We start from the raw sequence: 54,722 nt of genomic DNA, 5'->3' as shown, positions 1-54,722 counted from the left end.
CCCGTGCGCGACCTTTTTCTGGGCCGGACCTCACCGGACCTCGATTTCACCACCGATGCCACTCCGGACCAGACCATCTCCGTCATCAAGAAGTGGGCGGACAACTTCTGGGAAATCGGCCGCGCGTTCGGCACCATCGGGATGCGCAAAGACGGCTTCCAGATCGAAATCACCACGTACCGGGCGGAAGCCTACGATCCCGACTCCCGCAAACCCGTGGTGGCTTTCGGCAACTCCCTGACGGACGACCTGCTGCGGCGCGACTTCACCATCAACGCCATGGCGCTGCGCCTGCCAAGCCTGGAACTGGTGGATCCCTTCGGGGGCGTGCGGGACCTTCATGCGTCCGAGCTCGCGACGCCTGGAGCCCCCCAGGCTTCCTTCTCCGACGATCCGCTGCGGATGATGCGGGCAGCCCGCTTCGCGTCCCAGTTGGGCGTGTCGGTCCACGACGACGTCCGGCTCGCCATGTCGCAGATGGCTGACCGCATCAAGATCATCTCCGCCGAGCGTGTCCGCGACGAACTGGTCAAGCTTATTAACGGAGCACATCCGCGCGTTGGCATCGACCTGCTGGTGGACACGGGCCTCGCAGAGTTCGTGCTGCCGGAGGTGTCCGCCCTGCGGCTCGAATCCGATGAACACCACCGGCACAAGGACGTGTACCAGCACTCCCTGCAGGTCCTCGAGCAAGCGGCGGCGCTGGAAACCGGTCCCGACGGTCCGGTTCCCGGCCCCGACTTCGTGCTGAGGTTCGCAGCGTTGATGCACGACGTCGGCAAGCCGGCCACGCGTCGTTTCGAACCGGGCGGTGCGGTCAGCTTCCGTCATCACGACGTCGTGGGCGCGAAGCTCACGGCCAAGCGGATGAAGGCATTGCGGTTCGACAACGAGTCCATCAAGGCCGTGTCCCGCTTGGTCGAACTGCACATGCGCTTCTATGGCTACGGTGATGCCGGCTGGACTGATTCCGCGGTGCGCCGCTACGTGACGGACGCCGGTCCCCTGCTTGAACGCCTGCACCGGCTCACACGCTCGGACGTCACAACGCGCAACCAGCGCAAGGCCGACCGCCTTTCCTTCGCCTACGATGACCTTGAGCACCGCATTGCGGCGCTGCTGGAACAGGAATCGCTGGCAGCTGTCCGGCCCGACCTCGACGGAGCGCAGATCATGGCCCTGCTGGGATTGAAGCCCGGACCTGTCGTCGGCCGCGCCTACAAATTCCTCCTGGAAGAGCGGATGGAACATGGTCCGCTGTCGCCGGAGGAAGCCGAGCAGAAGCTGATGGCATGGTGGGAGACGCAACCCGAGTCCGCCGTCGTCGAGCCTTTGACCGAAACTGAGGAGCCCTCATGAACGCTGTGACTTCCCCGCGTCCGCAACTTTGGATCCTGCGCCATGGGGAGACGGAGTGGTCCAAGAGTGGCCAATACACGGGCCTCACGGACCTTCCCCTCACCGTCGAAGGCGAGCAACAGGCCGTGGAGGCCCGCAAGATCCTGGAAGGCATCGACTTCGACCTGGTGCTGACCTCCCCGCTGAGGCGTGCCCGCAGGACCGCGGAACTGGCTGGCTACCCGGACGCTGTCCATGAGCCGCTGGCCGTGGAATGGAACTACGGCGACTACGAAGGCATCAGCTCCGACCTGATCCGCAAGGACAACCCGGACTACCTCATCTGGACTGATGGGGTACCCAACGGGGAAACATTGGATGAGGTGGCTGCCCGTGCGGACAAGATCATTGGCCGGGTGCTGGAATCCGGCATGGACAATGTGCTGGTAGTGGCGCACGGACATTTCTCCCGGATTCTCACGGCACGCTGGTTGGAAATGGACGCACGCGAGGGGCGGCACTTCATCCTGGGGACCGCGAAGGTGTGCACTTTGGGTTGGGACAAACGGACGCCTGCAATTGTCCGTTGGGGCCTGTAAATCGCTAATTTACAAAAACTTTTCACGAATTAGCCGAATGTGCTGGTCAAATCCCCGCTTGATGGGGTAGCTTATATCTTGTTCCCAGAGCGACCCGCCGGGAACGAGGCGCGCATTCATCGGTTAGTCAGCCGGGAGAATGCCACAGCAGGCTGTAAAGGCCGGAAGGAGGTTGGGAAAAATGATTACTTTGACTAGCGGACGGAAGTTGACCGTCACTGCTACCCCGGCCTCTGCTGATGATCGACGCCATTTTAACTCTCTGACCCACTCCTGATTCACCGGACCGGCCTATTGCCGGCGGTGTTCCTGACGGCCTTCCTTCTCTTGGATGGCTGAGTAGTCAGTTGCAGGCGCGGACCCACGCAGCATGCCGCGGGTGCGCAGTTTCCCCATAGTTCGGAACCAGCTTCTTGTTGGGTGAACTGCCGGAAGCACGCGCAATAGTGCACGCGATTCATGGTATTTCCTGATTCGGTCCGCTTAATTACCTTATTTATCCTCGGTTATTTGTGCCCTCTTTGGCTTGGAATTTTCATGAATTCAAAGGCCCTAAATTGTTGTGCCCAAATTCCGCTCAAAACCTGTGAAAGGAGGTGAACCATGCGAAAACGCCCCGAAGAGATGCGCTTCTACAAGAGCGGCAACGCTCCCAAGGACCGCACACTGTTCAACGGACAGCTGCTCGACCAGCGTCGTGAAGATGTTTACGTTGTCCTGCACCAGATGGGACTCATCCGTTGATTCCCTGAGCCGGCCACGAAGGAGTTCAGATGCCACACATTAATGCTGAACCTCATGGAGCCCACGCGGCTACGCGTGGGCTCCCCCTTTTAACTACATCGTCGGCTCTGTCCACAGGGTCGGCCTTGCAACTGGGTCCCATCCGGGCAGGACTGTAAGCTCGGTTCATGCAGGAGACAATGCCGCACCGGCAATTGAAACATGCCCGCTTTGTTGTTCCCAGTCGCAGCGACGCCCTGCTTCGAAACTTCACGGAGCTCGTGGGTGGCCCGTTGGGCAAGCATTGTTCTCCCGGGGAAGTATCCTCCCACCCGTTCACTGTTGAGCGGGTGCTCATCGTCCTTACCGTCATCGCTGCACTCTTGGCTATGTTGGCAAAGGACTACTGCCGTGTGAATGGCTGGGATACCCCCGGGCAGTTCTATGCCACCTGCTATTCCGACTTCCCTGAGCTGTTCAAGAACCGCGGTCTGGGCGACGGCGTGTTTCCGTTCTTCACTCCGGGGAGCCTGTTCGAATACCCGGTCCTCATGGGGATCATCGCCGGGGTGACTGCGCTGATGGTTCCCGGCACTGGTGCGGGAAACGAACGGATTCTCGGCTACTTCGACGTCAACGCCACCCTGATCGTGGCTGTCTGGATTGTCACTGTCCTGCTGACGGCCCGGATCAACAAACGTCGGCCGTGGGATGCCGCCATGGTGGCCGTTGCCCCGGGGATCATTCTGGCCGGCTTCATCAACTGGGACATGTGGGCTGTAGGTTTGCTGGCCCTGGGCATGTACTTCTTCTCCCGCGACAAGTTGGTCCTTGCCGGTGTGTGCATCGGCCTGGGAACCGCCACCAAGTTGTACCCAATTTTGATCCTCGGCGCAGTCCTGGTCCTTGCCCTGCGGAGTGGAAAGCTGCGGGTCTTCTTCGTCACGGCCGGAGCGGCTTTGGCTTCGTGGTTGGCTGTGAACCTGCCCCTCGCGGCGTTGAATCCTTCGGGGTGGCGCTACTTCTTCGAATTTACGCAATCACGTCCCGCCGGTTACAGCTCGCCCTGGTTCGCCTACAACCTGGTGGCGGACAGGCTCCATTGGACGCAGATGAACGCGGCAACCATCAACACGCTGGCGCTCTACCTCTTCATTGCTGCCTGCGCGCTCATTGGAGTCCTCGCTGTCAGCGCCCCGCGCCGGCCGCGTATGGCCCAGCTGGCCTTCCTGATTGTGGCCGCCTTCATCCTCACCAACAAGGTCTACTCCCCACAGTTCGTCATCTGGCTGATTCCGCTCCTGGCTCTGGCGCGGCCCCGTTGGCGGGACTTCCTCATTTGGCAGGCCGCCGAGGGTCTCCATTGGGCCGCTATCTGGATGTACCTGGGCCAGGCCACCAGCGGCGGATCCGTCCAGCACAACATCGATATGTCCTACTACGTTCTGGCCGTGGGACTGCACATGGTGGTCACGGCATATTTGATGGCCCGCGTAGCCATGGACATCTGGGATCCTGCCCAGGATCCCCTTCGGGTGGCAGGCCAGGACGACCCCCATGGCGGACCCTTTGACGGCGCACGGGACTGGTTCCGTATCGACTTTCTCCGTCCTTCGCGGTCTGTACTCCCTTGGGTAGCCGAACGGGCCACAGCAGCCGCCGGAGCTGCAGAAGCCCAGCGATCGGAGGTGAAGAGCGATGGTTGATGTCGCCGTCGTCGGAGCCGGCCCCAACGGGCTCGCAGCGGCAGTGGTCATGGCCCGCGCCGGACTGGAGGTGAAGGTCTACGAGGCTGCCTCGGATATTGGCGGCGGATCGAGGACCAGCGAATTGCTGGAGCCCGGGTACCTGTACGACGTATGCTCGGCGGTGCATCCGATGGCCTTGGCCTCACCGTTCTTCCGTGCGTTCGAACTGTCCCGCCGCGTGGAGCTTCGCGTCCCCGAAGTCCAGCACGGCACTCCCCTGGACAGCGGCGGAGCTGCGTTGGCCTACCAGTCCCTGGAGCGGACCGTTGAGGAATTGGGAGTGGACGGTCCCGCTTATGGCCGGTTGCTGGGTCCCCTGCTGGCCCGAGTGGACGGCGTTGTGGAGTTTACGTCGAACCAACTGTTGCGCCTGCCGAGAGACCCCCTTGCGGCAGTCTTGTTCGGGTTGGCCACGCTCGACCAGGGCACTCCTTTTTGGGGCCGCCGATTCCGCGAGGATGCAGCTCCAGCTCTCCTCACGGGCGTGATGTCGCATGCGCTCGGCTCGCAACCATCGCTCAGTTCCACCGGCGCCGGGTTGTTGCTCAGTGTCCTTGCCCACGCGGGCGGTTGGCCCGTGCCCGTTGGCGGGTCGATGTCCATTGCGAGGGCCATGGCGGATGATCTGAGCGCGCACGGTGGAACCATCCAAGTGGGTGAACGGGTTGATTCGCTGGACCAGGTCCGTCCAGCGACGGCCGTCCTGCTGGATGTGGCTCCGCCTACCTTGGCCCGCCTCGGTGGGGCCGAAATCCCGGACAAGTACAGGCGATCTCTTGAAACATTCCGCTTCGGGAATGCAGCCTGCAAGGTCGATTTCATCCTTTCCGGTCCAGTGCCCTGGCGGGACGCTGGTCTGGCCAAGGCCGGGACGGTGCACGTGGGCGGTTCGCGGAGGGCCATGGCCGAGTCGGAAAACCTCGTGGACATGGGCAAATACCCCTCTGAGCCCTATGTCCTGGTTTCCCAGCCGACAATGCTGGACCATTCCCGCGCGCCTCAAGGGCGGCACGTCCTGTGGACCTACTGCCACGTTCCGAAGAATTCCACTGTCGACATGGCCGAGGCCGTCACTGCCCGGATTGAACGGTACGCCCCGGGCTTCCGCGACGTTGTGGTGGCTTCAAAAACCACGACGGCGGCGGAACTGTCCGCGTACAACGAAAACTACGTGGGTGGAGACTTCAGCGCAGGGATGTTGGATCTGCGCGGCTTGGTACAGCGTCCCGTGGTGTCCAATGTCCCCTGGAGGACTCCCCTGCCCGGCGTCTACCTGTGTTCGTCGTCAACGCCGCCCGGACCCGGAGTTACAGGCATGCCCGGGTACCATGCCGCGAAACATGCCCTCAAGGACATATTCAGAACGACGGTACCCGGGCTTGGCCTGGGGCTTTAGCGTTGGCCTGTCTGACTTTGCGTTGGCCGCCGTCAGTTTGCCGCAGTGAAGCGGGCGCGGCGGTGGGCCGGGCTTTCGATCTCGTCCAGCATGGCTACCGCGTAGTCCTGCGTGGAGATGGTGCTGCCTGCCGGTGAATCCTTGGCAACGTTGTATGCACCGGTACGTTCGCCGGGCTGGATGACGGGCGCAGGCGCCAGAACGGTCCAGTCGAGGGATTCGGGAGTCTGCTTCACGGCTTCCAGTGCCTTGGCTGCAGTCGTGGCCTCGGCTTTGTAGGCCTCGGGGAAGTCCGGGGAGTCGAGGAGTCGGACGCCGTCGATTTCCAGGGTTCCGGCACCGCCCACGATCATCAGGCGCGTGCCTTCGGCGTTGCTGAAAGCGGTAGCCATGGCATCGAGCCATTCTGCATGGTCCCCGCCGGTGCGGCTGGGACCCGTAGCCAGCACGACGACGTCGTGGTCCTTTGCGACGGAAGCGAAGGTCTGAGCGTCGGCCTGGTCCGCAGCCTGGGCAGCGGCGCCGGGAACATCGGCGCCCTTGCGGGAGATGGCGGTGACCTCGTGGCCCCGGTTGATGGACTCGTTGACGATCTGGCTACCGACCATGCCCGTTGCGCCGTAGACTGCGATTTTCATTGCTCTCCTTGGGGTTGCTATCCTTGCAATGAAACAAAGGTATCTATTTGATACCGATAGCTTCAAAGGAACTCAGTTACCTCATGGATACTAAAGACCTCCCCGCCAACATCCTGGACCCCAACTGCCCGTCCCGCGTGATCTTCCAGCGCATCGGTGACAAGTGGGCCTCGCTGGTGATTCAAGTGCTTGGCGACGGGCCTGTCCGTTTCTCCGAGTTGCGCAAAATGGTCAATGTGGTGACTCCCAAAGTCCTGACCCAAACGCTGCGTACTTTGGAGCGGGACGGCCTCATCAAAAGGACTGTCTTCGCGCAGGTGCCGCCCCGCGTGGACTACCAGCTCACGCCCATGGGTGAGTCGCTGCTGCAGCCTTTGTCCTTGCTGCGTGAATGGGCGGAGAGCCACGTGCCCACCATCATGGAGGCCCGGGATGCCTACGATGATGCCCAGGACCAAGCCCTCCTCGCCACACCCAAGTAGGGGACAGCTCTTGCTCCAATGGGGCTCCGTAGCGACGTTTGCTGTCCCCTAGTTGGGCAGGGCGGACGGGACTGATGCGCGGCTGATCCGTCCGTCCCGCATGGTCGCGACTGCGTCCGTGAGGGGCAGGAACTCGGTGTCGTGGGTGACCATGACCGTTGCTGTCCGGAATTCGTCTGTCACCCGGCGAAGGAGCCGGACAATCGACTCGCTCCGTTCGTGATCCAGCGCAGCCGTGGGTTCATCCACCAGCAGTACTGTCGGCTTGCCCATGAGGGCCCGGGCAATATTCACGCGTTGCCGCTGCCCACCGGACAATTGGTGCGGCCTTTTGTGGAGGGCCGCGGAAAGACCCACAACGTCGAGAAGCTGCTCCGCCTCGCGCCGGGCCTCCTTCGCGCGGTTGCCGCGCAGATGCTCGCGGACCATCAACTGTTCGACGGCGGTCAGTGACGGCAGGAGGTTCGGTTGCTGGAAGATGATGCCCACCTTGTCACGGCGCAGGGCAGTGCGTTCGGCCTCCTTGAGGGCAGCGACATCCTGTCCATCAATGATGACGAGCCCGGCCGTGGGCTTGATGAGGGTGGCGGCCACGGCAAGCAACGAAGATTTGCCGGAGCCGGAGGGGCCAACCAGTGAGAGGAATTCTCCGCGGGCAACGCTCAGGTCCACGGAGTCCAGCGCCTTAAGCGTGGAGCCGCCATCGGGGTATTCGAGGGAAACGTTGATAAGACCAAGTGCAGTGTTCATGGGATATGCCTTTCGAGGAATGTTTTAGTTGCCGCCGAGAGCCAGCAGTGGATCGACCGTGGCAACCTTGCGGACCGCCAGTACTGCTCCGGCCAGGCCAAGGATGACGATCCCCGCCACGGGCAGCAGGGTGGTGAGCGGCGTGACCAGGAACGGCGCTGCTTTGGCCGCAAGGACTCCCCCGGCCAGCCCCACGAGTCCCCCCAGCGCAGCGCCCGCGAGCAGCACGAGTGCTGCCTGGGCCAAGGCGTCGCGCAGGACGTAACCGGAGGACGCGCCCAAAGCTTTGAGAACGGCGATGTCGCGGGTTCGCTGAACCGTCCATACCGTCAGGAAGGCCACGATTACCAAGGCCGAGATTCCGTAGAGGAAGGCCTGCATCAGGAGCAGGGAGCCGTTCTCGCTCTTGTATGACGCCAATGCTTGGAACGATCCGGTCCGGTCCGTGCTGACCGTGCCGGCCGCAGCGTTGGCGGCGTCGACGTCCACGGAGGTTCCGGCGTCGTAAGTTATGGCGAGGACGGTGGCCGTACCCGGGGCGGCGTGGGCGACTGAACGCCACGTGTCCAGGGTGGTCCACACGACGCCCGTATGCGAGTACCACTGGTCCTCCACTACATTTGCGACCGTCAGGTCAGTACCGCCCAGGCGGAGCCGGCTGCCCTTCGTCAGGCCGAGGTCCTTGGCCAGGGTTTCGCCTACGACGACGGTCCCGTCCTCCACAGCCACTGGACCGTTGACTCCACCGAAGACCGCGACGTTGGCGGTGCCGTTCGGGGTGCCGCCGTCGGCCAGGGACTGGACACGGGATTGGCTGATGCCGAGGGCCTCCACTGAGCTCACGCCTGCTTGCTCGCGCCAGGTCTGAAGCTGGGCCGCGGAGACCTCCGATTCCGTGTACGACGCTTTCGCTTCACCGCCCGCGGGCGCTCCAAAGGCGATCTGCTGTACGGGAAGGGCAGCAATGGCTGAGGTGGACTGGTTGCCCAATCCCGCGGTCAGCCCGGAAAGCATGACGAGCAGCAACGTGATGAGTGCGACCACGCTGCCCATGAGGGCGAATCGGCCCTTGGCGAAGCGGATGTCGCGGATGGCGAGAAACATCGGATTCCTTCTGTTGGATTCGGGCTTGGTCCCGTGCTTTCAACTCTTCCGGCCAAGCGCACTCCGGACATCGGGAGGCGGATGGATTCACAGGCGTCGAGCGGTTGAAGGGGGAATCAACCGAATGGTTGATTCGGGCCTTGCAGCAGGGATTTCGGGCCTTTGGGCGGATGGCCGGGGATACGCTGGAAGGCATGCAGTCCCCCACCGGTGCCGCCACGATCCTCCGCGTCCTGCGCGTGAGCCTGCACGTCGGTTTTGCCGTCCTGTTGCTGGTGGCGATCGTCCGACTGCTGGCTGGCGCCGGCCCTGCGGGTGCGCCTTCCCCAGTGGCAGTAATCGCCGGCTTGGGGCTGTCTGCCTTGCTGGCCTTGGTGTACCTCGCCGGAACCGTGCTGGAGAAGCGGCACGCCAGCGATCCCTCCAGGTTCAACCCTGCACCGTACGCGCTGTGGTGGCTGGCCATTGTGATGGTGCTCTGGCTGCTGCTGCTCCTGGTCAGCGGTGACTTTGCCTGGGTGGCCTTCCCGCTGTTCTTCCTTCAGTTGCACCTGCTTCCGCGGCGCCTGGCGTTGCCGGCCATCGCCGTCAGCACGGCCTTGTTGGTGGGAGCTTTGTGGTTCCACAGCAGAGGAACAGCCGACGGCGGCCTGCAGCTGGCCATGGTGCTGGGACCCGTGTTCGGGGCGGCATTCGCGGTGGTCACCGGGCTCGCGTACCGCGCCCTGTTCCTCGAAGCCGAAAACCAGCGTCTGGTTGCCGAGGAATTGCGCCGGACCCGCGACGAACTCGCCAAAACACAGCACGACGCCGGTACGCTGGCCGAGCGCGAACGCCTGGCCCGCGAAATCCACGACACCTTGGCGCAAGGCTTTTCCAGCATCGTCCTCATGGGGCGTTCCACCGAGAAGGCCCTGGACAGCGGCGATGTGGAGACCGCGAAGGAGCGGCTCAGGATTGTCCAGGACACGGCATCGGCCAACCTGGCTGAGGCCCGGAGTTTCGTGCGGGGTCTTCGGTCGCCCGATCTTGAACAGTCCGGGCTGGTGGACACTCTGCGCAGGCTTTGCGAGAAGACCGAAACCGAGGCGGCCGCCCGTGGGTCCGCGCTGAAATGCCGCTTTGAGGTGGTGGGGACCCCGGTTGAACTCCCGAACACCTACCAGACCACCCTGCTCCGGGCCGCCCAAGCCTCCCTTGCGAACGTGTGGGCGCACGCCAAGGCGCGTGCCGCCGTCGTGACCCTGTCGTTCCTGGGCAGTGAGGTGACATTGGATGTTTTCGATGACGGCGTCGGTTTTGAACCGACGACGGCGGACGGTCCAGCACGCGGCGACGGCACCGGCGTCGGGCTTCTGAGCCTGCGCGAACGGCTGGCGGCACTGGATGGCACGCTGGACCTCGAGTCGGCGCCAGGTGAGGGGACGGTGGTGGCCATCCGCGTGCCGCTGCCGAGCGGGGAGGAGGCGGAATGAGCGACATCCGGGTTCTGCTGGTTGATGATCATCCGGTGGTCAGGGCTGGGCTGCGTGCCATGTTGGGCGATTTTCCAGGTGTGCTCGTGGTGGCTGAGGCTGCAGACGGTGACGCCGCGCTGGCCGAGTTGAGCAGGCTCCATACGCTTGGGGAGCCCGTGGATCTGGTGCTGATGGATCTGCAGATGGGCAGTGGCATGGACGGAGTGACAGCAACTGAAAAAATCAAAGCCGGGGAGGCTGGAACTCCCCCGCCGCCGGTCCTGATTCTGACCACGTACGATACCGACGCCGACATCCTCGCCGCCGTGGAAGCCGGCGCCAGTGGGTACATGCTCAAGGATGCGCCCCCGGAACAGATACGGCAGGCTGTCCTGTCCGCCGCTGCCGGGCAAACCGCGTTGGCTCCCGAAGTCGCTGCACGGTTGATGGGGCGGATCAGGAACCCTTCGCCGGTTCTCAGCGCCAGGGAAGTCCAGTTGTTGGAGCTGCTCGCCACGGGGATGAGCAATCGGGCCATGGCCAAGCGGCTCTTCATTTCGGAAGCCACCGTGAAGACACATTTGGTGCACATCTATTCGAAGCTCGGGGTGGATAACCGCACCGCTGCCATCGCTGCAGCAACCCAGCGCCGGATCATCCGCGGGCACTGATTAGCCCGCACCCCTGCTCGCCCAAGTAGGGGACAGTAAACGTTCCAATGAGCCCTTAACAGAGCGTTTGCTGTCCCCTAGTTGGGTGCCAATTTAGGTGAAACGGTTGACCTTTGGCCTCCAAGCAGTGACGATTAGTGCACGTTTCGCTATGAGTTTGATCACAAACTGTCACTCTTCGAAAGTTGGCTCACATGTCCGCACCCTCCACGGGTCTGTCCGGAGCTGCGCCCAACAGCTCCGGACGCGCCAGAAAAGGCACACTCAGCAGGAAGGCCGCCTCGCTCGGCCTGGCCTCACTGCTCCTCGCAGGAACCATCCCCGCCCTCACATTTGCCGCCGGTGCGAATGCCGCTCCCGGAGACCCGGCCGCGGTCAAACCCGTCACCCCGGAAGTCCCCGTCGACGCAGCTGGAGTACCCCTCGGCGCGGTGACCGGCTTCACCCAGTCCGGCAGCGCCGTCGATCTCTCTACAGAAAAGGGCGCCATCCGCGTGACGTTCCTGGACGACTCCAACTTCCGGTTGGAAGCCGATCCCAGCGGAAAATTCACGGACCCGGCCAACACGGATCAAGGCGACCCGGCCAGGACGGCCAACATCGTGGTGGGCAAGGACAAGTTCCCCGGCACCGCGCCCACAGTCACAGACGGCGAAACACTCACGCTGAAAACTGCGAAGATCAGCCTACAGATCAACAAGGCCACCACCCAGTTCCGCGTCGCCCGGGCTGACGGCTCCGTGGTCCTGGAGGAGTCAGCCCCCATCACCTTTGGCGCTAACTCGGCCACGCAACACCTCAAGCAGCACGACGGCGAGCAATTCATCGGCGGCGGCATGCAGAACGGCCGCTCCGTCCACACCGGCGCCCTGATCAACATCGCCAGGAACTTCGATTGGGACGACGACGGGTACCCCAATGCCGTGCCGTACTACATGTCCTCCCTGGGCTATGGCGTCCTGCGCAACACCTTCGCCCGCGGCTCCTACGACTTCAAGGACCAGCCAACTACTACGCATGAAGAAAAGCGCTTTGACGCCTACTACTTCGTGGGTGACTACAAGCAGTCCCTGGGGGCGTACACCACGCTGACCGGCAAACCGATAATGCCCCCGGTGTACGCCCTGGAATACGGTGATGCGGACTGCTACAACCGCTCAAACCCGGGCTACTCATCCTCCGGCTTCGGAGATCCGGATGGGGCCAAGCAGCGCACCTCGGACGCGATCAAGACCGCGCGGAAGTTCGTGGAGAACGACATGCCCGCCGGTTGGATGCTGGTCAACGACGGCTACGGCTGTGAGTACCAACAGCTCCCGGAAACCGTGAGCAACATTGAGGACGAAACCGATCTCAAAGTTGGCCTCTGGACGCAGCGTTCCCTGACCAACCAGGAATACGAAGTGGGCGAGGCCGGTGTCCGGCTTCGCAAGCTGGACGTCGCATGGGTCGGCCAAGGTTACCGCCAGGCGCTCACAGGTTGCGAGGCGGCGCACGGCGGCATCGAGCAGTACTCGAATGCCCGCGGCACCTCGCTGATGGTGGAAGGCTGGGCTGGCTCCCAGCGATGCGGCATGCAGTGGACGGGCGACCATTCAGGAAATCTCGACGCCGTTCGCTGGCAGGTTTCGGCCCTCACCGGCGCCGGCAACTCGGGTCTGGCGTTCACCACGGGTGATGTCGACGGGATCTTTGGAGGGTCCCCGGAGTCGTACGTCCGCGATCTCCAGTGGAAGGCCTTCGCTCCGGCCCTGTACTCCATGTCCGGCTGGGCTGCTACGGACAAGCGTCCATGGCTCTACGGTGACGATGCTACGGCCATCAACCGCCACTACCTGCAACTGCGCCAGCAGCTCATGCCCTTCATCTATACGCTGGCTCAGGAATCCTCCACGACGGGCGTTTCGATGATGCGCTCCATGGCCCTCGAGTTCCCCGACCAGGAATGGTCCTACGGCGCCGAAGCCAACAACCAGTTCATGCTCGGCTCGGACTTCCTGGTGGCTCCCGTCTTTACCCAGACCGACGTCCGCAACGGCATCTTCCTCCCAGCCGGTCAGCAGTGGGTGGATTACTGGACCGGCAAGCTCTACCAGGGCGGCCAGATCCTCAACGGCTACAACGCACCCCTGGACAAGTTGCCGGTCTTCGTTCGCGCCGGAGCGGTGGTCCCGCAAGGCATCGTGGCCCGGAATGCATCCTTGGTCCCGGAAGACTCCATGATCACCCTGGACGTCTACGCCAAGGGACAGGACACCTTCACGCTCTACGAGGACGACAAGGTCACCCGCGAGTTCAAGGACGGCAAGTCCTCCAGCCAGGTCTTCGCAGTGGACGCCCCCGGTACGGGCAACAGCAGCGTCAAGGTGTCCATCGGTGAACGGAAGGGTGAGTACACCGGCAAAGCTGCGGCCCGACCCTACGAGCTGAAAGTCCATGCCGGCGCCGCACCCAAGGACGTCAAGATCGGTGGCACCAGGCTCACCCAGCACGCCACCCAGGCTGCCTACGCGGCTGCGACCACTGGCTGGTACTTCGACGAGGCCAACAACGGCACCATTTGGGTAAAGACGGGGTCGATCGCCTCCAACCAATCCGCAACAGTCCAGCTCCAGCAGGCCGGTCCGCTGGGTGGAAAGAGCCAGGAAGACACCGCTGCTGAAGTCCGCGTAACAACGGGTCAGCAGGTCTTCCAGGACCAGGAAACCACCGTCACCGCGGCCTTCGTAAACACTGGAACCAAGGCAAAGACCAACGTGGTTCTCACTCCGGTCCTTCCCGAGGGCTGGACGGTCGTCTCATCAACCGGAGCAACGGCAGCCAAGGTGGAAGGCGGAGCCACTACCAGTGCCACTTTCGTCATCAAACCTGGCTCCAGCGCGAAGGCGGGCCAGCAGACTGTGCGGGTGTCGGCGTCGTACCTTGCCTCCGGATCGAACCAAACGGTGACCGGCGGCAACCAGATATATGTCGCCTATGGATCCTTGGCCGCGGCGTACAACAGCATTTCGGTCACCACGGTCGCGGGCAAGGCGCTCGGAAACTTCGACGGCGGTGGTGCCACGTTCGCTGCCGAGCAGCTGGCTGCCGCAACGGTACCGGCAGGTGGCGTCCGTCCGGGCAGCACTGTGACCGTTGACGTCGGGAAGCCGACGCAGGTGGACTACACCTGGCCGGCGGTGGGACCCGACGTTCCTAACTCCGTGGCATTGTCCGCGCAAACCATCTCGGTAAAGGGCAAGGGAACTCACCTGGCTGTATTGGGTTCGGCCGCCGTGGGCAATGGAACCAGCCCGGTGCTGACTCTGACATATTCCGATGGGAGCATAGAGAAACAATCCATCTTCTTCCCGAACTGGCTGCAGCCGTCGGTGCTGAACGGGGCCACGCTCGCGGTGTCCGAACAGGGCCGCAACAACGCCAATGGACCGTCCCCGGAATACACGCAATACAAGTACCAGGCGTTTTCGAACACGGTCCGGCTGAACCCCACCAAGGAATTGGCCTCGGTCACGCTGCCCACTGACACCCGGGTGAAGTTCTTCGACTGGAAAGTCACCTCGCAGCCGTTGCCGGACGTTCCGCACGGGACGGTTTATGCCTCGGAAACACCGTGGGTCCAGGCTTTGAACGGCTACGGCGTGATTGGCAAGAACGTGGCCAATAAGGACTCGGCATCCTCCCCGGACAAGCCGCTGGCCATCAACTACACCGATCCTGCGACCGGCCAGCAGCCAGTTTTCACCAAGGGTCTCGGTGTCCACGCTGCCTCCAAAATCACGTACTACCTGGGCGGTAAGTGCACCTCGTTCACCTCACAAGTGGGCCTGGAGAGCGGCTTTGGCGGCAACATCATCTTCAAGGTCAACGCCGACGGCGTGAACAAGTACCAGTCGCGGACGTACACGCCGGGCTTCGCTCCGGAGTCCGTGTCCGTCGACCTCACCGGCGCGGCGTATGTGGAGTTGGTGGTGGATCCGTCCGGCTCCATCAATGGCGCACACGGTGTCTGGGGTGATGCGAAGTTCAACTGCGCTCCCTGATTTCGATGTAAATGACGACCGCCGCTTGCCGCCTCCTTCCGGGTGGCAGGCGGTGGCCGTCCGCTTCCCGGGCACAACAAGAAACTGTCAGGGGAACCGGGCATAATGTGGCAAATGGGGAAAACACGTACTTTTGTTATTGGTCTGGCCGCAATCGTCATGGCAGGCTCGCTTTCCGCCTGCGACGACGGCCGCTCCGGCGCGGAAGGTGCGGCCAAGCAGCTCGCATCCTCCCTGGCAGCGCTCGACGTCGGTCAGCTCGCCGTTGACGGCAAGGACGCTGCCGCGGCCAACGATGAACTGAAGGCCGTGTTCGAAGGCCTCGACGCCAAGCCCTCGGTTGAATCCGGTGAGGTGAAGATCGACGGCGGCACCGCCACTTTCCCCCTTAAGTACAGCTGGAACATCGGGTCGGCCAAGTGGGAGTACAGCTCGCAGGCCACCTTGAAGAAGTCCGGCGATAAGTGGGCCGTGCAGTGGAGCCCGGCTTTGCTCGCCCCTGAACTTTCTGACGGCGAGACGCTCTCCGTTAAAACCGTTCCCGCCCAGCGCGGCCAGATCCTCGGCGCCGGCGATGCCCCGATAGTCGAGGACCGTCCGGTGTTCCGGGTGGGCATCGACAAGACCAAGGTTCCTGCAGAACAGGCTGACGCCTCCGCGCGTGCCATGGCCACCCTGCTTGGACTGGACGTCGAAGAATACGCCAAGCAGGTAGCCGCTTCCGGCCCGCAGGCGTTCGTGGAAGGCCTGGTTCTCCGCGCCTATACACCGGAGATTACCGAAGCAAAGATTGAGGCCATCCCCGGTGGTTCGAGCATCCTGGACTCCATGGCCCTCGCACCAACACGGACCTTTGCGCGGGCACTCCTCGGAAGCGTCGGGCAGGCCAGTGCCGAGCAGATCGAGAAATCCAACGGTGCACTCCGCGCTGGTGACACTACGGGAACCGGCGGCTTGCAGCAGAAGTACGACAACCTCCTGCGCGGCAAGGACGGGGTTGAGGTCATCGCCAGTGCCAAGGCCAAGACCGAAGGTGAGACGCCAGGGACCAAGGTGGTTTTCTCCACCCTCCCCGCAGCCGGCACGACGCTCAAGACCACTCTTGACCTGAAGCTGCAGCAGCTGGCCGAGGAGACACTTGCCGGTGTGGGCCCGGCGTCGGCCATCGTCGCGCTGCGGCCGTCCACAGGTGCTGTGCTTGCCGCTGCCTCCGGTCCTGGGAGCAACGGCTACAACACGGCAATGCTTGGCCAATACGCACCGGGTTCCACCTTCAAAATGGTCGATTCCCTGGCGATGTTCCGTAATGGTGCCACTCCAGACACAAAGGTCGATTGCCCGCCCACGGTGACAGTTGACGGACGTACCTTCAAGAACGCCGAGGGCTACCCCGAGAGCTCGCTGGGATCCGTAGCCCTGCGGGATGCTTTCGCGCACTCCTGCAACACCGCATTCATCAATGCGCGCGACACCGTAAGCCAGGACCAGTTGGAGTCGGCAGCCCAAGCCCTCGGTGTAGCCGTCGAGGCTCCCAAACTGGGTGCAGATGCCTTCCTTGGTTCCGTCCCCGGTGCTGCCCAGGGCACGGAACACGCCGCCTCCATGATTGGCCAGGGCAAAGTGCTCTTCTCCCCGCTCTCGGCCGCCGTCATGGCAGCGTCCGTTGCCAACGGTGCACCTGTTTCGCCCCAGCTTGTCCTCAACGCGGACGCAGTGCCGGCTACGGCATCCGGCGGCGCAACCGCCAGTGCAACGCCCACCGACAGTGGCTCCGCCACGCCGTCGTCGGACTCTTCCACGGCCAGTGCTCTCCCGGCTTCGCCGGCTTCAACCAAGCCGATCACCAAGGCAGAGGCCGCGTCGCTGGCCGACATGATGCGGGCGGTGGTGACGTCCGGACATGCCGGATTCCTTGCCTCCGTGCCCGGTGCGCCGGTTGGGGCGAAGACTGGAACAGCCGAATTCGGCAACGACAACCCGCCCAAGACCCATGCCTGGATTGTTGCCACCCACGGTGACCTCGCTGTCGCGGTGTTCGTTGAAGACGGCGGACTGGGAGCCACCACCAGCGGGCCGCTCCTGAAGTCGTTCCTTACCGCGGCGGGCTAACCCCGGCTCTGTCCGGCGGGTCCGCCCGTGGGAGGATTGAAACGTGGCCCATATTGACGTTTCCGGCATTGACTACTTCCTCTCCGACGGCACCCAGCTGCTTAATGGTGTGACTTTCAAGGTCCCCGACGGCACCAAGACGGCGCTGATCGGGCCGAACGGAACAGGCAAGACCACCCTGTTCAAGATCATCGCCGGAGACCTTACTCCTGATGAAGGCGCCGTCGGCCGATCGGGGAACATGGGCATCATGAGGCAGTTCGTCGGGCAGGTCCGCGACGAATCGACCGTCCGCGACCTCCTTGTCTCCACGGCGCAGGCCGGACTCGCGGCAGCCGCCAAGGCCGTGGAAGAAGCCGAACTGGCCATGATGGAGCACGACGACGAGCCAACACAGATGAAGTACGCCCAGGCAATCGTGGACTGGGGTGACGCCGGTGGATACGACGTCGAGACCGTGTGGGACGAGGTTTGCATGGCCGCACTCGGGATTTCCTTCGACAAGGCGCAGTTCCGCCGTGCTTCGACGCTGTCTGGCGGCGAGCAGAAGCGCCTGGTGCTGGAAGCGCTCTTCGCCGGTCCGGATGAGCTGCTGCTCCTGGACGAACCGGATAACTACCTCGATGTCCCCGGCAAGCGCTGGCTCGAATCGAAGCTCAACGAGTCCAAGAAAACAGTGCTGTTCATCAGCCACGACCGGGAGCTGCTCAACAACGCGGCCGGTCGCATCGTGACACTTGAGCCGGGGATCAACGGTGCAGGTGCGTGGATCCACGGTGGCGGCTTCGGCTCCTACGTGGAAGCCCGGGCCGACCGGAACGCGCGGTTTGAAGAACTCCGCAAACGCTGGGACGAGGAGCACATCAAGCTCAAAGAACTCGTCAACATGTACAAGAACAAGGCCGCCTTCCGTTCCGACATGGCCAACCGCTACCAGGCAGCCCAGACCCGACTGGCCAAGTTCCTGGAGGCTGGGCCTCCCGAGGCGCTGCCGATCGAGCAGAACGTGAAGATGCGCCTCAAGGGTGGCAGGACTGCCAAGCGTGCCGTGGTGGCCGAAAAGCTGGAACTTACGGGACTCATGAAGCCTTTCTCCACCGAGATCTGGTTCGGCGACCGAGTGGGCGTGCTGGGCTCCAACGGTTCCGGCAAGAGCCACTTCCTGCGTCTGCTCGCCACCGGCGGCACCGACCCGGAGCGCGAGCACCTGCCAGTGTCCGACGTCGTTATTGCTGAAGTTCCGCATGAAGGGGCGGTAAAGCTTGGCGCCCGTATCCGCCCCGGCTTCTTCGCGCAGACCCACGTCCGTCCCGACCTCCTGGGCCGCACCCTGTTGGAGATCCTGCACCGCGGCGACGAACACCGCTCGGGCCTCCCGCGTGAGGCCGCTGCCGGAGCCCTGGATTCCTATGGCTTGGCGGGGCAGTCGGAGCAGAAATACGAGTCCTTGTCCGGTGGTCAGCAGGCACGATTCCAGATCCTGCTGCTCCAGCTGTCCGGCGCCACGCTCCTGCTGCTCGATGAGCCGACCGACAACCTGGACCTCCATTCGGGTGAGGCGCTGGAGCGTGCCATCGACGCGTTCGAGGGCACCGTCCTGGCGGTCACACACGACCGCTGGTTCGCCAAGTCCTTCGACCGCTTCCTGATCTTCGGCTCCGACGGCAAGGTCTACGAATCCGAAGAGCCGGTGTGGGACGAGAAGCGGGTGGAGCGCGCCCGGTAACCCGGACGCTCACTCACGTCCCCCGGGTTTGGCCCCGACGCTCGCGCACATCCCCGGTTGGACTGCAGGAGCGTTCGCGGGAAGGCAGGGGGATGTGAGAGAGGGTGCGTGCGCATTTGATCAGACACAATGATTAAATGATCACCAACCTGATACGGTAGAACCATGGGAACTACTGACCGCCACCGGCTTATCGGCGAGCTGCTGCGCGGGCAAGAAGAAGTAACTGTTGACCAACTGGTCTCCGCGACCGGAGCTTCAGGCGCCACCATCCGCAGGGACCTGGAGATCCTCGCGGCCAACGGCGTGCTCAAGCGCGTTCACGGAGGGGCCCGCAGTCTCCTGGCCCGTGGCGAAAATCCGGGGTACGGGCAACGTGAACTCGAAGACCACGAGGCCAAGAGGCGCATCGCGACAGCCATCGACAGGCTGATCCAGGACCGCGAACACGTCTGGCTGGACAGCGGATCAACGGCTACGGAGATCGCACGCCGGCTGGGCAGCCGCGAGCTGACTGTGATGCCCATGTCCCTCCACAGCGTTGAAGCGCTGACACAAAACAAGGATGGACATGCCCCTGAACTCATCCTCCCCGGCGGAACGCTCACCACAGGTGAGCAATCATTCCGGGGACCCATGGCGGAAGGCAATGTTCGCTCGCTGAGGTTCGATACCGCCGTCGTGACCCCTTGCGCGCTCAACCTGAAGGACGGACTCCTGGCGCACGACCTCGACGACGCCGCCGTCAAGCGCGCCGGACTCGAGTCTGCCGCGCGGGTCATCGTGGCGGCCTCGGGAAGCAAGTGGCACGCCAACGCGAGGGCCTTGGTTGCCGCCATGGAGCTCGTGGACGTGATCGTGACTGACCTCGAACCATCCCCCGAAGACCTCGCCCGACTCGACAAACTCTCCGTGGAAGTTGTGATTGCATGACCACCAACACCAGAAGCACCAACGTCAACGCCGCAGCCGTGGCGACGTTCCTGATTTTCGGCATGAACGGCTTGGTCTTCGCCAGTTGGGCGGCCCGCATCCCTGCGGTAACGGAGGCGCTCAGCCTGACATCCGGACAGATGGGGACGCTTCTGCTTTGCACGGCAGTTGGATCGTTGCTGGCGCTGCCGTCGGCAGGCTGGGTCGTAGGCAGGATCGGCACCGCGAACACCGTGCGGGTCGCAGGCATCGTGGCTGGCGCGGCCGGTACGGGCATTGCCTTCTCCCTGATTGCCGCGTCGGTGCCTGCGACGGCGATCGCACTATTCTTCTTTGGCATCGGCATTGGCCTCTGGGACGTCGCCCAGAACATCGAAGGTGCCGACGTTGAGCACCGGTTGGAGCGGACCATCATGCCGCAATTCCACGCCGCATTCAGCGGGGGTGCGTTCCTGGGCGCGCTCATCGGCGCCGGGCTGTCCCAACTCGGGGTTGGCCTGCCCGAGCATTTGCTGGTCATCGCAGCCATCGCCGTCACCCTCGCGTTGACGGTCCCCAGGTTCTTCCTGCCGCACGAGGCAGTGGAAATTCACGACGGCGGCGCGCCGGCTCCCAAGGGCCCTGCGGCCTGGCGGGACGGCAGGACGCTGCTCATCGGCGTCGTGGTCCTGGGGGCGACCCTCACCGAGGGTGCAGGCAACGACTGGATCGCCAAGGCGGCCGTAGACGGACTGGGTTCTTCGGAATCCACAGGCGCGTTGCTTTTCGCCCTGTTTGTCCTGGCCATGACTGTTATGCGGTTCCTGGGTGGCAAAGCGATCGACAAGTTCGGCCGGGTGGCAGTTCTTCGGGCCAGCATGGCCGCCGCGGCGCTGGGCCTGGCACTGTTTGTCTTCGCCGGCAACGTGGTCCTGGCCGGCGTGGGCGCAGCCCTCTGGGGAATAGGCGCAGCGCTGGCGTTCCCGATGGGCATGTCCGCGGCCGCCGACGATCCCAAGCACGCTGCGGCGCGTGTCTCAGTGGTTTCAACGATCGGATACGTCGCGTTCCTGGCGGGTCCCCCGTTGTTGGGCTACCTGGGTGATCAAACCGGGATCCACTTGGCCCTGTTGGCCATCGGAGTACCTATTCTGGTTGCTCTCCTGCTTGCCGGCGTCGCGAAGCCTTTGCCTGCCAAGTAGTCCTGCTGCCGGCGGATGCATTCTCCTGGATGCATATATCTCTGAAGGGCCACCACAACAGAAGCGATATTCCCGCAGCAAGACACGCTGCCCCCAAGACGTCACTCAACCAGTGGGCTGACAAGTAGGTGCGGCTGATCATCATCGCCAGGATTCCCAGCACAGCCACTGCAGTCATCCACCAGCGCCCTATCAGCAGCACCAGTACTACCAGCAGGGCCGTAGTCGCAGATACATGCCCGGATGGGTATGAACCGGTATCAGTGAGGACTCTTGCGCCCTCGGGACGCGCCCTGTTCACCACCGCTTTTGCCACCTGCGTCAGGGCCAAGGCAGCGACTCCGGTGACGGCTACGAAAAATGCCGTCATCGGCCGGTTCCAGATGAGCAGGGCTACAGCCAGCAGCCCGTGGCACACCAGCATGCCCACGTAGCCCGCCAGGTTGAGGATGCCGTTCACCCCGTCCCAGAACGGTGTGTGCAAGGTGAACGCGAAAGCCTGCCACCGCGTGTCTGCGCCGTTGAAGGCCGGCTCCCCCTGCCCCAACAGGAGCATTGCCGCCGGGACGGCGAACCCGCACAACAGCAGTACCCCTGGGACAACGAGCTGCCAATCCGGCTGATGGCGCGGAGTCAGGACGCGAATCATCAACTCATCGTAGTCATGGCAACCTTCCCGCAGCGGCAGGCGATACTGTGAGGGGATGCGAGGCTTCATGGCCAAAGGCCCCAAACGTGTTGTGAGACTTGACCAATTCCTGGTGCGGGCCGTTTCCCGGCAGCCCCAGGGAGACCATGACGTCTTCTTCCGCCGACTCTCCGCCGCCGCAACCAAGGGAAAGCTCTGGTTCGGGATTGCGGGGATCCTGGCGACGGTGCCCGGCAGACCCCGCCGCGCCGCTCTCCACGGCCTGCTTGCCTTGGGGGTAGCCTCTGGCGTCACCAACGTTATTTTCAAGCGTGCCCTGCCCCGGCGGCGTCCGCTGCCTGAGCACCTGCCGTTGTTCAGGTTCGTGAACCCGCAGCCCACCAGTTCCTCCATGCCGTCCGGCCACTCAGCGTCAGCTGTGGCATTTGCGACGGGGGCAGGAATAGTCTCACCTGCGATTGGTGTGGCCCTGGCGCCCATTGCGGCCGGGGTTGCCTACTCCCGCGTGCATACCGGCGCCCACTGGCCTTCGGACGTCGTCTTCGGTTCCGCCCTGGGTGCCGGTGCAGCCCTCCTCACCCGGAAGTGGTGGCCCGCGCGGCCAGCCGAACCGACTCCCCGCCGCACTCCAGCTGAGGTGCCGGCAATTCACGACGGCGAGGGGTTGAGTATTGCGGTCAACGTCCTGGGTGGGTCCTACTCTCCCGAAACCGGCGAACTCCTCCGAAAGATATTCCCTAAGGCTTATATACGGGAGATCTCAGAGGACGAAGACGTCGCTGAGGAAATCAATGCCGCAGCAACCCGGCCGGGAACCGTCGCGCTGGGTGTTTGGGGCGGCGACGGAACGGTGGGAGCTGCCGCTGCGGCCGCCGTCGAACATTCACTGCCTCTGGCAGTCCTGCCTGGCGGCACCCTTAACCACTTCGCCCGCGATCTTGGTGCCGGCTCCATCGAAGATGTCCTGGATGCGTTGGACAATGGCCAGGGCGCATCCGTTGACCTGGGGCATGTGGTGGTGGAGCGTGGCCTGCCTGACATGCCGGAAGTCTCCGAACTGGCCATGTTGAATACCGCCAGCGTGGGCGTGTACCCCAACCTTGTCCGTCGTCGCGAGCGGCTCCAGCCCGCCATGGGCAAGCCGCTGGCAGGGGTGGTCGCGTCACTTCGGACCTTTGGCGTGAATTCGCCCACCACCCTCCTGGTGAACGGACGGCGGCACAAGCTGTGGATCCTCTACATGGGTCGAGGAAGGTTCTATCCCAGCGACCACGCCCCGCTGCGCCGTCCCGTTCTCGACGATGGCGTGTTCGACCTCCGCATGATCACAGCGGATGAGCCGTTCGCGCGGGCACGCTTGCTGTGGGCAGTCATCACGGGCACAGTATCGGCATCCAAGGTGACCCACCTGACCGAGGTCACGGACATTACCGTGGAGGCCATCGGCCAACCATTGGTGCTTGCCGTGGACGGTGAACCCAAACCCGGAGTACGCAAGGCGACCTTTACCGTGAAGCCGCGGATTCTCAATGTCTATTCGTCACTGCCCGTAGCTGAGTAGTGCGGTCAGCCGGGGTCATCCGGGAGGACTACCCTGACTGGACCCTGAATCATCCCTGAGACAGGCGATTTACCTTCCTTCCCTGAGTAGCGTTATGGGTACATTCAAAACTCATCTGCACGCTCATGTGCTCCGAGGAGGGGAACGCTTCCATGATCGAAGCAAAAGGCCTGACCAAGGTCTACGGCGAGAAGACGGCCGTCGGCGGTGTCAGTTTCACTGTCCAGGCTGGACGTGTGACGGGCTTCCTGGGCCCGAACGGCGCCGGCAAGTCCACCACAATGCGCATGATCATGGGACTGGACTCTCCCACGGCGGGCGATGTGACAGTCAACGGCCTGCACTATGCGCAGCACAAAGCTCCGCTGCACCAGGTTGGGGCGCTCTTGGATGCCAAGGCCGTGCACACGAGCCGCAGTGCGTACAACCACCTGCTGGCCATGGCCGCCACCCACAGCATCCCCACCGCCCGCGTCCACGAGGTCATCGAAATGACGGGTCTCGGTGCTGTGGCGAAGAAGAAAGCCGGAGGGTTCTCCCTCGGCATGGGCCAGAGGCTGGGCATCGCCGCTGCGCTTTTGGGGGACCCGCAGACCCTCATCCTGGACGAACCCGTCAACGGCCTCGACCCTGAAGGTGTTCTATGGGTGCGCAACCTGGTGAAGTACCTGGCCAGTCAGGGGAAGACTGTTTTCCTGTCCTCGCACTTGATGAGCGAAATGGCACAGACTGCGGACCACCTGATCGTGATCGGCCGTGGCCGGATCATTGCGGATGCTCCTGTGAAGGACATCATCGCCGGTGCGCAGCAAGCCAAGACCCTGGTCCGCACGTCCGCCGCAAGCCAGTTGTCGGCCCTCCTCGTCGGCGATGGCGTGCGGGTGGACCAGAGCCAGACGGAAACCCTGGAAGTGGTGGGCCTGCAGCCCCGCGAGATCGCCCAAGTGGCCCTGGACAACAACGTCCTGGTCTACGAACTGACGCCGCAGGTTTCCTCGCTGGAGGATGCCTACTTCAATCTCACCAAGGACGAAGTGGAGTACCAATCCCATATGTCCGGTCAGCCTGTCACTGCTGCGCAGGAAGGAAAGTAAGGACAATGAGCACCATGACTGAAAACCGCACCAATGCACCAGCCCACGCATCGGCTGGCGTTCGCGGCGTTACTTTCGGGGGAGTCGTCAGGTCCGAATGGATCAAGCTCCGCTCGTTGACGTCCACCGTGATCCTGCTGGCTGTCACACTGATCGCCACGGTGGGTGTGGGCGCTCTTGCCGTTTTGATCCGCTATACGTTCCTTGAGCAGATGATCAAGCAGGCCAAGGACGCCGGCCAGCCTGTCACCGGGGAAATGCTGACCAAGTCCTTCCCTCCGGGTTCCGGCTTTGACCTTTACAACCTGCCCAACGCCGGCATCCAGATCGGCACCCTGGTTCTGGGCTCTCTCGCAGTGTTGTTCATTTCTTCCGAGTACGCCACGGGCATGATCCGCTCAACCATGAACGCGGTGCCCAAGCGCATTCCCGCCTTCGCGGCCAAGGCGCTGCTCCTTGTGGTCATCTCCTACGTCATTACCACGATCGCGGCGGTGCTCACTTTCCTGATCGCCATGCCCGTCTTCCAGGGGTTGGACATCGATCTCACCTGGTCCACCGACGGGGTCATGTACAGCATTTTCACCGGCGGCCTGTACGTCGCCGGCGTCGCGCTGATCGGTCTGTCGTTGGGAACCCTTCTCCGTAACTCCGCCGGTGGCGTCACCGTGCTGGTGGCCCTGTTCTTCGTCCTGTCGATTGCTTCCGGGTTCCTTTCACTGGTTCCGGGCGACTTCTGGAAGTACGTACCCCAGTACATCCCCAGTGAGGCCGGCGGCAGGTTCCTTTCCATCGGACACACCGACGGCGTCATCGATCCGTGGCAGGGTGGCTTGATCTTCCTGGGCTACGTATTGCTGTTCCTGATTCCCGCCGTGTTCGCCATCAAGAAGCGGGATGTCTAGGACGCCCAGCCGTCTAGGCTCAATCCATGACTGAAGCTCCACAGGTGAAGGACGCGCCGCCCACCCTGGCCGACGCGTCCTTCGCCGAAATTGCCCAGCGCCGCAGAGGCAGGATCCGACGCTATTTCTTCCGGCGTCCCCGTGCCATGGATGCCGTGGTGGTGCTCTGCTACATACTCCTGGCGCTGCCCACCATCATCTCCTCGCTCGGGGAGGGCAAGTGGCTCGTAGTGGCGATCCTCCTCCTGATCGCGCTGGCGCTGGTCTTCCGGCGCAAGTTCCCGCTGCAGGTGGTGCTCGCCGTCGCGCTTTTGGAAGTCTCTGCCACCATCCTGAACCCGTGGGGGTCCAATGTTTCCGCGGGCCTTTGGTTCGCGCTCTACGCCGTGGCGTCCCTCCGTAAGCGTGGCATCACTTTCTTTGTTTTTGTGGCGGCCAGCCTGCCCTTGAGCCTTCTCTACCTGTTCATGTGGACAAGTCCGGCCCAGACTGACACGCTGCAGGACCTCCCGGAGAATTTCCACCTCATCAACAACATCGCCACAGCGGTGACCATCATGTTGTCGAACCTCCTGGCGACGGGCATCGGCATCTCCGTCCGGCAGCGTCGCGAACACGAAGCGGAAATAGCGGAGTGGGCTGCCCGGACCACACGGCTCGGCAAGGTCACCGAGCGCAATCGCATCGCCCGCGAAATGCACGACGTCGTGGCCCACTCTTTGACGGTGATGATCAGTCTCTCGGACGGTGCGGCAGTTGTGGTCAAGAAGGATCCGGAACGCGCCGGTGAAGTCCTCAGCGAGCTTTCGCGCACCGGACGTACCGCGTTGGCGGACATGCGCCGCGTTCTCGGTGTACTGCGCGATGATTCCGGGCGTCCTGCGCCACTTACGCCGCTTGAGTCCGGATACAATCTCGCGAAGCTTCTTGAGGGGTTCCGCACGGCCGGCCTCCCGCTGCACTATGCCCACACCGGCCCGGCCCTGCCGGCCGATCCCGCCTTCGAGCTCACGGTCTACAGAATCGTGCAGGAGTCGCTGACGAACGTTTTGCGCTATGGCCGCTCGCTCAGCCGGGTGGACGTGCTGGTGGCCCGCGACGGCGATGTGGTCACCATTGACGTGCTCGACGACGGCCGCGGAACCCGGGATGGGGGCAGCGAATCGATAGGCAGCCTGGGCGCGGGCCTGGGCATCGCGGGGATGAACGAACGCGCGGGAATCTATGCTGGAATTGTTACCGCCGGTCCAGGAAAAAGAGGGGGTTGGGCGGTGCACGCCGATCTCCACTGGAACGGCGAAAAGGGGGAATCATGACCGATGACATTAAAGTGCTGCTCGTCGATGACCAGCCGCTGCTCAGGATGGGCTTCCGGCTCATCCTGGAAGGCGAAGAAGACTTCCACGTCGTGGGCGAGGCATCCGACGGTGCTGACGCCGTCCGCCAAGTCGAAGCCCTGCAGCCCGATGTGGTGCTCATGGACGTGCGCATGCCCTCCATGGACGGGATCGAGGCAACGCGCCGCATCTCCGAGTCCGGTTCCGACGCGCGGGTCATCATCCTTACGACGTTCGATCTGGATGAGTACGCCTTCACAGGTCTGCAGGCCGGTGCCTCTGCCTTCCTGCTCAAGGATGTTGCCCCGGCGGAGCTCGTGCACGCCGTACGGCTGGTGGCCAGCGGTGACGCCGTCGTTGCTCCGCGGGTGACCCAACGACTCCTGGAAACGTATGTCCGCGGCGGTGCCGTTCCTGGTAACGCACCCTCCCCGCATCGGGACCCGTTGCTGGACGAACTCACCCCCCGGGAAACCGAAATCCTGACGACCATCGCTGAGGGCCTGTCCAACGCGGAGATCGCACACAAGTTTTTCCTTTCCGAGGCCACCGTGAAGACGCATGTCCGCCGGATCCTGAGCAAGCTGCAGTTGCGGGACCGCGTGCAAGTGGTGGTGTATGCCTACGAGACCGGACTGGTTGTTCCGAGCAACCCGGACTACTGACCTTTCACAGCCCGGCCATAGTCTGACCATGTACAAGGCACAGGGGCTGCGGGTTTGATGGAAGCATGACCAAGCCCCATCCCCACCACGACAAAGGATTGGAGTTCGACCTCTCCACGTTGCTGAGTCGTCGCCGCACTCTGGGCGTCCTTCTCGGCAGCGGGGCGGCTGCCGCGCTTGCGGCCTGCACGCCGGGCACGGAAGGTGGCAGCGCAACGCCGTCGGGCACCTCCAGCGCTACCGTCACCCCATCGGAAAGTACGACGGCGGCCGCCTCACCGTCGTCGCAGGCGAGCAGCACCGTAACGCGTGCGTTCGCCGAATGCGGGGTGGAGATCCCCGAGGAAACGCTGGGTCCCTACCCGGGGGACGGATCGAACGGGCCCAACGTGCTGGAGGCTTCCGGGGTTGTCCGGCGCGACATCAGATCCAGCTTCGGAACGTCCAGTACCAAGGCGGCAGGTGTGCCCCTGACTGTCACTTTGACGCTGCTGGACAATGCGAACGGGTGCTCTCCGCTGGCGGGCGCCGCAGTGTACGTCTGGCATTGCGACCGGAACGGCAAATATTCGCTCTATGATTCCGGACTGGAAAACGAAAACTACCTCCGGGGCGTGCAGGAGGCCGATGCCAACGGACAGCTCACGTTCAGCACAATCTTCCCGGGAGCGTATATGGGGCGCTGGCCCCATATTCACTTCGAGGTATTTGAGTCCATGAGCAACACCAGCGCCGCGGGCCAGGTACTTGCCGTCTCGCAGATCGCACTGACGGAGAGCGCCTGCAAAGCCGTGTATGCGACTGACGGCTACGAGAACAGCGCCCGCAGTTTCCCGAAAACCACACTGACCTCCGACAACGTCTTTGGTGACGACGGAGGCATATACCAGTTGGCGACTATTTCAGGCTCCGTGCAGGGCGGATACACGGCGGCCCTGAACGTCACCGTTTAGCGGGCGGCAGCCGGAACTAGTAGACCACCTGGACGGCGAAAGCGTCTTCGTCTTCCTGCAGGCTTGATGCGGCGGCTGCGGCAGCTGCACGGGGAATCTGGTCAAAGGCAGGGACGTGAACCACCGAGCCGGGAACCTCATCGATGGACACCACGATTTTCCCGTCGGCCGCTTCCTGGATCCGCGCCGTCAACTGCACCTGGTTCTTTTCCCGTTGACGAAGGGTCGTGGGCCTGCAGAGTGAGTAGAAGGGCGTGGCCCTGTAGCGGGCCCCTTTGGGAAGGTCGCACTGGATAATGCTGGACTCTTCGAGGATCCCGAGGTTGACGATGAGGGTATCCCTGCAGACGTCGACCTCAGCCAGGATGTCCTTCAACCTGCTGGCGCCGTTGCGGGCCAGGCAGCTGATGATCTGGGCGTGAAGGCGTGTGCGTCGGTCGCGGACAGCTGCAGACGGGCCCGTCGATTGAGGTTCGGGTTCTGCTGGCGGGCCGCTTTGTGGCATGGTGCTGGCTTTCATGTCTCAGGCCCTGGTCGGGGCGCTTTGTGGGGCGGTGACTGATTCCAGGGTGTGTTCCACGCCCTGGAGGTGCAGCATCATGGCCAGAGTTGCTTCATCTGCTGAGCCGCGCTCAATGGCCGCAAGGATCGCCGCGTGCTCGACGCCGGATTCCTCGCGGCGGTCTATCACCTGGTTCAGGGTTTGGGACTGCTTGGCCATGGCGTCCTCGATGTCCGCCTGCATGGTCGCAAACACGCCGTTGCCGCTGGCTCTGGCGATCCTGGCGTGGAATTCGGAATTCAAGGCCACCCACTGCTGGAGTTCGTCCTCAACGGCCATGGCCTCCAGAATCTCCCGCAGGCCTTGCAGATCCTCTTCGGTGCGTCGCTGTGCGGCCAGGCCCGCAGCCGGGATTTCAATATGGGGCCGGGCTTCCAGCAGCTGCCGGGCCGAGTATTTGCCGAGGCGCAAGTCATTGATCACTTGGTCTGACACCACAAAGGTGCCCTTGCCGGTTTTTGTTGACGTGAGTCCAAGCGAAGCCAGCGACCGCAGGGCTTCACGGACCATGGTCCGGGACACTCCGAAGCGCTGGGCCAGCATCGATTCCGACTCCAGTTTGGTTCCGACTGGAATTTGTCCGTTTTGGATTGCCTCCCGCAGCGCGGCCAGAACGCCTTCAGCCGCACCAACCCGCACCACGGGACCCTGACCAGCTGTCCAGCTGTCCAACAGGTTGTTCATGCCCTGACCATGACACGACGCCCGACCAACGGTCAAGGGTGATCCGGAAACATGTCACGGGGAGGTTTCCTTAAGACCACCGGCTTCCCGGGGTGGTCATGGGTTGGCCGAAACCGCTCCTGCCACGGCGGGTACCTCGGTCAGGGCCGGTCGGTGAACCCGTCGGGCTAGACTCGGGAACATGCCTTCAAACGCTTCCGCAGCAGTTGACCATGTCCAGGATCTCGCCGCGTATGTGTCGGCCTCGCCGTCGAGTTTTCACGCAGTACACGAGGCCGCGCGTCGCCTCGACGCTGCCGGCTTTGTCGGCCTTGATGAAGCACAGGCCTGGGAAGGTGGTTCCGGCAGCTTCTACGTGATCCGCGACGGCGCCCTCATTGCCTGGGTGACGCCGGAAAACGCCGGTCCGACCACGGCTTTCAACATCCTTGGCGCGCACACAGACTCGCCGTCGTTCAAATTGAAGCCGAAGCCCACCACGGGCAAATTCGGCTGGCTCCAGGCAGGGGTGGAGGTTTACGGCGGGCCTCTCCTGAATTCATGGCTGGACCGTGAACTGCAGCTCGCCGGCCGATTGGTGATGCGCGACGGGACGCAGCACCTCACGTCCACCGGGCCACTGCTGCGCTTTCCCCAGTTGGCCATTCATTTGGACCGTGCGGTTAACGACGGCCTCACCCTTTCAAAGCAGCAGCACATGAACCCGATCTTTGGTTTGGGCGACCCCGCCGGGGAAGACCTGCTCGGTCTGCTTGCCTCGCGCGTCCAAGGCGCCTCCGTGGATGCTTCGGAAATTGGCGGGTACGACGTCGTGGTGGCAGATACGCAGGCACCGGCAGTTTTCGGGGCCAGCAGTGAGTTCTTCGCCTCCGGCCGCTTGGACAACCTTTCGTCGACGCACGCTGGGTTGGCGGCTCTGCTGGGCCATGCTGCTTCCGCCCCCGCCGACGGTCCCATCGCTGTTCTTGCCGCCTTTGATCATGAGGAGATCGGCTCGAACTCCCGTTCCGGCGCCTGCGGGCCGATTCTGGAGGACATCCTGACCAGGATTTCCGACGGTCTCGGCGCTTCGGTGAGCCAACGGCGGCAGGCCCTCTCGGCGTCGTTCTGTGTTTCCGCGGACGCCGGCCACGCAGTCCACCCGAACTATGCAGAGCGGCACGATCCCGCAAACCGTCCACTGCTCAACGGCGGACCCTTGTTGAAGATCAATGCCAACCAGCGCTACGCCACGGATGCCACGGGCGCTGCCTTCTGGGCGCGCCTCTGCGATGAGTCGCGTGTCGCCTACCAGGAGTTCGTGTCCAACAACGACATCCCGTGTGGTTCGACCATTGGGCCGCTGACCGCGACGCGGCTGGGCATCCGGACCGTCGACGTGGGTATCCCGCTGCTGTCCATGCACTCGGCCCGGGAGCTGTGTGGCGTGCAGGATCCGTACTCCTTGGCGCGGGTGGTGGAGGGCTTCTTCGCTACGGCTGTGTGATCCGAGCCACGGCCGCAAGCCTCAAGGGGTCGTTTCAGGCTCGTTTCGATTGTGCTCCCTGGTAAACATCTGATGCTTAAAATCATACTTTTTGTGCATCGCGCCGTTTTGCGGAAGCGCAAAATGTAAGTTTGCACAGGATGCTGACGATGGGTGCTGGCTACTGTGGGTAAGCCAAGTGGTCCACCGCACACCCAACGGGGGCCTTTCCAAGAACACAAAGGACGGCGACGTTCGATGCACGCTGACCAACAGCTTTCAAAATCCCTGAAGCCCCGCCACCTCTCCATGATCGCGATTGCCGGCGTCATTGGAGCCGGACTGTTCGTGGGCTCCGGCGCGGCCATCCAGCAGGCCGGCCCCGGCATCCTGCTCGCTTACTTGGCTGCAGGCTTGGTAGTCATCCTTGTCATGCGCATGTTGGGGGAGATGGCTGCTGCCAACCCCGAAACGGGATCTTTTTCCACATACGCCGACAAGGCCCTTGGCCGCTGGGCGGGGTTCAGTATTGGCTGGCTCTATGCCTGGTTTTGGATCATCGTCCTCGGTATTGAGGCAACGGCGGGAGCTGCCATCATGCACCGCTGGGTTCCCGGCGTCGATCAGTGGGTCTGGGCCTTGGTGCTCATGGTGCTCTTGACCCTGACCAACCTCGGATCCGTGAAGTCCTACGGCGAGTTCGAATTCTGGTTCGCCTCCATCAAGGTCGCCGCGATCGTCATCTTCCTCCTCGCGGGAATCGTGGCGATCCTGGGGCTGATGCCGGGCGTATCCGCGCCGGGAGTTGCCAACCTGCTGGACCAGGGCGGCTTCATGCCCAACGGCCCGGGCGCCGTGCTCGCGGGCATTCTCGTGGTGGTCTTCTCCTTCTTCGGAGCTGAAATTGCCACTATCGCCGCGGGCGAATCCGAGAACCCGGTAGATGCCGTCAAGAAGGCCGTGAAGTCCACTGTCTGGCGCATCCTGATCTTCTACATCGGATCCATCGCCATCGTGGTGACCCTCCTGCCGTGGAACGATGCTTCGGTTGCCAAGAGCCCGTACGTCGCGGTCATCGAGCTGTATGGCATTCCGGGCGCCGGCACCATCATGGACATCGTGGTGCTTACCTCGGTGCTTTCCTGCCTCAACTCAGGGCTTTACACCGCAAGCCGCATGTTGTTCTCGCTCTCCCAGCGCGGAGACGCTCCCAGGTCCTGGATGAAGATCTCCAAGCGTGGTGTTCCGGCTGCAGCGGTGCTTGCTTCCACCGTGGTGGGGTTCATTACGGTCGGTTTGAACTACATTGCCCCGGACACTGTCTTCCTGTTCCTCGTGAACACCTCCGGTGCCATAGCCCTGTTCGTGTGGCTTGTCATCGCGACCTCCCAGCTCATCCTTCGCAAGCGCATGGGGGCAGCCGCAAAGGACATGGAGCTCAAAATGTGGTTCTTCCCGTACCTCACGTGGATCGCCATCGGGGCGATCGTGGCGCTCGTCATCGGCATGGTCATCATTGAATCCACGCGCGAGTCGCTTTTCCTGTCGCTGGCCCTGGCCGCTGTTGTGGTTGCCATCGGAGTGTTCCGGTATCGCCGAAAGGGCGGCAGCCCCGCTGTGGCGACCAACGCGGAAGCCGAGCGCGAGGAGATCGGTTCCGGACCGGCGTCGTAAGCGCTCTTCTGCTGCGGGGCAGCTGCCGTCAACGTACGACGGCGGCTGCCCCGTTGTGCATTTCGGCCCGCTTGGCCTTCCTTGTTACTGGGCCAGCCCAATCACCAGGTTGATCGTGACTGCCAGAACGACAGTGCCGAACAGGTATGAAAGCAGGCTGTGCTTCAGTGCCTCGGCGCGGATCCGGTGGTTTTCGAGGTTGGTGTCGGATACCTGGTAGGTCATGCCAAGGCTCGTGGCCAGGTAGGCGAAATCCGTGTACTGGGGGCGTCGGTCCTGGTTGAAGCTGATGCCGCCCACTTGTCCTCCTGCGTCTTTTGCAGGGCTGTAGTAGAGCTCGGCGTAGCGGAGGGTGAAGAGGGTCTGCACCAGCATCCAGGACAGTGCAACGCACACAAGCGCCAGCGCTCCCGATGAAAGCCGGGACCCGTTGTCTTCAGAGTGGGAGTTGACGATCACTGCAGCCGCTGCGGCAATACTGGCCAGGTTCGCGATAAGGATCAGGAGGTCCGTTACCCCGCGCGATGGGTCCTCGGACGTGGCATGTTGCTCTGTTTCGGCGGGATCCATCCGGGCAATCACCAACCAGACCCAGGCGACGTAAATCAGTGCCGCCGTCGCCCATCCGACTGCCGGGGCATCCACCCAGCTCCCCGTTATCCCGGTGTAGAGGAAGGTTGCGGTGCCGGCCACCAGCATGGCGACAAAGCGCAGCCTGCTGCGCCGGACCCTGGTGTTCTCCGCAGCCTTAGTCATTGGGGTTCCCGGGCGAGCCGGCCTTGTCGGTGAGTTTCGATGCCTGGAGGATGCCATCCCGCACCCCGGCACGAACCACGAAGTACAAGGCGTAGAGGGCAATCGCGGCAATAACGATGGTCAGGACCAGGTTGTTCAACGGGGTGGCGTCCATCCAGCCACTCTAACGGGGTGCCTTCCTTTGGACAGGAATCTGCGAATCGGCCCTGTTCGTGTTACTGTCTTTGTCGCTGTCAAGGAGAAAAACGAAAGCGCTTCTCCTGATCACCTTGCGCGGGTGGCGGAATGGCAGACGCGCTAGCTTGAGGTGCTAGTCCTCGAAAGGGGGTGGGGGTTCAAGTCCCCCTCCGCGCACCAAGGGAAGCCCTGGAAGGTCGTTGATCTTCCAGGGCTTCTGTCGTTTCCTGGGGCGACCGTCGTCACGCGCCCGTCCGCGGCGCGAACATGATGACGCCGACGCCCACGATGCAGATCGCTGCTCCGATGACATCCCAGCGGTCCGGCCGGAAGCCGTCCATCAGCATTCCCCAGGCCAGCGACCCGGCGATGAAGACCCCGCCGTACGCAGCAAGCACCCGGCCAAAGTGCGCCTCCGGCTGGAAGGCGGCGAAGAAGCCGTAGATTCCCAAGGCCACCACGCCAAGTCCGGCCCACCACCAGGCCTTGCCTTCGCGGACGGCCTGCCAGATCAGCCAAGCTCCGCCGATCTCGGCCACTGCGGCCAGGGCGAAGAGGACGATGGACTTCAGGATGGTCATTGCTCCAGTATTCCCTGCCACCAAGCCCGCCCCAGCGGTTATCCACATACGGCAACCAGCCCGTTTCCGCCGGGGATCCCCTCGAATAGCTTTGAGTGCAGGAGATGCACTAAGATATTGAAGTCTGTGTTACGCCCTCCTTCCGAATCTTCGGCGGGGGAGCGCTGCACAGCATCGCAAATGAACCTCCTGTTACGGAAATACCGTAACCGCTTAGCCCAAAGGAGGTGGGTTCACATATGCGTCCTTACGAATTGATGGTAATCATCGACCCCGAGGTCGAAGAGCGTACCGTAGAGTCGTCGCTTCAGAAGTTCCTTAATGTCATCACCACCGATGGTGGAACCATCGAGAAGGTTGACATCTGGGGCCGTCGCCGCCTGGCATACGACATCAAGAAGAAGTCCGAAGGTATCTACGCCGTGGTGAACTTCACCGCTGCTCCGGCTACCGCCAAGGAACTTGATCGCCAGCTGTCTCTGAACGAGACGATCATGCGCACCAAGATCATCCGCCCCGAAGACCAGAAGGTTGTTGCTGAGTAATCAGCCCCTTCCAGATCTTTACCCCGCAGGAACGAACAAGGAGGCAGTAGATGGCAGGCGAAACCACTATTACGGTCATTGGTAACCTCACCAACGACCCGGAGCTGCGGTTCACCCCGTCTGGCTCGGCAGTAGCGAACTTCACCATCGCTTCTACTCCCCGGACCTTTGACCGCCAGTCCAATGAATGGAAGGACGGGGAAACCCTGTTCCTTCGCGCATCGGTATGGCGCGAAGCAGCTGAAAACGTGGCCGAATCCCTCACCAAGGGCATGCGCGTCATCGTTTCCGGCCGTTTGAAGAGCCGTTCCTACGAAACCAAAGAAGGCGAAAAGCGCACCGTTATCGAGCTTGAGGTCGACGAAATCGGCCCCAGCTTGCGTTACGCAAACGCCAAGGTCAACCGTACCCAGCGCTCCGGCGGTGGACAGGGTGGCTTCGGCGGAGGCAACTCCGGTGGCTTTGGAGGTGGCGCTCCCGGTGGAAACCAGGGCGGCGGCAACTCCGGTGGAGGTTGGGGCGGCAACCAGTCCGCACAACAGCAGGATGACCCTTGGGCTACGCCCGGTGTCAGTAACGCTGGCGGCTGGGGCAACGGCCCTGATTCCGAACCTCCCTTCTAAACACCAAACAAAAGTCCGACGTCGGACGCTCACCGGGACTGCCGAAAGGCACCTTGGTGATCACCGCCGTCGAACACCACCATCCCGTGGATCAATATCCACGGGCTCCATAGAAAAGGAGCTCCACGATGGCTAAGGCTGAACTCCGTAAGCCCAAACCAAAGTCCAACCCCTTGAAGGCCGCTGACATCACTGTCATCGACTACAAGGACGTAGCATTGCTGCGCAAGTTCATCTCCGACCGCGGAAAGATCCGTGCTCGTCGCGTTACTGGCGTTACCGTTCAGGAACAGCGCAAGATCGCCCAGGCAATCAAGAACGCCCGCGAAGTTGCTCTGCTGCCTTACTCCGGCGCTGGCCGCGGCTAAGGAAGGGATTAACTAACATGGCTAAGCTCATTCTGACCCACGAAGTAACCGGTCTCGGTGCTGCTGGCGACGTTGTCGAGGTCAAGGACGGTTACGCACGTAACTTCCTGCTGCCCCGCGGCTTCGCCCTGACCTGGTCGAAGGGTGGCGAGAAGCAGGTTGAGTCCATCAAGGCTGCCCGCGCTGCTCGTGCCCACGCTTCTGTTGAAGCTGCACAGGCACAGGCCCAGGCTCTGTCCTCCAAGAAGGTCAAGCTCGAGGTGAAGGCCGGCGAGTCCGGTCGTCTCTTCGGTACCGTCAAGCCGGCCGATGTCGCTGCTGCTGTTGAGGCCGCTGGCCTTGGCGCCATCGACAAGCGCAACGTTGAACTGCCGAACCACATCAAGTCTGTCGGTTCGTACCAGGCCAACGTTCGCCTGCACGAGGATGTTTCCGCTGTTATCGACCTCGAGGTCGTTGCCAGCAAGTAGTCTCTGACTGCATCCAAAGAACCCCGTTGCCGGATTCCGGTGGCGGGGTTCTTTTGTGTTCGCGACGAGTTGGCAGTTAATGACAATCCCAGTCACCAACATTGCCATTAACTGCCAAGTCGCAGGGGCGTCAGGGGGTGTGGAGCTCCGACATCACGTGGCGGTAGCCGGAGCGGATCATCTCCGCCAACACGCTCCGGTCCACGTCGTCCAACTTATTGATGTACAAGCAGGCCGCCCCGGTCTTGTGTTTGCCAAGCTCGGGGAGGAGCTGGTCTGCATCGGGGCCGTAAGTGAGCCCGTAAAGGGCCAGGTTGGCCTTTCGTGGCGAGAATCCGACGGCTGCAGCATCGCCCTCGCGCCCGCTGGCGTACTTGTAGTGGTAGCTGCCGAAGCCAATAATGGTCGGGCCCCACATGACAGGCTCCTGGCCGGTGGCGTCCCGCATCATGTCCAGCAATTCCAAGCCGTCAGCCCGCCGGACAGGGTGCTCCACAGCACTAAGGAAATCGTGGACAGATGCATCCGTCGGTTGGGTCTTGTTCTCTGCCATGCACGTAGTCTCGCAGACCGGCACCTCGCCTGCCAGCACCGGATGGTAGCCTTCACCGGTGACTCCAGAAGCCCTCCGCCTCCGCCCGTTCCACCAAGTCGACGTCTTTTCCGACCAGCCGTACCGAGGGAACCCCTTGGCCGTGGTGGTGGAGGCCGAAGGTCTCAGCACCGAGGCCATGCAGCACTTCGCCAATTGGACCAACCTTTCGGAGACCACCTTCCTCCTCCCTCCCACCGACCCGGCGGCCGACTACAAAGTGCGGATTTTCACCGCCAGCGAGGAGTTCCCCTTCGCGGGGCACCCGACGCTCGGATCGGCGCATACATGGCTGCAGGCCGGGGGAGTGCCCAAGACGGAGGGCGTCCTGGTTCAGGAGTGCGGTGCGGGCTTGGTTCGGGTGAAGCACGACGCCGGCCGGCTGGCTTTCGCTGCTCCGCCATTGACGCGTTTTGGTCCAGTGAGCGACGCCGAACGATCCCAACTCGCGGCGGGCCTGGGTATCTCGGAGGCTGAGATAGTCGACGCATCGTGGCTGGTCAACGGCCCGCAGTGGATTGGCGTCCTCCTTGGGTCAGCGGACCAGGTACTGGCCTTGGAACCGGATTTCGTGGCCATGGGTGACCTCAAGGTCGGGGTGATTGGCCCGCACGAGCCAGGTTCCGCCGTCGACTTTGAAGTCCGCACCTTCATTCCTGGTGATGCCATGGTGGAGGACCCGGTGACGGGGAGTTTCAACGCCGGAGCGGCCCAGTGGCTGATTGGATCGGGCAGGGCGCCCGAGGAGTATGTTGCCGCTCAAGGCACCGTGCTGGGCAGGGCCGGGCGTATCCACGTCATCGCCAGGGATGGTGATATCTGGATCGGCGGAGCATCGGCCACCTGCATCCAAGGCAGTGTGATCCTGTAGGGCCGGTCCTCACGCCCGCTTGGGTTTGGACAGCACTGCAAGTAGTACGATGCCCGCACTGAACAGGGCCTGAACCATCGCCACAGCCCACGGAGTGTAGCCAAGGTAGAGCCCAACCAGCAGCGGAATCATCGCCAGGATCGTCACGTCCAGCCCGTGCATCAGGGAGCCGAGCTGCGCGCGGGGCACGGGACCGAAGGGCGTGTCCACCGGGGGAGCCGACCAATCCGGCGCGGCTTTGGTGGCAGAACGCAGCGTTCCCGCGCCCATTCCGACGCCGGCCAATGCCCCCACGCCAATCAGGGCAGGATCGGAAGCGCCCAGGAGAACCAGAAGGCCGCTAAGGACGGTCATCCATACAGCCATGGCAAGGCACGGGATGAGGGTCCGGCTGGTACGGACCAGTGCCGGATGGAGGGGGAGCAGCGCATCGAGCTCCGGAACGAGGGCCGTCTTGCGCGCCACGCTCCCCATGCCCGACGCTGTTGCACAGCCGGCTATGACAACGATGGCCAGCTGTGCGAACTCCGGGAGTCCTCCTTCCACCAGCAGCACGGCGATGCAAGCACCGAGCCACAGCAAGGAAGCCAACAAGGGCGGATTCAGCCGGAGAAACGCTACTGTATCGGCGCGGATCAGCGCCCGGAGCGGGCCGCCCGCCGGTCTGGCGAAGAAGCCTGCCGCCCTGCCGCCGTCGACCGTTTTATGTCCGGCGCCCAGCGCGCGAAGTACCTCGTTGGAATCCATCATGAACAGGGAAGCGCCGGTGTGGCCAGCCACCGCTCCGCCGCGGATAAGCTCTTCACCCCGCACCTCACCAGCGCGTCGGCCCGCGACACCCAGGAGCACGACGGCGGCCACCGCCACCAAAGCTTCCGGCCATGGTGCCCCTGGGATCGTGGGAAGGACGGCGCACGCCAAGAGCACGGTCCAGCTGATCACCCGGCCGAGCCGGGCTCCAAGCATGCCGAGCTGCTGGAAGGCCGCCAAGGCCACCGCGATGACCCCGGAAACGCCAAAGGCCGCTGATGCAAGAAAGTGCTCCGGGCCACTACGGTCCACGGCCGTGAGGATGCTGAATGGCAGGTATACGACGGCAAGGCCCACCCCCGTTAGTACAGCCTTGCGGAGGAAAGGGGGCAGAACCATCGGTCGGCGGTCGACGGGGAGGGACAGCCACCAGGTGCTCTCGGGTCCACCGACCGTGATAGGTCCGAGCTTGCGGGCAAGATTGGCCACCACCAGCAGGAACGCGTATGTCGCTAGTGTCCACAGCACGGGCGCTGGAAGGACGAGCCATTGCGCCTTGATAATGCTGCTCCCAGTAGAGGCGCGGTCCGCGATCTCGTTACGCAGGGCAAGGACGAAGGAGGCTGCGATGGTCAGGGAAACGGCGATACCGAGTCCCCAACTGTACGCATCGACAAAGCGTTCGCTCCATGAGCCCCTGCTCCGCTTGTAGCGGCGGACCGATCGTCGCGTGAAACGAACGATCTCCCGCGCGAGGTGACGGTCCGGCGTCGAGCTTTCACGAATCAGCATGTCAGGACCCGGCAATGATCGAGGCTCCCTGCTGCGGATCGAATTCGCAGACGTCGTCGTCAATCACCAAACACGAAGAAGCGGTGGCGAGCAGCAGGTCCGGATCGTGCGTCACCAGGACCACGGCGCCGCCGTGCCCAGCGATCCGTTCTCCGATGGCCACCCGCATCTTGGGATCAAGCCGCTGCTCCGGCTCGTCAAGAATCAGGAGCGACGACGGACGGATCAGCCCCGCTGCGAGCAGCAGTCTGCGCCGTTGCCCGGAAGAGAGGGCGTCCGGGATGGCGTGGGCTCGTCCCTGCAGGCCGAAGAACTCCAGTTCTTCCTCGACCCGCGTTTCGGGATCCGCCACGGAGTGTCCGCGGGCGACGAGCAGCAAGTGTTCGCGGACAGTCAACGAGGGGAAGAAAAGATCGTCATCGAAGACAGCGGAGACCTCCCGTCGGAACGGTACGGCGTCGGGGTCGATGAGGAGGCCATGGACTTTCACCTCGCCGGCGAGGGCGGCCTGACGGCCCGCTATGGTTCGGGCAACTGTTGACTTCCCGGCGCCGTTGACGCCCACGATTCCCAGGATTTCGCCGGCGTGCAGGGTGGCCGACACCTCGCCACACACCGGAGATCCGGCATAACCCACCAGCAGGTTTTCGACGTCCAGTACGGTCCCCATGAGGCAACCCTACCGGCGCGCCGACGGCCCTCAGAGAAGTGAGTGGGCCTCGAGGTCCTCCATCGCCCACCCAAGGATTCTCAGATCGAAGGGGTCGCGTTCCAGGATCCCGAAGAGATAAGCGTCGAAATCCCACAGTCCGGCATTGCCGCCGTTGGCCCAGTACCACGCCCATAAATCGTCAAGGGTGATCTCATGCTCGAGGACGAGTATTCGTGCTGTCTGGCGTGAGTCCATGGGATTTCCAGACTGCTGCCGCAGCATCGTGCCGCATCCAGCTGGTTGAGGCAGATTCCCAACTGGGAACCCGATTTCATCGTTTCACGTTCGTCGTTTATCCGAAACCCCTCTGGGTTGCGAATAGTATGGGAACTTCCGAGGGAAAAACAGCCGCCTGAATAAGGGACCTCGCAATGAATCAGGAGCACATCGTGGATTCTGCCCGGACCTTTGAGTCGATCGTCATCATTTTTAATCCCAACAGCACAGGGGATGCGCCGGAGCTGGCGCAGCAATTGCATCAGCGACTGAAGGAAGTTCTCAGCTACGAACCCGAGATCATCCTCCAACCCACGGAGCATGCCGGACACGCGGTGGACCTTGCGCGGGAGGCCGCGGCGAAGGGCGGCGATGTCCTGGTGGTTTCCGTCAGTGGCGATGGCGGCTACAACGAGGTCGTCAACGGGGTGATGCAGGCCGGAAACTCCCGGGCGGTGTGCGCTGTTCGGGCCGCCGGAAACGCCAACGACCACAGCAGGATCATCGCCACCAAGCCCCTGGAAGAGGCCATCGCTGAGGGCCGGGTCCACAACATCGACCTTCTCCGCATCCATACCGGCCAAAAAGAGGATGAACCGCTTGAGTATGCGCACTCCTACATCGGCTTCGGTTTAACTCCCGTGGTTGCCACCGAGCTGGAAAAGGGCAGTAAAGGAGCCCTCAAGGAAATGGTCACCGTGATTCAGACCTTTTCCAAATTTGAGCCGTTCGGAGTTCGCTTGCCTGATGGGAAGCGTCACAAGTTCGACAGCCTGGTGTTCGCCAACATCCGTGAAATGGCCAAGTACGCCACCCTCAGCGATGCCGATGAGCACCCGTCCGATGGCAAGTTCGAGGTCATCATTTTCCCCCACATGCCCAAGTGGAAGGTTCTTCTGAAGGCGCTCAAGGCCACCACCCAGGGACTTGGTGATCAGCCGAGCGTCAGCAGCTATGAATTCACCACTCTGAAGCCGCTGCCGTACCAAATGGATGGCGAGGTCAAGAGCGTGGAGGCGAACGTCAAGGTCAGGGTGGAGTGCGCGCAGGGGGCTTTGGCGACGCTCGGCTAGGCCCAGCTCAAGTGTGTGCGCAAGCGGCGGTGACGAAGTCATATATTCGTCCGCGCAGGTCAGTTGAGGCCGCCACTTTTACCAAGCCTTCGCTCTCTCCCACTTTCACTCGAAGCGGGAGAAGCGTGCCCACCTTGTCTTCGGCGACGGCATGCGGATCACATCGTGCTGGTCGGATGGTGAGCGCCAGCTCCTGCTGTGTGGAGCCCACGGTGACGTTCCTTGGCCATGGATCCGTGGGGGACTGGGCCAGCAGCGTGGTCTCGTCGATCGATTCAATCGTGAAGCTTCGTACCTCCCCGCCCTGCGTGGCCGGCGAGATCACAAGACGCACGACGGCGGTCCGACCGTCCGCGGCCACCTTCAGTTCGGGGTCCAGCGCCATCGTGGCGACGGCAGCGGCCTGGGCCGCGATGCACAGTTCGGCTGAGTTTCTGGACAGTACGCCGAAGGGATCGGCTGCGTCCGTCACCTCTTCGGTGGCTTCTTTCCCGGGCGCAGCGAACTCCAGCGTTGCCTGGTTGGAACCGTTCTGTGGCGCTCCACATGACGCCGCTGGCAATGCCGCAGGAACGCTTTTAGGTTGCCGGGGCGGCAGTTCAAGGCCGTTCCCTGAGCGCTGCCAGAGTATGTCGCCGTCGAAAAGGGGTGAACGGACCCGTGCTCCGGTCACCGTCAGGAGATTGTCCGTTGTGTTGGTGAACTGGATCTGGATGGCTTGCTTCCCGTATTGGTCACGGGATTGATTGATTTCCACTGTGATGGGCGCAGTGCTGCTGCCGGACGAAGGCGGGTCGGCCGGAGCGCCTGAGCTGCAGGCGGACAGGGCAGGCAGCATCGTGGCCATGACTATGCAAGACGCAAGGACACGCCTTCTGCGGCACACCATGCGATCAGTGTAGGCGCCCCCAGTGCGCCGGTACGATGTCGCTCACACACACCTGCCAACTCCGCCCATGGAGTGTGGCAACGAAAGGGGAGATTCATGTCATTCCAGGCTTACCTCGACGCCATCGAAGACAAAACCGGCCTGACGCCGCGGCAGTTGGTGGACATCGCTGAATCCAAGGGCTTCAATGATCCTTCGGTCAAGGCCGGGACCATCCTTGAATGGCTTAAAGCCGATTATGATCTTGGGCGTGGCCACGGCATGGCCTTGGTGCACGTCATCAAGAAGGGGCCGCAGATCGACAGCAAGCACGTGGGGTCGGAGGGATCGCACCGCGACGAGTCGGACACGCTATGGCTGGACGGTAGGGCCAGCAAGCCGGCTTCATGATTGCGGGGGCTCTGGCGAGTAAACCATAAGCATGCTTAGCTTATGGTGTCGTCCAGTCCTCCACCTGCGCAGAAAGGTTCCACATGGCCACCGTGACCCAGTTGTTCAATGCCCCTGCCGCAGATGTTTGGAAAGTCATCCAGGAGGGGTGGCTGTACTCAGGCTGGGTCGTGGGTGCCTCAAGGATCCGCTCCGTTGATGACCAGTGGCCGGCCCAGGGATCCCGGCTTCACCACTCCGTTGGATCCTGGCCATTCCTCATCGACGACAGCAGCCGCGTCACCGCCGTCGAACCCGAACGCAAGCTCGAACTCCTGGCGAGCGGGTGGCCGTTGGGCGAAGCGAAGGTGCTCATCACACTGGAAGACCTCGGTGGCTCCCAATGCCGGGTTTCCATTGCTGAGGACGCCGTGCGGGGCCCCGGCAAATTGGTGCCCAAGAAATTGCGTGATCCCGTAATTGCTGTCCGGAACCGCGAAACCTTAAGGCGCTTGGAACTGATGGCAGTGGGCGGCGCGGGCAGGTCCTAGCGCCCGGGCGGGCCTTAGGGCCGCAGTACCCAGTCAAAGGCCTCTGCTTTGGACCGTGCGCCTTGGGCCGACTTGGAGCGGTTGGGCTCGTCGAGCTCCTGCAGTAAATGTTCCGAAAGGACCACCAGTTCGCCAAAGATTTCAGGCGTCAGCCAGTCGGGGCGGGTGGCGAACAGGATGTCTTCGCTGGACGTATTTCCGCTGGCACCGGGGGCGAAGGGGCATCCGCCCAGGCCGCCAAGCGCCCCGTCCACCATTTCAGCCCCTGCTTGGATGGCTGCGAGGGTGTTCGCAACGCCCAAACCCCACGTGTCATGACCGTGATAGACGACACGACGGGAAGGCGACTCGGTGCGCACGCGGGTGATCAACTGTGCAACCTGCGCCGGGACCGCCTGGCCCAAGGTGTCACAGATGACGATGTCGATGGTGCCCTCGGCACGGGGGTCGTTGGCGATGGCCAGGATGCGTTCTTCGCGGACCTGGCCCTCGAACGGGCAGGTGAAGGACGTTGCAATGCAGAGCTGGATATGGCCGTCTACTGCCCGCGCGTACTCGATGGCCTCGGGCAGGGCTGCGAGGCTTTGGTCGGTAGTGCGGCCGATGTTTGCCTTGTTGTGCGAGTCGGAAGCGGACAGGCAGTACTGGAAATTGCGCGCCCCGGCAGCTGCGGCCTTCGCAACATGGCCCGGGGTTGCTACCCAGATCCAGCACTTTTCGAGTTCCGCCGGGGTCAGGGCGTGCACCACTTCCAGGGTGTTGGCCATCGTGGGGACCAGGTCCGGGCGGGCCATGGACCCGAGTTCGATCGCCGGCACGCCGAGCCGCAGCAACTCGCGAACAGTCTGGACCTTCTGTTCCGCGGAAAGGAGCTTGCCCGTCAGTTGGAGGCCGTCGCGAAGGGTGACGTCCCGCAGAATGGCGTTGCCCAAGGTTGCGGCCACGGGCCCTTCAGGACGGATCATGACTGAACAGCTCCCTCGCGGCCGGATGCATCGTTGATCTCGCTTTCGCTCATGCCAAGCAGCCCGGCGAGAACCTCCTGGGTGTTCTCGCCCAGATCCGGCCCCAGGTTCCGAATGGGCAAGGACTGGCCACCAATGACGGGAACCACGCCAGGGAAGCCGACGCCGGAGAGGGTTTCTTCGCCCGTGGAGACATCGAATTTTTGGATCATGTTCCTGGCGGCATATTGGTTGTCGCTGCTGATGTCCGCGGCGGTATAGATGGGTCCCGCGGGAACACCGGCAGCTTCCAAGGCGGCCAGTGCCTCAGCAGGTGGGAGCGTGGCAGTCCATGAGCCGATCGCCTGGTCCAGCTCCTCACGCGCGGCCCAGCGACCCGCATTGCTCTGCAAATCAGGGCGCCCGGCAAGGTCCGGGCGGCAGATGGTCTGCATGTACCGCTGGAAAATCGAATCACCGTTACCTGCCACCACAATGCTCGCGCCGTCCTTGCAGACGTACGCATTCGAGGGGGCGATGCCTTCCATCCGGCCGCCCACCCGCTGGCGGTCCACGCCGTAGGCCTGGTAGTCGGGAATGAGCGATTCCATCATGGAAAACATTGCCTCGTGCAGGGCGACGTCAATGACGCGTTCGGTGAGGGGTACAGCGCCAGCCGAGTCCCGGCGTCGTGCTTCACGCTGGTAGAGGCCCATTACGGAACCGAACGCGGCGTAGAGTCCCGCGATCGAGTCTCCGATGGAGACGCCGACCCGCACCGGTGCGCGGTCGGGGTCGCCCACCAGGTTGCGGAACCCTCCGTAGGCTTCGGCGACGGCGGCAAAACCGGGACGCTCGGACAGTGGCCCGGTCTGCCCGAAGGCGGAGATGCGGGTCACCACGAGGTCCGGGTTGGCCTGGTTGAGAACCTCGGGACCCAGGCCCCACTTTTCGAGCGTGCCTGGGCGGAAATTCTCCAGCAGAATGTCTGATTTTGCCGCCAGGTCCAGGACGGCCTGCTTGCCGGCCTCCGTGCGGAGGTCCAGGACCACGGATTTCTTGTTGCGGTTCAGCGTGCGGTACAGCATTGAGGTGGTGCCCTTGTGCAGCCGCCAGTTGCGCAGTTCATCGCCGGTTCCGGGCCGTTCGACCTTGATGACCTCGGCGCCGAAATCTGCCAACAGCCGTCCTGCGGTGGGCGCGGCGATGTAGTTGCCGAGTTCCAGGACGCGGACGCCGTCCAGCGGTGCGATTGGTTGCTGTGTCATGGTCCTCTTCCGTGCTGATGCCCCCTTTTGCAAACCTAGACTAGGCCCATGAGATTCGCCATCCGTCCCGCGGTTGAAAAGGATGTTCCCGGGATTGTGACCGTGGAGACCCTGTCCGGGCGGTTGCCAGAGGCCGGGAGGGAGCCTTTCGCGGCAAAGATCGCTGCTGCAATATCCGACGACGGTCGCCTGGTTTTGGTGGCCGAGGCGCCACTGGACATGACCCCGGGGCCGGGTTCCGCCGTCGTTGGCTGGGCGAAAACGCACCATTACGACGTCGGTGACGGTCCAGCGCCGGCGGGTCACTATCTGGGCGGCCTTACCGTTGCGCCCGATTTCCGGCGTCGGGGACTTGCGGTTGCGTTGACCTCGCGCCGGCTTGAGTGGATCTGGGAACGTGCTGACACTGCCTGGTACATCGTTAATGCGCGTAACGAAGCCTCTTTGGAGCTGCACCGGCAGTGGGGATTCAGGGTGGTCTCGCGCGGCCCGGCTTTTCACGCCGTAGCGTTCGACGGCGGCGAGGGAGTCCTGCTGGCGGCGGCGCGGCCGCTGTCCTGACCCCAAGGAACGCCCGTCCGTCTTAGCATGGGTCCAGGGAAGCACCGACCGGGGGAGTTTGTGATGGGGCCGTTGGATTCGATCGAAAAAACTGCAAGGAAAACGGCGCCACCTCGCGTGGAAATGCCAGCCAAGGCCCGGCGAAAGCGCTCCTCGCGGCTGCGCAGGCTGGAATTGGCGATCTTGGTGGTTTTGATCCTGGCTGTGGCCCTTTCCGCCACTCCTTGGCCGTCGGCACTGCTGATCCGCAGTGTCTTTGAACGGGGAGCCCAGGCGACCATCGATGAAATGACGCCCTACGTTCCCGCTACTCCCCTGGATACGCGGATGGGGGTGGAGTACAAGCCGGGGTCCACCTTTGATATCTTCAGTCCCCAGGGGACGACGGCGCCGCTTCCTACGGTGGTGTGGATTCACGGAGGCGCCTGGATTTCCGGGGCACAGCGCGACGTCAATCCGTACCTCCAGATCATGGCCGACCAGGGCTACACCACGATTGGCATGAGCTATCCGATCGCACCCGAAGCCACGTACCCCACTGCTGTCCGCGACATCAACGAAGCCCTCGCCTACATCAAGGCACACGCTGCCGAACTCAATGTGGACACCAGCCGCATCGTCCTTGCCGGTGACTCTGCAGGGGCCCAGCTGGCCAGCCAGATGACAACGCTCACCGTCAACCCCGAGTACGCCAACCTCATGGGAATCCAGCCTGCGCTTCAGAAGTCCGAACTCGCTGCAACCATCCTGCACTGCGGCGTCTACGACCTGCGGGCCATGGCGGACCTGAACGGCATTGTGGCGTGGGGTTTCAAGACTGCCTTGTGGGCTTACACCGGCACCAAGGATTGGTCCGCCACCTATGCCGGGGCCACGATGTCCACCATCGACTTTGTCACCCCCGACTTCCCGCCGACCTTTATCAGCGGCGGCAACGGTGACGGCCTCACCTGGCTGCAATCGGTGCCCTACAGCAACCGGCTCAAAAACGCCGGAGTGCCTGTGACGGAGCTGTTTTGGCCGGCAAACCACCAACCTGAGTTGCCTCACGAGTACCAGTTCCATCTGAACTTCGCCGAGGCCCGCGAGGCGAGGGACAAGACTTTCGATTTCCTCTCTGCGCACGCCGCGCGGCGTCCCTGATCCTCCAGCAGCTCGCCGGGAATACTTTCCCTGCCGCCCCCGTTCATTGATTTAGATGCAAACGCATGTAAACTGAATTAACGAGCAACAGGAGAAACGCCATGGAAACCCGCCGCATCACCGTACTTTCCGCCGGACTCGGCGTGCCGTCGTCGAGCCGTCTGCTGGCCGACCAGCTGGCCGCCTCCGCAGAGCGGCAACTGCGTGCGGCAGGCTATGAGGCGAGGATCGACGTCGTCGAACTTCGCGACCTCGCCGTGGACATCGCCAACAACTTCGTTACCGGGTACGCCGCACCACGCCTCGCGGAGGTGATTGCCGGCGTCGAGGACTCCGACGCCATCATCGCCGTCAGCCCCGTGTTCAGTGCCTCGTACAGCGGGCTGTTCAAGTCGTTCGTCGACGTCCTTGATCCCAAGTCGCTCGACGGCAAGGCCGTATTGCTCGGCGCCACGGGCGGCACCGACCGCCACCAGATGGTCCTCGACTACGCCATGCGCCCCCTGTTCACCTACCTCCGCACCCGGATCGCCGCTACCGGCGTCTTCGCGGGGCCGCAGGACTGGGGAAACAACGACGACGGCGGCTCGCCCCTGTCGTCGCGGGTGGACCGGGCAGCCGGTGAACTCGTGCAACTGCTGAGCGGCCCCCAGCCCGGCCGCAAGGCTCCGGTTCTTGAGTCGCTGCCGTTTGAGCAGCTGCTCGCCGGAATCTCGGCAGGCAGGTAGTCCGAACTTTTACCCAGGTTGGGTCGTTGGGGCAATCATGAAGTGTCCTGTGGATTCCATTGACCTGGTGATGAGCGAACGAAGCGGCGTAGAGATCGACTACTGCCCCAAATGCCGGGGCGTGTGGTTGGATCGCGGCGAGCTGGACAAGATCATCGACCGCGTAGCAGCGGAGACCGCCCCGTCGGCATCGCGGCCTGTCCCGCCCGCTCCGCAGCCTCCGATCGCGCCGCCGCCCCTCTACAACCCCTTCGAGTCCCGCCCGCAGGAGCCAAGATACGAGGACAGGGGACGGCGGGACTACGACCGGGACTACGACCGGCGCGAGTACGAACGACGGGGCGACCGGGACCAGTACGGCCGCAAGCGCAAGAAGAAGGAAGGCTTCCTCGGCGACCTCTTCGACTTTTAGTCAGTCGTCCAGAAGCTCGATGAATTCGCGGGCCTGCTTGATGTTGATGTCCGAGTGGCGGGTCAAAGCCAGTGCCGCGCCCTCCACGTCGCCGCTCTTTGCCAGCGTACGGATCCGGCCGTAGATTTCGTCGTTGAGCATATTGCTGCTGACTTCGCGGGTCACGTCCCCCTTGCTGACGATCGCCCTGTAGCGGTAGGGGAAGCGCTCGGGTTCGTCGTCGTCATCATCGGCGAGCAGGTCCTTGGCAGGGGTTTCCGGCGTGAACGGCTGGGGGTGCGCCGCCAAGGCGCCCACGGCGTTGCGTGATGCACGCAGGCCTTCTCCCGTGGCCTGCAGGTAAAGCTTGATGGCAGCCATCGCCTGACCCTGGGCTATCAGTGAATACAGCTGGCGGTGCTGCTCCTGGTTGAGCTTGGCTGCTGACTCCCTGGCCAGTTCCACGGGGTCCTTCGGGCCGCCCGTTGCCTGGGCGTTTGACTTCGTTTCCGCCGAGCGCTTGGTGAATGAACGAATGAGCAGGAGCACTCCCGCGACGACCGCAATGAGGATCAGGAGCGGGATGAGGATGGAATCCATGGCGTTGTCAGAGCCGATCTACGTAGTTCTTGGCGGTAAGCAAATCTGAATGGGTGGCTTGGCGAAGAACTTTGATGGCCTCGATCTTCTTCCCGCCGCGGACCAGGTTCTGCAGCTCAAAGGCGAGTTGGGGATTGAGCTGGCCGTTGGGAAGGACCGCGGGCTGCTGGCCTGGCTGACTGGCGGTCGGGGTGCGTCCGGCCTGCCCCTGGACTGCCGCGCTGTTCGGCTGCGCATGCTGGCTGTGTTGGGCTGCGTTCTGGCTGGGCTTGGTCGTGGCCTCGATGCGGGCTCGAAGGGCCAACGCCTTCTGGACCTGGGAAGCCTGGTGCGCGGCGGAACGGGCCGCGAGTTCGCGTTGGTATCTTTCGGCGTCCGACATGCCCGTATCCCGCGGTCTGAAGGCCGCGGACAGCGCCCACAGCAGGCCCAGGAGGACGAGCAGCGGAAGGGCAACCGTCAGCACGTCACCAAAGATGATCCCCATGCTTAGAGCTTATGCCAGAAGTCCGTTATCCACAGCACATTCCACGGCCGGCATAAGCTTCTGAGAGCATGGTGTCAAATTAAGGTGCCATATGTAAGATGCATCACATTTGGGGCATGTTTGGGGTGTTTTTGCTCGCTTCTGCGGACTAGGGAATCGACACGGCTGTGGATGATTTGTGGGCAAAACTTTCTTTAGTCCACAGCTTGTGTGGAGCGTTTCCGCAGGTCAGGGCATTGATGCCGCTCAAAGAATTTCTCTATCCACAGAGAAACGCACAGTCTGTGCACAACGTGGGGGCGGTATTCCACAAGTTATCCACAGGGGCCATCGGGCACCTGCTGTAACGTGTCTGAAGTGTCCATTTTGGGCACTCATTTACCCGCATTGGGTTTCCCGGGCCGATAAAAAGTCACTCACCGTGACGGGTCCCCGGAAGGCATTGTGGATAACTTGTGGATACGTAATTTTGTCGGACCTGCCTGACATCCTCGGAGCAACCCGGCGGACGTAGCCACACACCGCGCTTTGCGACCGCCAGGGAGTACATCTCTGCAGCGGTACATATTTGGAGGACGGCTTTGTCAGTTACGCACTTGGACTCAATCGAGGGCACTCGCGCTTCGGACTCGAGCCGGAAGCCTCCCCAGGACATCCCTGCTGAACAATCCGTACTCGGCGGCATGATGCTGTCCAAGGACGCAATCGCGGACGTCGTCGAGATCGTCCGTGGGCACGACTTCTACCGTCCGGCCCACGAGACCATCTACGAGTCCATCATCGACCTCTATGGTCGGGGCGAACCCGCTGACGCCGTCACGGTCTCCGACGAACTGACCAAGCGCGGCGAGATCAACCGGATCGGTGGGCCGGCGTACCTTCACGAGCTCATCCAGACCGTCCCCACCGCGGCGAACGCCGGATACTACGCGGAAATCGTGGCCGAGCGTGCCGTGCTTCGCCGTCTGGTGAATGCCGGAACCAAGATCGTCCAGATGGGCTACGGCCAGGACGGCGAGGTGGAAGACCTCGTCAACCAGGCACAGGCCGAGGTTTACGCGGTTGCTGAAAAGCGAACGGCCGAGGACTACGTGGCGTTGAAGGACGTCATGGAGTCCACCGTGGACGAAATCGAAGCTTCGGGGCACCGCGGCGAAGGCATGACAGGCGTCCCCACCGGTTTCTACGAACTCGACGAACTGACGCACGGCCTCCACCCGGGCCAGATGATCGTTATCGCAGCCCGTCCTGCCGTGGGTAAGTCCACGTTCGCGTTGGACTTTGCCCGTTCCGCTGCCATCAAGAACAACCTGGCCACGGTCATGTTCTCGCTGGAAATGGGCCGGAACGAGATTGCGATGCGTCTTCTCTCGGCAGAAGCCACCATCGGCCTTCAGGACCTCCGCAAGGGCACCATCAAGGACGAACAGTGGTCCAAGATTGCCACCACCATGGGCCGCATGAACGACGCTCCCCTGTTCATCGATGACAGCCCCAACATGTCGCTCATGGAGATCCGGGCCAAGTGCCGCCGCCTGAAGCAGCAGCACGACCTCAAGCTGGTAATTCTCGACTACCTCCAGCTCATGAGCTCCGGCAAAAAAGTGGAATCCCGCCAGCAGGAAGTTTCCGAGTTCTCGCGTGCCCTCAAACTGCTTGCCAAGGAGCTGCAGGTACCCGTGATCGCCCTGTCGCAGCTGAACCGTGGTTCGGAGCAGCGCCAGGACAAGCGGCCCATGGTTTCGGACCTTCGTGAATCCGGCTCCATCGAGCAGGACGCCGACATGGTCATCCTGCTTCACCGTGAAGATGTCTACGACAAGGAATCCCCGCGTGCCGGCGAGGCCGACATCCTCATTGCAAAGCACCGTAACGGTCCCACCAAGGACATCGTTGTGGCTTTCCAGGGTCACTACTCACGCTTCGCCAACATGGCTGGCGAGACCGGCGGTGGGGGTTTCTAGGCCTGCTTCAAGCTTCCTAACGCATGCTCAGTATTCGCCCTTGATCACGAAGTAGGAGCCACGGATCGTTCCGGCCAGCTTGGACTTTTGCCGGGCGAACTTGAACTTCGAGTCCAGCTCCTCGGGGACGTCCATGCCGTCGGCGAGCTTGAAGCCCACCGCCCGCTTTCCTTCGCCCGTGCTGTACATGACATTGATCGACAAGCCGGACTCGTAGAACACGTATGCCATCTGCAGGTCCTCCACCTGGAAAGCCGTGGCCTCCAGCGGCTTGGACTTGATCACGATGTCGCGTTCTTCCTTAAGGATCCGGCTCACCCTGTCCACTACCTCGGGGAGCTCCTCGGCGGGGCTCACCGTGAAGTCGTGGTCGTACTTGTTCTTGTAATAGCGGGCTTCGTTGGCACGCAGCCCGGCAGCCGCCTCGGCGACAGGTGAGGACTCAAGTCCAACTGTGGATACGGTCTTGAAGTCAACGGTATAAGGCATCAGCTCTCCTGGTCCGGCGTGTTTGCACCAATGCTACTGATGAGGCGGCCCGGGCCACGTTAGCTATGAGGTGGCGGATTCGCCGCGTCATGTTCCGGCTACTGCGATCACGTAAAAGTGAGCGGAAGGGGACTGGAAGTGACTAAAGGTTCACCGTGCATGACCCCGAGCACCTTCGCAGGAAGGGCGAATGTGTATCTAGCGTTCACGGGCGGGTTTTGGTCCGGTCATTGGTTCTTTATGCCGTCTAAACCATGGTTTCCTTCCCGGAGGTCGAGGACGGGAAGGGCCGGGTAACCGATAGGGCCCCTAGCAGCCCTCGAAGTCGCTCAGCACCTTAACCTTTGCAGCCGACCCCGAGGACGGATCGAACGCGTAGCCGATCCACTCCTTCGCCAGCCGACGGGCAAGCTCCACGCCCACAACGCGCTGGCCCATAGTGAGGACTTGGCAGTCGTTGGACAGGATGGAGCGTTCCACGGAGAACGAATCGTGCGCTGCCGTAGCCCGGATTCCCGGCACCTTGTTCGCAGCAATGGCCACACCGATTCCCGTACCGCAGAACAGGATGGCCCGGTCGGCTTTGCCGTCCCGGATCATCTCACCGGCCGCGATACCCACATAGGGATACGGGCGTGAGAAGTCCTCATCGTCACGATGGACTCCGATATCGATCACTTCGGTGATCCGTGAGTCGGCCTGGAGGTCGGCCAGGATTCGGTCCTTGTAGTCAACGCCGGCTTCGTCGGCGCCCACGATGATGCGCATGGTGGTGGTTCTCCTAGTGGTTGGCGGCAGCTACGGGAACTGCAGTGAAATGGGGTCCGACGGCGGCAAACACCATGGCGAGCGACGTCGCCCCGGGATCCGGCGTGCCGATGCTTTTCTCGGCCAGTGGCCTGGCCCGGCCCTTGAGGGCTCGAAGGTCCGCGGTGGACGCAGCGGCGGTTGTTGCATCAGCCGCGGCAGCTGCCCACGCGTGTTCCAAGGGCGTACCGGCAGCCACACCCTCCTCCAGCGAGGAGGCAAACGGCAGCAGCGCATCCATCATGGTCTTGTCGCCAATCTCCGCCTTTCCAAGGCTCGCCATGCGGTCAGCGAAGGCACGGACAGATTCGGTGAGGACCTCCGGCGTCGGGATTTCCGCGTCTCCCAAGCGTTCACCAAAAGCGCGCAGCCCGGCACCCCACAGGACGCCCGACGTGCCGCCGGCTTTATCGGCCCAGGCGTCTCCAGCGGCAATCAGCACCGAACCAGCGCCAGCGCCCGCGGAAAAGGCGGCCGCAGCAGCCTCGAGGGATGCCGCCGAGCCGCGGACCATGCCGCGTCCATGGTCGCCGTCGCCGGCTATGGCATCCATGTCGCCCAGCATGGTTTCGGAAGAACGCAGCAGGGCGGCCGTGGTCTCCAAAGCACCAAGGCACTGACCCGCGTAGGCGCGGGAAGCCTCGGTGGAGGAGTAGTGGGCCGCTTCCGTGACGAAATCCTCGGAGGCGTCCTCGGAGACAGCAACGTCGAATCCGACGGACCCCCGACGGTACGCTGGCGTCAGCGCCGGGGCTGTCCAATACTGCTCCAGTTCGTCATCGAGCCACGTGAGCGTCAGCGATGCCCCGGCCATGTCCAAGGACGTCACCAGTTCGCCAACTTCCGGCATCACCAGCGTGTAGCCGGCGTCGCGAAGCAGCGGAGCCACGGTGCGCCAAAGGACAAAGAGCTCCTCGTGCTTGGTTGAACCCAGGCCGTTCAGGATCACCGCGAGCCGCGTCGAACCGCCCGCAGGAGCCTCCTCCAGCACGCGCCGCACCAGTTCACGCCCAAGCTCGACGGCGGTGGGCAGCTCGGTATCGAACAGTCCGGGTTCGCCGTGGATGCCAAGGCCCAGGCCCATCTGTCCCTCGGGAAGGCGGAAGAGCGGGGCATCAGCACCAGGGAACGTGCAGCCACCGAACGCTGTTCCGATGGTGCGGGTGAGCTCGTTCGTCTTGCGGCCCAACCGGACCACGGAGTCCAGATCCAGTCCGGCCTCGGCGGCAGCACCCATGACTTTGAAGACCACGAAGTCGCCGGCAATTCCGCGGCGCTTTTCGATCTCGGAAAGGGGAGCGCTGGCGATGTCGTCCGTGACCAGCACGTTTTCCGCCCGGATGCCTTCAGCGTTCAAGCGCTCGCTGGCCATTCCGAAATTCATGACATCCCCGGCATAGTTGCCGTAGGTGAACACCACCCCGGCTCCGGAGTTGGCAGCCTTCGCCACGGAGTAGGCCTGCTGGGTGGACGGCGAGGTGAAGATATTGCCCACCACGGCACCGTCAGCCAAACCCGGGCCGATGATGCCGGCGAATGCGGGATAGTGGCCCGAGCCACCGCCGGTGATCACGGCGACTTTTGGCGTAGCCGGCCGGTTGCGTCGTACAGCTCCGCCCTCAACCTGGCGAACGAGGTCCGAGTGGGCATCGCAGAAGCCGGCAAGCGCTTCATCTGCAAAGTCAGCGGGATCGTTGAAGATTTTGGTCATGGTGGGTCCTGGTTTTCCTCGAAGAACGGGACTAGTGGATGTGGCTGCCGCCGTTGATGTCGATCGTGGTGCCAGTGAGGTACGCGGAATCCTCGGAGGAGAGGAACGTGATGACGGCCGCCACTTCCTCCGTAGTGGCATTGCGGCCCAGGGGAATGCCGGCGTTGATGGCGGCTTCCTGCTCTTCAGTGCTGCCCACGCGGATGTTGGTGTCTACGGCGCCGGGGGTGATGGCGTTGACGGTCACGCCGGTTTCACCGATTTCACGGGCGAGGGCCTTGGTCAATCCGAGGATGGCTGCCTTGGCAGCCGAGTAGGGAACCTTGCCGAACACGCCACCGCCGCGCTGCGCGGAGACAGATGACATGTTGACGATGCGGCCCCAGCCGTTGGCAATCATGTCCGGCAGGAAAGCCTTGGTTACGAGGTAGGTGCCGGTGGCGTTGACGTCCATGACCTTGTGCCACAGTTCAAGCGTGGTTTCGAGGAACGGGATCGGGGAGGTGATTCCGGCGATGTTTGCCAAGGCGCCGACGGGAGGAAGGTGACCGCTGGAAACCTCAGCGGCAACGGCTGCCTGGGCAGCTGCGACGGAAGCTTCGTTGGCGACGTCGATCTCGTAACCGAAGGCGGGGACGTTGAACTCGTTGCCGATTTCGGCGGCAACCTTGGCGGACTTCTCGCCGTCGAGGTCCAGGATGGCGACGCCCCATCCCTGGGCGGCGTAGCGGCGGGCGGTGGTGAGGCCGATGCCGCGCTCTGAGGTGGCTCCGGTGAGGACGGCGGTGCGCTGGATGGTGTTCATGGTGCTCCTTGAAAGTTGTGGTTGTTAGATGAGGTCTGAGAT

57 protein-coding genes and 1 tRNA gene (2 of these 58 only partly in view) are annotated in these 54,722 nt (G+C 63.0%); 35 read left to right on the top strand and 23 right to left on the bottom strand.

Translation table 11 applies throughout. The annotated features are described in order from the left end of the window. The 5 genes from N5P29_RS20930 to N5P29_RS20910 form a co-directional block, all read left to right on the top strand. A protein-coding gene (locus tag N5P29_RS20930; protein ID WP_262276673.1) for a CCA tRNA nucleotidyltransferase crosses the window boundary here: on the top strand, positions 1–1,359 show its 3' portion. 111 nt of this gene lie to the left of the window's left edge; only the last 1,359 of its 1,470 coding nucleotides appear in the window; the start codon falls outside the window, past its left edge; it ends in the stop codon at positions 1,357–1,359. Beyond that, positions 1,356–1,937: a histidine phosphatase family protein gene (locus tag N5P29_RS20925; RefSeq protein WP_144660287.1), complete on the top strand. Its 582-nt coding sequence runs from the start codon at positions 1,356–1,358 to the stop codon at positions 1,935–1,937. The genes N5P29_RS20930 and N5P29_RS20925 overlap by 4 nt, the downstream gene beginning before the upstream one ends. A 603-nt stretch (positions 1,938–2,540) precedes the next feature. Then, positions 2,541–2,681 (top strand): hypothetical protein, encoded by a 141-nt coding sequence (locus N5P29_RS20920; protein WP_186313551.1) that lies wholly within the window; start codon positions 2,541–2,543, stop codon positions 2,679–2,681. Positions 2,682–2,848: 167 nt separating this feature from the next. Beyond that, the gene (locus tag N5P29_RS20915) at positions 2,849–4,366 is read left to right on the top strand and encodes a glycosyltransferase family 87 protein (protein ID WP_262276672.1); all 1,518 of its coding nucleotides are present in this window, start codon (positions 2,849–2,851) and stop codon (positions 4,364–4,366) included. Next, entirely contained in the window at positions 4,359–5,804 is a 1,446-nt protein-coding gene (locus N5P29_RS20910) for a phytoene desaturase family protein (RefSeq protein ID WP_262276671.1), read from the top strand. Before N5P29_RS20915 ends, N5P29_RS20910 begins: the two co-directional genes overlap by 8 nt. A 32-nt stretch (positions 5,805–5,836) precedes the next feature. On the opposite strand, the gene N5P29_RS20905 is transcribed toward N5P29_RS20910, so the two are convergent. Next, positions 5,837–6,442: an NAD(P)-dependent oxidoreductase gene (locus tag N5P29_RS20905; RefSeq protein ID WP_262276670.1), complete on the bottom strand. Its 606-nt coding sequence runs from the start codon at positions 6,440–6,442 to the stop codon at positions 5,837–5,839. Positions 6,443–6,525: 83 nt separating this feature from the next. On the opposite strand from N5P29_RS20905, the gene N5P29_RS20900 reads away from it, so the two are divergent. Then, on the top strand, positions 6,526–6,924 hold the full coding sequence (locus N5P29_RS20900; protein WP_262276669.1) for a winged helix-turn-helix transcriptional regulator: 399 nt from the start codon (positions 6,526–6,528) through the stop codon (positions 6,922–6,924). A 48-nt stretch (positions 6,925–6,972) separates the two neighbouring features. On the opposite strand, the gene N5P29_RS20895 is transcribed toward N5P29_RS20900, so the two are convergent. Together N5P29_RS20895 and N5P29_RS20890 are read right to left on the bottom strand one after the other, a co-directional pair. After that, a complete protein-coding gene (locus tag N5P29_RS20895) occupies positions 6,973–7,674 on the bottom strand; it encodes an ABC transporter ATP-binding protein (RefSeq protein WP_262276668.1) in 702 nt (233 codons plus the stop codon). Between the two features lie 24 nt (positions 7,675–7,698). Beyond that, on the bottom strand, positions 7,699–8,778 hold the full coding sequence (locus N5P29_RS20890; RefSeq protein ID WP_262276667.1) for an ABC transporter permease: 1,080 nt from the start codon (positions 8,776–8,778) through the stop codon (positions 7,699–7,701). A 194-nt stretch (positions 8,779–8,972) separates the two neighbouring features. On the opposite strand from N5P29_RS20890, the gene N5P29_RS20885 reads away from it, so the two are divergent. From N5P29_RS20885 to N5P29_RS20855, 7 genes are all read left to right on the top strand, one after another. Then, positions 8,973–10,253, top strand: a complete 1,281-nt coding sequence (locus N5P29_RS20885; protein ID WP_262276666.1) for a sensor histidine kinase — start codon at positions 8,973–8,975, stop codon at positions 10,251–10,253. After that, positions 10,250–10,906, top strand: a complete 657-nt coding sequence (locus tag N5P29_RS20880; RefSeq protein ID WP_262276665.1) for a response regulator — start codon at positions 10,250–10,252, stop codon at positions 10,904–10,906. Before N5P29_RS20885 ends, N5P29_RS20880 begins: the two co-directional genes overlap by 4 nt. A 194-nt stretch (positions 10,907–11,100) precedes the next feature. Next, positions 11,101–14,949: an NPCBM/NEW2 domain-containing protein gene (locus N5P29_RS20875; RefSeq protein ID WP_262276664.1), complete on the top strand. Its 3,849-nt coding sequence runs from the start codon at positions 11,101–11,103 to the stop codon at positions 14,947–14,949. 114 nt (positions 14,950–15,063) lie between these two features. Then, positions 15,064–17,058 carry a penicillin-binding transpeptidase domain-containing protein gene (locus tag N5P29_RS20870; protein WP_262276663.1) on the top strand — a complete coding sequence of 665 codons (1,995 nt, stop codon included), beginning with the start codon at positions 15,064–15,066 and terminating at the stop codon, positions 17,056–17,058. Positions 17,059–17,101: 43 nt separating this feature from the next. Continuing rightward, positions 17,102–18,784: an ABC-F family ATP-binding cassette domain-containing protein gene (locus tag N5P29_RS20865; protein WP_262276662.1), complete on the top strand. Its 1,683-nt coding sequence runs from the start codon at positions 17,102–17,104 to the stop codon at positions 18,782–18,784. A gap of 165 nt (positions 18,785–18,949) precedes the next feature. Further along, positions 18,950–19,717 carry a DeoR/GlpR family DNA-binding transcription regulator gene (locus N5P29_RS20860; protein WP_262276661.1) on the top strand — a complete coding sequence of 256 codons (768 nt, stop codon included), beginning with the start codon at positions 18,950–18,952 and terminating at the stop codon, positions 19,715–19,717. Next, positions 19,714–20,898 (top strand): MFS transporter, encoded by a 1,185-nt coding sequence (locus N5P29_RS20855; protein WP_262276660.1) that lies wholly within the window; start codon positions 19,714–19,716, stop codon positions 20,896–20,898. Before N5P29_RS20860 ends, N5P29_RS20855 begins: the two co-directional genes overlap by 4 nt. On the opposite strand, the gene N5P29_RS20850 is transcribed toward N5P29_RS20855, so the two are convergent. Beyond that, entirely contained in the window at positions 20,843–21,547 is a 705-nt protein-coding gene (locus N5P29_RS20850; RefSeq protein WP_262276659.1) for a phosphatase PAP2 family protein, read from the bottom strand. The genes N5P29_RS20855 and N5P29_RS20850 overlap by 56 nt on opposite strands. A 55-nt stretch (positions 21,548–21,602) precedes the next feature. Here N5P29_RS20850 and N5P29_RS20845 point away from each other — a divergent pair, with 55 nt between their 5' ends. The 6 genes from N5P29_RS20845 (at position 21,603) to N5P29_RS20820 (ending at position 28,062) form a co-directional block, all read left to right on the top strand. After that, positions 21,603–23,108, top strand: a complete 1,506-nt coding sequence (locus N5P29_RS20845) for a bifunctional phosphatase PAP2/diacylglycerol kinase family protein (protein ID WP_262276658.1) — start codon at positions 21,603–21,605, stop codon at positions 23,106–23,108. Between the two features lie 152 nt (positions 23,109–23,260). Then, positions 23,261–24,202: an ABC transporter ATP-binding protein gene (locus tag N5P29_RS20840; RefSeq protein WP_262276657.1), complete on the top strand. Its 942-nt coding sequence runs from the start codon at positions 23,261–23,263 to the stop codon at positions 24,200–24,202. 5 nt (positions 24,203–24,207) lie between these two features. Further along, positions 24,208–25,107 carry a DUF2705 family protein gene (locus N5P29_RS20835; RefSeq protein WP_262276656.1) on the top strand — a complete coding sequence of 300 codons (900 nt, stop codon included), beginning with the start codon at positions 24,208–24,210 and terminating at the stop codon, positions 25,105–25,107. A gap of 26 nt (positions 25,108–25,133) precedes the next feature. Further along, positions 25,134–26,423 carry a sensor histidine kinase gene (locus N5P29_RS20830; RefSeq protein WP_262276655.1) on the top strand — a complete coding sequence of 430 codons (1,290 nt, stop codon included), beginning with the start codon at positions 25,134–25,136 and terminating at the stop codon, positions 26,421–26,423. Continuing rightward, the gene (locus N5P29_RS20825) at positions 26,420–27,109 is read left to right on the top strand and encodes a response regulator (RefSeq protein WP_186313552.1); all 690 of its coding nucleotides are present in this window, start codon (positions 26,420–26,422) and stop codon (positions 27,107–27,109) included. The genes N5P29_RS20830 and N5P29_RS20825 overlap by 4 nt, the downstream gene beginning before the upstream one ends. 65 nt (positions 27,110–27,174) lie before the next feature. After that, a complete protein-coding gene (locus tag N5P29_RS20820) occupies positions 27,175–28,062 on the top strand; it encodes an intradiol ring-cleavage dioxygenase (RefSeq protein ID WP_262276654.1) in 888 nt (295 codons plus the stop codon). Positions 28,063–28,078: 16 nt separating this feature from the next. Here the strand turns inward: N5P29_RS20820 and N5P29_RS20815 are convergent, their stop codons facing one another. Together N5P29_RS20815 and N5P29_RS20810 are read right to left on the bottom strand one after the other, a co-directional pair. Then, complete coding sequence (locus tag N5P29_RS20815; protein WP_262276653.1) at positions 28,079–28,582, bottom strand: hypothetical protein; 504 nt, start codon at positions 28,580–28,582, stop codon at positions 28,079–28,081. Positions 28,583–28,585: 3 nt separating this feature from the next. Then, positions 28,586–29,308 carry a FadR/GntR family transcriptional regulator gene (locus N5P29_RS20810; protein ID WP_262276652.1) on the bottom strand — a complete coding sequence of 241 codons (723 nt, stop codon included), beginning with the start codon at positions 29,306–29,308 and terminating at the stop codon, positions 28,586–28,588. Between the two features lie 181 nt (positions 29,309–29,489). Between N5P29_RS20810 and N5P29_RS20805 the strand changes: the two genes are divergently transcribed. Beyond that, positions 29,490–30,794: a M18 family aminopeptidase gene (locus N5P29_RS20805; protein ID WP_262276651.1), complete on the top strand. Its 1,305-nt coding sequence runs from the start codon at positions 29,490–29,492 to the stop codon at positions 30,792–30,794. A gap of 237 nt (positions 30,795–31,031) precedes the next feature. Further along, entirely contained in the window at positions 31,032–32,447 is a 1,416-nt protein-coding gene (locus N5P29_RS20800) for an amino acid permease (protein WP_262276650.1), read from the top strand. 84 nt (positions 32,448–32,531) lie between these two features. Here the strand turns inward: N5P29_RS20800 and N5P29_RS20795 are convergent, their stop codons facing one another. Next, positions 32,532–33,203: a DUF1345 domain-containing protein gene (locus N5P29_RS20795; protein WP_262276649.1), complete on the bottom strand. Its 672-nt coding sequence runs from the start codon at positions 33,201–33,203 to the stop codon at positions 32,532–32,534. Then, a complete protein-coding gene (locus N5P29_RS20790; protein WP_262276648.1) occupies positions 33,196–33,357 on the bottom strand; it encodes a DUF6019 family protein in 162 nt (53 codons plus the stop codon). Before N5P29_RS20790 ends, N5P29_RS20795 begins: the two co-directional genes overlap by 8 nt. Before the next feature lie 117 nt (positions 33,358–33,474). Between N5P29_RS20790 and N5P29_RS20785 the strand changes: the two genes are divergently transcribed. Next, a tRNA-Leu gene (locus tag N5P29_RS20785) sits at positions 33,475–33,560 on the top strand. Between the two features lie 62 nt (positions 33,561–33,622). Here the strand turns inward: N5P29_RS20785 and N5P29_RS20780 are convergent. After that, positions 33,623–33,961 (bottom strand): YnfA family protein, encoded by a 339-nt coding sequence (locus N5P29_RS20780; RefSeq protein ID WP_144660347.1) that lies wholly within the window; start codon positions 33,959–33,961, stop codon positions 33,623–33,625. Positions 33,962–34,200: 239 nt separating this feature from the next. Between N5P29_RS20780 and rpsF the strand changes: the two genes are divergently transcribed. The 4 genes from rpsF (at position 34,201) to rplI (ending at position 35,967) form a co-directional block, all read left to right on the top strand. Continuing rightward, positions 34,201–34,506, top strand: a complete 306-nt coding sequence (rpsF, locus tag N5P29_RS20775; RefSeq protein WP_011776755.1) for a 30S ribosomal protein S6 — start codon at positions 34,201–34,203, stop codon at positions 34,504–34,506. 50 nt (positions 34,507–34,556) lie between these two features. Further along, positions 34,557–35,129, top strand: coding sequence for a single-stranded DNA-binding protein (locus tag N5P29_RS20770; RefSeq protein WP_144660350.1), 573 nt, complete (start codon positions 34,557–34,559; stop codon positions 35,127–35,129). 128 nt (positions 35,130–35,257) lie between these two features. Further along, on the top strand, positions 35,258–35,497 hold the full coding sequence (gene rpsR, locus N5P29_RS20765) for a 30S ribosomal protein S18 (protein ID WP_003800144.1): 240 nt from the start codon (positions 35,258–35,260) through the stop codon (positions 35,495–35,497). Between the two features lie 17 nt (positions 35,498–35,514). Beyond that, positions 35,515–35,967 (top strand): 50S ribosomal protein L9, encoded by a 453-nt coding sequence (rplI, locus tag N5P29_RS20760; RefSeq protein WP_018778531.1) that lies wholly within the window; start codon positions 35,515–35,517, stop codon positions 35,965–35,967. Positions 35,968–36,097: 130 nt separating this feature from the next. Here rplI and N5P29_RS20755 read toward each other — a convergent pair whose 3' ends face one another. Next, positions 36,098–36,520: a DUF1801 domain-containing protein gene (locus tag N5P29_RS20755; protein ID WP_262276647.1), complete on the bottom strand. Its 423-nt coding sequence runs from the start codon at positions 36,518–36,520 to the stop codon at positions 36,098–36,100. A 58-nt stretch (positions 36,521–36,578) separates the two neighbouring features. On the opposite strand from N5P29_RS20755, the gene N5P29_RS20750 reads away from it, so the two are divergent. Further along, positions 36,579–37,430, top strand: a complete 852-nt coding sequence (locus N5P29_RS20750) for a PhzF family protein (RefSeq protein ID WP_262276646.1) — start codon at positions 36,579–36,581, stop codon at positions 37,428–37,430. Between the two features lie 9 nt (positions 37,431–37,439). On the opposite strand, the gene N5P29_RS20745 is transcribed toward N5P29_RS20750, so the two are convergent. The 3 genes from N5P29_RS20745 to N5P29_RS20735 are packed head-to-tail and all read right to left on the bottom strand — an operon-like array spanning position 37,440 to position 39,879. Next, positions 37,440–38,972 carry a DUF6297 family protein gene (locus N5P29_RS20745; RefSeq protein WP_262276645.1) on the bottom strand — a complete coding sequence of 511 codons (1,533 nt, stop codon included), beginning with the start codon at positions 38,970–38,972 and terminating at the stop codon, positions 37,440–37,442. Between the two features lies 1 nt (position 38,973). Next, a complete protein-coding gene (locus N5P29_RS20740; protein ID WP_262276644.1) occupies positions 38,974–39,642 on the bottom strand; it encodes an ABC transporter ATP-binding protein in 669 nt (222 codons plus the stop codon). Positions 39,643–39,672: 30 nt separating this feature from the next. Beyond that, positions 39,673–39,879, bottom strand: a complete 207-nt coding sequence (locus N5P29_RS20735) for a hypothetical protein (protein WP_262276643.1) — start codon at positions 39,877–39,879, stop codon at positions 39,673–39,675. Positions 39,880–40,055: 176 nt separating this feature from the next. Here N5P29_RS20735 and N5P29_RS20730 point away from each other — a divergent pair, with 176 nt between their 5' ends. Further along, positions 40,056–40,973, top strand: coding sequence for a diacylglycerol/lipid kinase family protein (locus N5P29_RS20730; RefSeq protein WP_262276642.1), 918 nt, complete (start codon positions 40,056–40,058; stop codon positions 40,971–40,973). 7 nt (positions 40,974–40,980) lie between these two features. On the opposite strand, the gene N5P29_RS20725 is transcribed toward N5P29_RS20730, so the two are convergent. Further along, positions 40,981–41,820: a hypothetical protein gene (locus tag N5P29_RS20725; protein WP_262276641.1), complete on the bottom strand. Its 840-nt coding sequence runs from the start codon at positions 41,818–41,820 to the stop codon at positions 40,981–40,983. 138 nt (positions 41,821–41,958) lie between these two features. On the opposite strand from N5P29_RS20725, the gene N5P29_RS20720 reads away from it, so the two are divergent. Further along, positions 41,959–42,252, top strand: coding sequence for a DUF4287 domain-containing protein (locus N5P29_RS20720; RefSeq protein WP_262276640.1), 294 nt, complete (start codon positions 41,959–41,961; stop codon positions 42,250–42,252). Positions 42,253–42,335: 83 nt separating this feature from the next. Further along, entirely contained in the window at positions 42,336–42,782 is a 447-nt protein-coding gene (locus N5P29_RS20715; RefSeq protein ID WP_262276639.1) for an SRPBCC family protein, read from the top strand. Between the two features lie 14 nt (positions 42,783–42,796). Here N5P29_RS20715 and N5P29_RS20710 read toward each other — a convergent pair whose 3' ends face one another. Both N5P29_RS20710 and N5P29_RS20705 read right to left on the bottom strand, forming a co-directional pair. Beyond that, on the bottom strand, positions 42,797–43,747 hold the full coding sequence (locus tag N5P29_RS20710; RefSeq protein ID WP_262276638.1) for a hydroxymethylglutaryl-CoA lyase-like TIM-barrel protein: 951 nt from the start codon (positions 43,745–43,747) through the stop codon (positions 42,797–42,799). Continuing rightward, positions 43,744–44,994, bottom strand: coding sequence for a CaiB/BaiF CoA transferase family protein (locus N5P29_RS20705; RefSeq protein WP_262276637.1), 1,251 nt, complete (start codon positions 44,992–44,994; stop codon positions 43,744–43,746). The genes N5P29_RS20710 and N5P29_RS20705 overlap by 4 nt, the downstream gene beginning before the upstream one ends. 48 nt (positions 44,995–45,042) lie before the next feature. Here N5P29_RS20705 and N5P29_RS20700 point away from each other — a divergent pair, with 48 nt between their 5' ends. From N5P29_RS20700 to N5P29_RS20685, 4 genes are all read left to right on the top strand, one after another. Continuing rightward, on the top strand, positions 45,043–45,555 hold the full coding sequence (locus N5P29_RS20700; RefSeq protein ID WP_262276636.1) for a GNAT family N-acetyltransferase: 513 nt from the start codon (positions 45,043–45,045) through the stop codon (positions 45,553–45,555). Between the two features lie 123 nt (positions 45,556–45,678). Continuing rightward, positions 45,679–46,698 carry an alpha/beta hydrolase gene (locus tag N5P29_RS20695; protein WP_262278627.1) on the top strand — a complete coding sequence of 340 codons (1,020 nt, stop codon included), beginning with the start codon at positions 45,679–45,681 and terminating at the stop codon, positions 46,696–46,698. A 101-nt stretch (positions 46,699–46,799) separates the two neighbouring features. Then, positions 46,800–47,426: an FMN reductase gene (locus N5P29_RS20690; RefSeq protein ID WP_262276635.1), complete on the top strand. Its 627-nt coding sequence runs from the start codon at positions 46,800–46,802 to the stop codon at positions 47,424–47,426. A 49-nt stretch (positions 47,427–47,475) separates the two neighbouring features. Further along, positions 47,476–47,838, top strand: a complete 363-nt coding sequence (locus tag N5P29_RS20685; RefSeq protein ID WP_262276634.1) for a TFIIB-type zinc ribbon-containing protein — start codon at positions 47,476–47,478, stop codon at positions 47,836–47,838. On the opposite strand, the gene N5P29_RS20680 is transcribed toward N5P29_RS20685, so the two are convergent. Next, a complete protein-coding gene (locus N5P29_RS20680) occupies positions 47,839–48,417 on the bottom strand; it encodes a hypothetical protein (RefSeq protein WP_262276633.1) in 579 nt (192 codons plus the stop codon). Between the two features lie 7 nt (positions 48,418–48,424). Next, positions 48,425–48,898, bottom strand: a complete 474-nt coding sequence (locus N5P29_RS20675) for a hypothetical protein (protein ID WP_262278626.1) — start codon at positions 48,896–48,898, stop codon at positions 48,425–48,427. 587 nt (positions 48,899–49,485) lie between these two features. Between N5P29_RS20675 and dnaB the strand changes: the two genes are divergently transcribed. Further along, entirely contained in the window at positions 49,486–50,868 is a 1,383-nt protein-coding gene (gene dnaB, locus N5P29_RS20670; protein WP_144660393.1) for a replicative DNA helicase, read from the top strand. Positions 50,869–50,895: 27 nt separating this feature from the next. Here the strand turns inward: dnaB and N5P29_RS20665 are convergent, their stop codons facing one another. From N5P29_RS20665 to N5P29_RS20645, 5 genes are all read right to left on the bottom strand, one after another. After that, on the bottom strand, positions 50,896–51,357 hold the full coding sequence (locus N5P29_RS20665) for a DUF8821 family protein (RefSeq protein ID WP_144660398.1): 462 nt from the start codon (positions 51,355–51,357) through the stop codon (positions 50,896–50,898). Positions 51,358–51,666: 309 nt separating this feature from the next. Further along, positions 51,667–52,125, bottom strand: a complete 459-nt coding sequence (locus N5P29_RS20660) for a ribose-5-phosphate isomerase (RefSeq protein ID WP_144660401.1) — start codon at positions 52,123–52,125, stop codon at positions 51,667–51,669. 13 nt (positions 52,126–52,138) lie between these two features. Next, on the bottom strand, positions 52,139–53,875 hold the full coding sequence (locus N5P29_RS20655; protein ID WP_262276632.1) for a dihydroxyacetone kinase family protein: 1,737 nt from the start codon (positions 53,873–53,875) through the stop codon (positions 52,139–52,141). 31 nt (positions 53,876–53,906) lie between these two features. Continuing rightward, entirely contained in the window at positions 53,907–54,680 is a 774-nt protein-coding gene (locus N5P29_RS20650) for an SDR family NAD(P)-dependent oxidoreductase (protein ID WP_262276631.1), read from the bottom strand. A gap of 24 nt (positions 54,681–54,704) precedes the next feature. Continuing rightward, positions 54,705–54,722 carry the final stretch of a sugar phosphate isomerase/epimerase family protein gene (locus tag N5P29_RS20645; protein WP_262276630.1) on the bottom strand. Its footprint extends 825 nt past the window's final position, so the window shows 18 of its 843 coding nt (coding positions 826–843); its start codon lies beyond the right edge, outside the window; the stop codon is at positions 54,705–54,707.

Source organism: Paenarthrobacter sp. JL.01a, assembly GCF_025452095.1.
Taxonomy (GTDB): Bacteria; Actinomycetota; Actinomycetes; order Actinomycetales; family Micrococcaceae; genus Arthrobacter.
The sequence above is the reverse complement of the archived record's forward strand: the minus strand, read 5'-3'. Positions and strand labels throughout refer to the sequence as shown.

What these genes read in the sequence shown, in the direction of transcription:
- N5P29_RS20755 (WP_262276647.1), bottom strand. Translation starts at nt 36,520, where the DNA reads ATGGCAGAGAACAAGACCCAACCGACGGATGCATCTGTCCACGATTTC.
- N5P29_RS20680 (WP_262276633.1), bottom strand. Translation starts at nt 48,417, where the DNA reads ATGGATTCCATCCTCATCCCGCTCCTGATCCTCATTGCGGTCGTCGCG.
- N5P29_RS20905 (WP_262276670.1), bottom strand. Translation starts at nt 6,442, where the DNA reads ATGAAAATCGCAGTCTACGGCGCAACGGGCATGGTCGGTAGCCAGATC.
- N5P29_RS20650 (WP_262276631.1), bottom strand. Translation starts at nt 54,680, where the DNA reads ATGAACACCATCCAGCGCACCGCCGTCCTCACCGGAGCCACCTCAGAG.
- N5P29_RS20870 (WP_262276663.1), top strand. Translation starts at nt 15,064, where the DNA reads ATGGGGAAAACACGTACTTTTGTTATTGGTCTGGCCGCAATCGTCATG.
- N5P29_RS20815 (WP_262276653.1), bottom strand. Translation starts at nt 28,582, where the DNA reads ATGAAAGCCAGCACCATGCCACAAAGCGGCCCGCCAGCAGAACCCGAA.
- N5P29_RS20895 (WP_262276668.1), bottom strand. Translation starts at nt 7,674, where the DNA reads ATGAACACTGCACTTGGTCTTATCAACGTTTCCCTCGAATACCCCGAT.
- N5P29_RS20710 (WP_262276638.1), bottom strand. Translation starts at nt 43,747, where the DNA reads ATGATCCGTCCTGAAGGGCCCGTGGCCGCAACCTTGGGCAACGCCATT.
- N5P29_RS20910 (WP_262276671.1), top strand. Translation starts at nt 4,359, where the DNA reads ATGGTTGATGTCGCCGTCGTCGGAGCCGGCCCCAACGGGCTCGCAGCG.
- N5P29_RS20790 (WP_262276648.1), bottom strand. Translation starts at nt 33,357, where the DNA reads ATGGACGCCACCCCGTTGAACAACCTGGTCCTGACCATCGTTATTGCC.
- N5P29_RS20915 (WP_262276672.1), top strand. Translation starts at nt 2,849, where the DNA reads ATGCAGGAGACAATGCCGCACCGGCAATTGAAACATGCCCGCTTTGTT.
- N5P29_RS20890 (WP_262276667.1), bottom strand. Translation starts at nt 8,778, where the DNA reads ATGTTTCTCGCCATCCGCGACATCCGCTTCGCCAAGGGCCGATTCGCC.
- N5P29_RS20840 (WP_262276657.1), top strand. Translation starts at nt 23,261, where the DNA reads ATGATCGAAGCAAAAGGCCTGACCAAGGTCTACGGCGAGAAGACGGCC.
- N5P29_RS20925 (WP_144660287.1), top strand. Translation starts at nt 1,356, where the DNA reads ATGAACGCTGTGACTTCCCCGCGTCCGCAACTTTGGATCCTGCGCCAT.
- N5P29_RS20875 (WP_262276664.1), top strand. Translation starts at nt 11,101, where the DNA reads ATGTCCGCACCCTCCACGGGTCTGTCCGGAGCTGCGCCCAACAGCTCC.
- N5P29_RS20820 (WP_262276654.1), top strand. Translation starts at nt 27,175, where the DNA reads ATGACCAAGCCCCATCCCCACCACGACAAAGGATTGGAGTTCGACCTC.
- N5P29_RS20705 (WP_262276637.1), bottom strand. Translation starts at nt 44,994, where the DNA reads ATGACACAGCAACCAATCGCACCGCTGGACGGCGTCCGCGTCCTGGAA.
- N5P29_RS20695 (WP_262278627.1), top strand. Translation starts at nt 45,679, where the DNA reads ATGCCAGCCAAGGCCCGGCGAAAGCGCTCCTCGCGGCTGCGCAGGCTG.
- N5P29_RS20725 (WP_262276641.1), bottom strand. Translation starts at nt 41,820, where the DNA reads ATGGCCACGATGCTGCCTGCCCTGTCCGCCTGCAGCTCAGGCGCTCCG.
- N5P29_RS20745 (WP_262276645.1), bottom strand. Translation starts at nt 38,972, where the DNA reads ATGCTGATTCGTGAAAGCTCGACGCCGGACCGTCACCTCGCGCGGGAG.
- N5P29_RS20825 (WP_186313552.1), top strand. Translation starts at nt 26,420, where the DNA reads ATGACCGATGACATTAAAGTGCTGCTCGTCGATGACCAGCCGCTGCTC.
- N5P29_RS20795 (WP_262276649.1), bottom strand. Translation starts at nt 33,203, where the DNA reads ATGACTAAGGCTGCGGAGAACACCAGGGTCCGGCGCAGCAGGCTGCGC.
- N5P29_RS20660 (WP_144660401.1), bottom strand. Translation starts at nt 52,125, where the DNA reads ATGCGCATCATCGTGGGCGCCGACGAAGCCGGCGTTGACTACAAGGAC.
- N5P29_RS20880 (WP_262276665.1), top strand. Translation starts at nt 10,250, where the DNA reads ATGAGCGACATCCGGGTTCTGCTGGTTGATGATCATCCGGTGGTCAGG.
- N5P29_RS20810 (WP_262276652.1), bottom strand. Translation starts at nt 29,308, where the DNA reads ATGAACAACCTGTTGGACAGCTGGACAGCTGGTCAGGGTCCCGTGGTG.
- rplI (WP_018778531.1), top strand. Translation starts at nt 35,515, where the DNA reads ATGGCTAAGCTCATTCTGACCCACGAAGTAACCGGTCTCGGTGCTGCT.
- N5P29_RS20900 (WP_262276669.1), top strand. Translation starts at nt 6,526, where the DNA reads ATGGATACTAAAGACCTCCCCGCCAACATCCTGGACCCCAACTGCCCG.
- N5P29_RS20855 (WP_262276660.1), top strand. Translation starts at nt 19,714, where the DNA reads ATGACCACCAACACCAGAAGCACCAACGTCAACGCCGCAGCCGTGGCG.
- rpsR (WP_003800144.1), top strand. Translation starts at nt 35,258, where the DNA reads ATGGCTAAGGCTGAACTCCGTAAGCCCAAACCAAAGTCCAACCCCTTG.
- N5P29_RS20845 (WP_262276658.1), top strand. Translation starts at nt 21,603, where the DNA reads ATGCGAGGCTTCATGGCCAAAGGCCCCAAACGTGTTGTGAGACTTGAC.
- N5P29_RS20740 (WP_262276644.1), bottom strand. Translation starts at nt 39,642, where the DNA reads ATGGGGACCGTACTGGACGTCGAAAACCTGCTGGTGGGTTATGCCGGA.
- N5P29_RS20780 (WP_144660347.1), bottom strand. Translation starts at nt 33,961, where the DNA reads ATGACCATCCTGAAGTCCATCGTCCTCTTCGCCCTGGCCGCAGTGGCC.
- N5P29_RS20690 (WP_262276635.1), top strand. Translation starts at nt 46,800, where the DNA reads ATGGAAACCCGCCGCATCACCGTACTTTCCGCCGGACTCGGCGTGCCG.
- N5P29_RS20770 (WP_144660350.1), top strand. Translation starts at nt 34,557, where the DNA reads ATGGCAGGCGAAACCACTATTACGGTCATTGGTAACCTCACCAACGAC.
- N5P29_RS20655 (WP_262276632.1), bottom strand. Translation starts at nt 53,875, where the DNA reads ATGACCAAAATCTTCAACGATCCCGCTGACTTTGCAGATGAAGCGCTT.
- N5P29_RS20850 (WP_262276659.1), bottom strand. Translation starts at nt 21,547, where the DNA reads ATGATTCGCGTCCTGACTCCGCGCCATCAGCCGGATTGGCAGCTCGTT.
- N5P29_RS20835 (WP_262276656.1), top strand. Translation starts at nt 24,208, where the DNA reads ATGAGCACCATGACTGAAAACCGCACCAATGCACCAGCCCACGCATCG.
- N5P29_RS20730 (WP_262276642.1), top strand. Translation starts at nt 40,056, where the DNA reads ATGAATCAGGAGCACATCGTGGATTCTGCCCGGACCTTTGAGTCGATC.
- N5P29_RS20665 (WP_144660398.1), bottom strand. Translation starts at nt 51,357, where the DNA reads ATGCCTTATACCGTTGACTTCAAGACCGTATCCACAGTTGGACTTGAG.
- N5P29_RS20860 (WP_262276661.1), top strand. Translation starts at nt 18,950, where the DNA reads ATGGGAACTACTGACCGCCACCGGCTTATCGGCGAGCTGCTGCGCGGG.
- N5P29_RS20715 (WP_262276639.1), top strand. Translation starts at nt 42,336, where the DNA reads ATGGCCACCGTGACCCAGTTGTTCAATGCCCCTGCCGCAGATGTTTGG.
- N5P29_RS20800 (WP_262276650.1), top strand. Translation starts at nt 31,032, where the DNA reads ATGCACGCTGACCAACAGCTTTCAAAATCCCTGAAGCCCCGCCACCTC.
- N5P29_RS20700 (WP_262276636.1), top strand. Translation starts at nt 45,043, where the DNA reads ATGAGATTCGCCATCCGTCCCGCGGTTGAAAAGGATGTTCCCGGGATT.
- rpsF (WP_011776755.1), top strand. Translation starts at nt 34,201, where the DNA reads ATGCGTCCTTACGAATTGATGGTAATCATCGACCCCGAGGTCGAAGAG.
- N5P29_RS20720 (WP_262276640.1), top strand. Translation starts at nt 41,959, where the DNA reads ATGTCATTCCAGGCTTACCTCGACGCCATCGAAGACAAAACCGGCCTG.
- N5P29_RS20805 (WP_262276651.1), top strand. Translation starts at nt 29,490, where the DNA reads ATGCCTTCAAACGCTTCCGCAGCAGTTGACCATGTCCAGGATCTCGCC.
- N5P29_RS20830 (WP_262276655.1), top strand. Translation starts at nt 25,134, where the DNA reads ATGACTGAAGCTCCACAGGTGAAGGACGCGCCGCCCACCCTGGCCGAC.
- N5P29_RS20920 (WP_186313551.1), top strand. Translation starts at nt 2,541, where the DNA reads ATGCGAAAACGCCCCGAAGAGATGCGCTTCTACAAGAGCGGCAACGCT.
- N5P29_RS20735 (WP_262276643.1), bottom strand. Translation starts at nt 39,879, where the DNA reads ATGGACTCACGCCAGACAGCACGAATACTCGTCCTCGAGCATGAGATC.
- N5P29_RS20885 (WP_262276666.1), top strand. Translation starts at nt 8,973, where the DNA reads ATGCAGTCCCCCACCGGTGCCGCCACGATCCTCCGCGTCCTGCGCGTG.